Here is a 41,991-nt window from a genome sequence, read left to right as displayed (position 1 = left end):
CCTTCCGGCAGATTCCCGAGCCCTCGGGTCTGGTCTTTGCACCCCTCGGCGCCTATCCTACAAGTGTCGGGAGGAGATCCTTTTCGGCCACGTCTCGACGCGATCCGAAACCCCCATGTCTTCGGCGGGTAACGGCCCGATGCTCCTGGCCGTTTCGTCCCGCTCCGGGCCTCGACCGCAACCGCATCGTCCCGACAAAGGAGTCGACCGATGACCTGGCTCTCCGAAGATCCCTGGCCTCTGGCCGGTCTGTTCGCCTTGCTGGCCGTCGCCTTCCTGATCCGCCTCCGGTTCTCTCAGCAAGGCAAGCATCTGGCCTGGGCTGCAGGAGCACTCGGCCTTGCGGGGATGCTCCTGGTGATCGAACAGCTCTGGGTGACCGACCGCGAGCGGATCGAGATGGCCGTCTACGACATGGCCGACGCCGTCAAGGCGAGCGACTTCGAGCGCTTCGAGTCGCACCTCGCCCCTGAGTTCGAAAAACAGGTCGGCATGCTCACCAAGGCTCTCCTACGTGGCACGCTCGCCAACGTCGAGTTCGAGTTCGTCCGGATCGCCCAGCTTCAGATCCAGGCCGGGCGCGCCACCCGCATGGGCAAGGCCGACTTCCTCGCCCAGGCCCAGTGGGAGGAACGCTCCTCTAGCCTCGGCACCGACTACAACGCCACCCCGCTGCCCGGCATCGGCTTCTCGGTCGGCTTCCGCGAGGTGGAGCCCACCATCTGGCAGGTCACCCGAATCGACGTCACCACCGTCCCCGCCGGCGGCACCCCCGAGAACGTCGCCGGCTACATGGCCCGATTCTCCCGGACTCGCTGAGCCGAGCCCTTCACCGAGAATCCATCAGAGGCCAACCGAAACGCAGGGTGATTCTCAAGCAATCACCCTACGTTGTCCTCGGCTTGCCGCCTCACGCCGGCACTGCCCCCTCGGTACGAAACGCCGTCGTGTCGCGGCCGAACGAGAGATACCGGTACCCTTGCTCGCGGAGCAATCGAGCGCAGGCCACCTTGTCTTCGTACGAAAGGTGATTATTCTCAAAATTGATGATCCCCGGCCGGATCGGGGTCGAGAACATCATCTTGATCACCTCGAAGTCGAACCCCTCGGTGTCAATCTGCAACAGGTCGATCCGACCAACCTTGCAACGCTCCAGCAAGGATTGCAGCGTGAACGACGGCACCTCGATCGGCTGAATCCGGCTCTCCAGGTTCGGAATGCTCCGATACTGCTTGGCCAGCACCGCCCTCGAAAACGACGTGCAACGGCTTGCCGGACTCCCCGGCGCCTCTGCCACCCGCCAGAGGGTCATCGTCCCGTCGCTATGCCCAATCGCACAGTTGACGCACTGCACATGATCCACGTTCTCATACGTCTTCTTCAAGCGATCAAACGCATCCGTCAACGGTTCGACCAGCAGGGCCGACCACCCGCGCTCGATGATTAAGTCGTGCACCGGGTCATTCGAGATACCATCGTTGGCCCCGATTTGCACCAGCGAGAAGTCGGCCCCGGTATGCGGAATCCGATCGGCAAGCAAGGTCAAGAGGTTCAGCGGATGGTCGTTCGGAAACGGAAGCCGCGTGATCTGAAGCCCTCGGCGACGGAACTGCTTGAGGACTCCCTCGACCACTTTCGATTTCACGGACATGGCTGACCCTCAAGAATGCCCCCATCGACGGAGGCGGAACGCGCGGATTGGTGGAATTGACAAAGGAAGGGTTTTCATCGGCTCCAGCGTCCTTACTCACTTCCCAAGACATCGGTGACGCCTCGGGTTCGTCCGTCACACAGGCGGCTCAGCCCGTTTGGGATCAACGGCGATCCGAATCATCACTCGATCCCCGTCACGGGGTTCCCCCCCGGACCTGCTCGCGAAGCGCCTCCATCCGGTCAGGATATTCCAGCACCACCAGTTCGTGCGTATCGGCCTTGTACGCATACTCCTGATAGGCCGGAAGCTGGGGCAATCGGATGCCGTTGGCGTCGAGAATCTCGCGCTTGAACTCCTCGAAATCGCTCGGATAGCGGTCGTTCAGGGCGTTGTACAGGTTCAAGGCATGCTGGATCTGCAAGACGGCCGCCTGCCCGATAATCGAAACATAGGCGTTGCCTTGCAGCGTGATCGGATCTTTTGCCGTGATCTTACCGGTCGAGACCTGAATATTCTGCCCGCTCTGCATCTCGGCGTTAAAGTCGCGCACGTCACCGGTCGTCTGCCCGATCGTCCTCCGCAACTGCACCGGCGCATCGGCCGGAGCCCCCGCCACCACCGGAGGCGGCGGCGGCGCATTCGCGTCCACCATCGGCGGCGGCGGCGGACTGCCCCCCGCCCCTGATCCCGACGCCGTCGGCGATCCCTCCGACCCTCCCCCGTTGCATCCGGCCACCACCACCAGGGCCGCGCCCAAGATGAGCCGGGAGACAGCGATCGAAAGCTTATGCATCACAGGGAGTTCCTCAACGTCGTGGAGTCAATGGGTGGCCGCCATCCCGTCCAGAGGATGGTGCTTCCTGTCCGCCTCGGATCGAGTATGGCGATCGAAAGGTATCACAGGCAAGGGGGACCGTTCCCTCGCAACGGAGTCGAGATAGAGCAAACACGCAATTTTGTTTTGGCAATCAACAGGATTTCCAAACTTCAATATCACGATTACATGCGTTGCGCAGCCGTCCACGGGAGGAGCCTTTTCGATGCTGTTGACAGAACATGACCGACCCTCTTATGTTGGGGATAAATCCCTCGCGAACTCATGGCGGTTCGCGGGGACGGTCATGAAGGCCTCACGAAGCGACTGATGCGCTTCGCGGGGCTTTTTTTTGCTCCCGTTTCTTGCTGATGCCTCCCGGCAGGGCGGCAGGGTCTTTTGATAAAATGAGGGTCTTCTGATGGAAGATCGAAGTGCTGAGAGCAAATGTGCGATGCAGAGGAGCGGAGTAGCTGTCGTCTTTGCGGCATTGATCTGGATAACGACGGGTTTCGGCGGCAATGCTCTGGAAGCGGCCACGATCACGGTCCTCGAGGACAACGGCAACGTCATCTACGACTTCTCCAGCCCCAACAAGCTCGACATCGATGTCGATTGGCTCAGCACGCAGCCGGTCCTCCTGGATGTCCTGCTGGGGCCGAATGATACGGACTCGACGATCTTCTTCAGCGGCTTCCACCTCAACCTGACCGGGCTCCCCTGGTCCGGCTTCTCCGTCGAACTCGAAGGCGGCGCGACCTGGGAGCTGGGCGACACAAACGACTGGCAGATCATCCCGGGCGCCACCGGGGGTCTTTCGTCGAGATCCTTCTCATCCACAAGGGCGCAGATGTCCTTCAATCCGGCGATCGAACCCTTCGACGCCCTGGTCCTCGGCGACGCGGGCGGCCCGATCGATCCCGATCTGGACTGGAGGATCGCCCTCAATGGCCTCGGCTCCGGCGATTCCTTCCAGATCCGCCTGTCCGCCATCCCCATCCCCGAGCCGTCCAGCCTGGCGCTGACGGCAACGAGTGCCCTGGCGGGCCTGGGCCTGCTGTGGAATCGTCGTCGCCGCCAGGCAATGACCTCCTGAGCCCTGCCCCCGGAACCAACCCTCCGGGTCCCGAGCGGCCCGGGGTCGCTCCGGGCGGACGCGACAGTAGAAAGGTTTGAACAAGGACGCTGAAGGCAGCGCAAACGACACGGACTCGCGGCGCGTGACGCGAGGCCGACAGGGAACGTCCGCGCATCAATCGCGAGGGAACACCGATGAGACTCTTCAATGAAGCGACCGGTTCCATTTGTCGACGCATTGGCAACACCTCAAACACACCACGCCCCGGCGATCTCCGATCCCTGAATCGCGGGACCAGAACACGCCGCCACCGGCCCGGCATCCGGCTGGAGATGCTCGAGGACCGGACGCTGCTCTCGACCTTCGAGGTCATGAACCTCCACCCCGACGGCGAGGGCTCGCTCCGCTGGGCGATCGTGCAGGCCAACGCCGACCCCGACCGCGCCGACGACATCGTCTTCGCCGACGACCTGGCCGGCACGATCGAACTGACCACGGCCCTCCCCGACTTGACGGGCGAACTGACCATCACCGGCCCCGGCGCCGAGACCTTGACCGTCGCCCGCAACCCCCCCGAGAACACGCCAGACTTCTCCGTCTTCGTCGTCTCGGCCGGCGCCAACATTACCCTCTCCGGCCTGACGATCACCGGCGGTCGGGCCGAAAACGGTGGTGGAATCTCCAATGAGGGATCACTGGCCCTCACCGAAATCGTCGTCTTCGGCAACTCCGCCGAACGCGGTGGCGGCATTTTTAGCAGCGGCACCGCAACCATCGCCAACTCCTCCTTCATCGACAACACCACCTTACGCGGCGGCGGCATGTATAACAGCGGCACCGCAACCATCTCAAACTCCTCCTTCAGCGGGAATGAAGCAGGTGCATGGGGCGGTGGCCTGTATAACTATGGCACCGCCACCATCTCCGACTCCTCGTTCAGCGGCAACAGGGCGCCTTATTACGATGATGAGGAGGGCGGCGGCGGCGGCGGCGGCATTTATAACCACCGCACCGCGACCGTCTCTGTCTCCACCTCCTCCTTCAGCGGCAATGAGGCGGCTTTTTCGGGCGGCGGTATTTTTAGCAGCGGCACCGCAACCATCTCAAACTCCTCCTTCAGCGACAACACAGGCAGTGGTCTCTCCAACCGGGGCACCGCCACCATCTCCGACTCCTCCTTCAGCGACAACACAGGCAGTGGTCTCTCCAACCGGGGCACGGCGACCATCTCCAGCTCCTCCTTCAATGGCAACACAGGCTACGGACTCTCCAACGGGGGCAGGGCAGAGATCACCGACTCCACCTTCAGCGACAACACGGCGCTCTGGGAGGGAGGCGGCCTGTATAACAGTGGCATCGTAACCATCTCCAACTCCTCCTTTAGCAACAACTCCTCCACAATTAGCGGCGGCCTGTATAACAGCGGCACCGCAACCATCTCAAACTCCTCCTTCAGCAGCAACTCCTCCGGAACCAGCGGCGGCCTGTATAACAGCGGCACCGCGACGATCACCGACTCCTCCTTCAGCAGCAACACAGGGGGGGGGGCAGGGTGGCGGCCTGTATAATGAAGGCACCGCAACCATCTCAAACTCCTCCTTCAGCGGCAACTCGGCGTTGGGGTTCAATGAGGATGAAGAGTTCGGCATCGTCGGCGGCGGCGGCATCTTTAACAGCGGCACCGCGACGATCACCGACTCCTCCTTCAGCGGCAACTCGGCGGCCTCGTTCGGCGGCGGCATCTTCAACGGGGGCAGGGCAGAGATCACCACCTCCTCCTTCAGCGGCAACTCGGCCGACCGCGGGGGCGGCGGCATCTACAACGCCTCCTCCAGCACGGCCACGATCACCACCTCCTCCTTCAGCGGCAACTCCTCCCGCAACGGTGGCGGCATCTTCAACGCCAGAGGCGGCGTCCTGACCGCCTTGCGGAGCCGGATCCGCTTCAACGTCGCAACGGCCGACGGCGGCGGCATCTACAACGAGGGGACGACGACCCTGAGCCGGAGCCAGGTCCTCCGCAACCGAGCGGGCGAGCGCGGAGGAGGCGTCTTCAACCGGGGCAAACTGTTGCTCTCCTTGAGCCTGATCCTCGGGAACACCGCCCCATCCGGGGCGAACGTTTTCGAGGATTGAGGCGCAGAGGGTGAACCTGGCCCCGTCCCTCCTGGCGAGGAACGCCAACGAGGGGAGGCGGGGCCGGGAACTCTCCGCGTTCCCACGCGTTTCCTCCTGACGCGGAACGATCCGCAACCTTCATTCATCACCTCCTTCCGGAGACGCGAAGCAGACCCCTCGTGAGTCATGGCGCGGCTCCCTGCTGCAAACCCGACCCGAGCCAGGTCGAGTCGAGCAATCGGCCCGGCCCGGCGGCAAGGGGCAGGGCAGGGTGACGCTCCCGAACAGGACCACTGCTCGTTGATCGCCCGCCAGACGCCTGCTACGCTGACCGGGCAGGATGTCGGCCTTTTCGCCGGCGCCCAGGTCAGGTCGCCCCGAAAAAAAACCCGCTCGATCGAGCGCCTGAGGCCATCCTTGCCCCCTCCCTCGGCTCGACGAGAACGAGCGGCAATTCGGATCGGATCGGAGACCCCATGAGCACACCCCACCTCTCCCCGAAGCTCCTGTTCCCCTTCGCACTGGCCCTGACCCTTGCTTCCTCAAGCGCCAGCCCGACTCACGGTCAGGATCAGGACCAGGGTCGCGAGCGCTGGACCCCCGAACGGGCCAACGCCTGGTACGACAGCCTCCCCTGGCTCGTCGGCTGCAATTACAACCCAAGCACCGCCATCAACCAGCTTGAAATGTGGCAGGCCGACACCTTCGACCCCGAGACCATCGACCGCGAACTCGGATGGGCCGAGGATCTCGGATTCACCAGCATTCGCGTCTATCTGCATCACCTGCTCTGGGAACAGGACGCCGACGGCTTCGTCGACCGCATGGACCGTTTCCTCGCCATCGCCGACCGTCATGATATCGGCGTCATGTTCGTCCTGTTCGACAGCGTCTGGGATCCCCACCCGAAGCTCGGCCCCCAGCGCGACCCCGAGCCCGGCGTGCACAACTCCGGATGGGTCCAGTCCCCCGGCGCCGACGACCTGATGAACCCCGACCGTGAAGAACTTCTCAAGGCTTACACCGTCGGCGTCATCTCCCGCTTCAAGGACGACCCCCGCGTCCACGCCTGGGACCTCTGGAACGAGCCGGATAACACCAACGACAACAGCTACGGCCGCAACAAGCTCGACCGCGAGCCCGAAGGCAAGCGCGAGCGCACCCTCGAACTCCTCGAACGCTGCTTCTCCTGGGCCCGCTCCGCCAATCCAAGCCAACCGCTCACCTCCGGCGTCTGGATCGGCCAGTGGTCCGACCCCGACCGCCTCTCCCCCACCGAGCGCGTCCAGCTTGAGCAGTCCGACATCATCACCTTCCACTCTTACGATCCCCTCGACCGCGCCTCCCGCTGCGTCGAGAACCTCCGCCGCTACGGCCGACCCCTCCTCTGCACCGAGTTCATGGCCCGCCCCAACGGCAGCACCTTCGACCCCATCCTCGGTTACTTCAAGGCTCAACACGTCGGCGCGTACTGCTGGGGCTTCGTCGCCGGCCGCTCCAACACCATTTACCCCTGGGACTCCTGGCAGAACCCCTACGACTCCGAGCCCCCCGTCTGGTTCCACGACATCTTTCGCCTCGACGGCACCCCCTACCGCCCCGAGGAAGTCTCCTTTATCAAGCGCCTCACCGAGCAGGCCGATTGACCCGCGTTCGGTCCCCGTCGGGGTGCCTGCGGTCGCCTCGACCCCGGCCGCCCCGACGATGGATGATCCGGAGGCCAGCCGAGTGGTCTTCCGGAAAGACACCCTCTGCGGTCGCGCACGCTCGGAATTCCGCGTCTGGCATGCCACGTGCCCTTGGATTAGAATCAAAGAGATGCGTGGAGACGATTGGTTCATCGTGCGAGGGCCGGGGGTTGGCCGTCGATCGTCCACCAACCTCAATCGGGCCGCTCGGCAGGAGCGCGGCCAGGAACGAATCGTGATCCTGCTCTTGCGGCATCGGGTCCTCGGATCTCGCGGGAGTTTGGGTCCTCGTCAGCGTGTCTCACCCTTTGGGATCCATCGCGGCGGAGGGGAACAGCGTCATGAGCCAGAATACTCAGGGCAGAGACCTCCCAACCGAAAATGCCGACGCCTTGGCCAGGAACGTCGAAACCTTCACCGTGCTCCAGCAGAGCGCCGAAGCTCAGGACGCACAGGCCAGCGCCGCCGAAGACGTGCTCAACACCTCGCAGCCCAAACCCGAGAGCTACCAGGAAGCCCTGAAAACCCTCGAAGCCATCCTCGAAGGGGCCTCGCCCGACGACGCCGAGGCACTCAAGACGGCCCTCTCACGCTGGCAGAACTTCGAGACCCGCCTGCCCATCAGCCCAGACGACGAGCTGGTCGACGACTGGCGCGGCGCCGTCTACCCGTACAAGAACCGCCTGTCTCGCAAGAGCTACGAACGCCAGAAATATCACCTGCAGGTCGAGTTGCTCAAGCTGCAGGCCTGGGTCCGAGAAACCGGCCAGCGGATCGTGATCCTCTTCGAAGGCCGCGACGCCGCCGGCAAAGGGGGCACGATCAAGCGCTTCATGGAACACCTCAACCCCCGAGGTGCCCGCGTCATCGCCCTGGAGAAGCCGACCAACGAGGAACGCGGCCAGTGGTACTTCCAGCGCTACCTCCAGCACATGCCCACCCACGGCGAGATCGTCCTCTTTGACCGCTCCTGGTACAACCGCGCCGGGGTCGAACGGGTCATGGGCTTCTGCACCGACGAGGAGTACGCTGCCTTCATGCACCAGGCCCCCGAAATCGAGCGCCACCTGGTCAACAGCGGCATCCAACTGATCAAGTTCTGGTTCTCGGTCAGCCGCAAAGAGCAGCGCCGACGGTTCAAGGAGCGGCAGATCCACCCCCTCAAACAGTGGAAGCTCAGCCCCATCGACATGGCCTCGCTCGACAAGTGGGATGAATACACCACCGCCAAGGAAGCCATGTTCTTCCACACCGACCACTCCGAGTGCCCCTGGATCGTCGTCAAGACCGACTGCAAGAAACGCGCCCGGCTCAACGCCATGCGCTACGTGCTCCACTCCCAGGATTACACCGGCAAGGACCTCAGCAAGATCGGCCAGACCGACCCCCTCATCGTCGGCCGGGCCAGCTTCTCCGGCAACATGGGATAGCGAGCGACCATTCCTCCCGATCGTCGCCTCGCGATCGGTTGGCGAGGACCACTCGCCAAGCGTCGGCCCGACGGGTTCCAACGATTCGAACAAGGAACATTCATGAACCACCTTCTCGGTTTGCGCGTCGTCGCGTTCCTGGTCATCTCGCACACGTCAGTCTCGGTCGCGATGGCCCAGCAATGCGAGATTCGACGCCTGGAAGGTGGCCTGCTGCACGTTCACCTCAACGAGGGATTGAACCTCATCATTCAACCCGATCGCGACTCCCCTGTTCCTGATCACCTGCAGACAGAACGAACCTTTGCGCTGGGGACCGCCTTCGATCGCACCCTTCTGCAGGTCGATGGCACCTCCCCGACCGATCCGTTACGCCTGAATCCCGGTGAAGGCGACCCCCTCCCGCCTCACCTCGTCTCCGTCGAGTCCGTCTTAATCGGCACCAAACGGGCAGGCATTCAACTGAAGACGAACCGCCTGAACATCATCGTCGCATCCGTCGAGCTCATGTCAGATCAGAGCTGGATCACCACCCACAGAGATCAAGACATTCATCTTCTTGTGCTGACGTACACGGATGCCGCTCGGTTGATGACCGCTCGCATGAACCTCTGGATCAGCCTGGTGAAGACGCAGCAAATTTTGCTGAACCCCACGACCGAACTCTCCGTCGATTCCGCCACGGAATTCTCCAACTCGATCGGCAAGCCACGGGTCTTGCCGACCGAGGTGCTGCCCGTGCTCACCCTCCCTCAACCCGGCCTCGCGTTCGGCGACCGCCAGGTCATCCTCCTGCAAGACGCCGACTGAGTCCATCCGCGAGCCGGCCTACCAGCGCCGGCTCGCTCCCAATCGCCCCGCCTTGCGCTCGAAACCCCCACGCCCCCGACACCTAAGGACGTTCGGCAACGAACGCCCCCCCGTCGCGCTTCGACGGATCGATCTCATCGGAGCGATTCCAACAGCTTCGGAATCGCCTCGAAACCTCGGACCCAACACCAACGATTGTTGACGTAGAGATACGCGCTGCTCCCCGAGGTTGACCGCCCTCGCGTCACGACCAGTTCGAAGACCTCGACGTCTTGCGGAATCATGGCCAGCACCTCGCGGTACGGCCCCTCCGCTCGCCTCGCGTCGGCTCTCACGTCAATCGGTTTGATCGCGGTGATCCCCCCGCCTCTCGTCATTTGCGCGGCCATTTGGTCGACGTTCTCCAACATGGCCGTGTGCCCTTCGTCCAGAATCGGCCACAGGAGATCGACCTGCTCCGGAAAGAGCAAGGCGATCTCCTCCTTGCGAGGCAACATCGATCGCAGCGCATCCACGCGATCATCCTTCCGATCCGACGAAAACCCCTTGTCCCACCCGCGAAACGCCTCCTCCAACGTTGGCCTCGCGTCCCTCCTGACCTCCTGCCCCCCCTCGGCCCCGCTGCTCGCAACCACCACCGCCCCCAACCCGCCCCACACGAACACCTTCACCAAGGTGTGCCGCAGTCTCATCACGCCACTCCTCCCCTCGTGCTCTCCCGGGCGTCCCGAGTGCTCCAATGTCCAGCACACCCGGAACGCCTTCCTCTCACACTCAACCAAGCGTATCAGGATGGATGCCCCTCCGAAAGAGCAAGGCCTCGCTCAGAGCCTGCGACGGTCCTCGCGTCCGTTCTTCAAGGCGTTCCGAGCACGAGTTCAGGACCAACAGCTCGAAACCCTCGTCCTTCACGCACTCCTCTCGAACGCGGGCGAATGGAATCATCCCGAGGTACAATCACGGGTCGTCTCGGTTGCTCGCCAACCGGGGCGGCGCAGCCGCAAGAGGCGCCGGGATGCATCTCCGTAACCTCTCGTCGCTTCGCGACCCCGGTTGGCGAGCAACCGAGACGACCCGCGCAATCGAACTCCGCTCTCATCACCAACCCCCTCTCGCCGATCGAGACAGTCTCGTCCTCTCGACCCCGCCCATCCCCTCCTCAGCAAACCGCCCCCTCAGCGCCCGGGGTCCACCCGACCCCGGTCCACCCCTTCGGGCGAACGCAAATTCTCCGGCTTCTGCACGCTCTCCCGGTCCGGCACGCACAGGCAGTTTACGGCCCTAAGCCGCCCTCAACACCCCCCTCGCACAACGCCCGAAAGACCCTTCCAATCCTCCTCACTCGCGATCAGCCCGCGCAACCCATAAATCATCGCCAATATCACCACAACCCGGTAACGCCGGTTGTTGCCAGAATTCACCACCGAAACGGTCGTAAACTCACTCAACTCAAAAACCCTTGACGCCCTGAGCCCACCCCCCTAAGCTCAGGTGACATCATCGCGTTCACGTCCATGCTCTTTCATAGAAGTCAACACATTACCATGAAAAGAGCAAGAACATTCGTTCTCGTCGTATCCTTGGTCGTATTGCTCGCCAATGCGACGCATGCAACGCAGATCAGGGAGGTCCTCGTACCTCCGGACAACCCGGGGAACGCCTACACCGGGACCTTCTACATCACACCATCCATGACGACCTGGGCATTCGGGGTCGGCAACGACCTGATCCAGGACACGGCGATCTCCGGCATCTCCTCCATCGACGGCTTAAGCGCGCGAGACCATTGGATCTCCGCCCTGATCGCCAAGGAGAGTTGGGAATTGGGATTCGATTTCGATTCCATCCGGCCGATCGGCGCGACGCCTCCCTCGTCCTTCTCAATCGACACCACCGAGGTCGACTGGCTCTGGGGAGACAGTACCTCCGTCGCGTTCTACTGGCTGTCAGAAGCCGGCCCCGACCCCGACAACCCGCAGGCCGTGCTGCAACCAGGCACCGAGTACGACGCCTTCAAGTTCTTCACATCCGGCCCGAACTCTCCGTTCGCGGCGTTCAGCGCCCCCAACGGTGGAACGATCATCACGGGTGAGACCCGCACCACCATTATCCCCGAACCCTCGACCCTGATCCTCGTCGCGCTCGGCGGCCTCGGAATCGTCTTCGCCAGGCGTCGGCAACGGTCGCGCTAACCCGCCCCCCTCCACGCCATGCTCGTCGGGTGGTTGCGATCGCCTGGCGAGCGCCCTGCCTCTCGCAACGTCCAGGTCCACCTCGGCCCCGACCTCCGCCTCGCCCACCAGGCCCTCGACTACACTCCGTGATGTCCGTGGCGCGGACCGATCGCGCCAAGCGGCCAGGCGATCGGTCCGCGTCGCAGGCCCGACGAGTCTCAATCAATCGAGCAGCGTCGCCGGCAGGCTGACCATCCCCGGCACCTTGACCCCATAGACCGGATCCTCCCGGAGGCCTTCGAGCCAGCGTCGGTCGGGCCCCTGGATCCGGTACGACATGTTCTGCCAGACCCGACTGTAGACCAGAGAGCGCTTCCGATCGGCCGCGATGCCTCGGGCCGCATAAACCTCCGCCTCTCCCTGCTCGCCAAGCCCCCGATACGCCAGGGCCATGCCGTAGAGGTAGCAGGGTTCGGTCAGGTCGTACGCATGGGCATACCGGAACGACCGGAGTGCCTCGCGATGATCACCCTTCTCCAGCAAGCGGATGGCCCCCACGGCCAGGAGTTCTCCCTGCTGGTTCGCCCGGTAGCGAGGATAGTCGCGCCTCAGGCTCTTCATCTCCTCCTCGACACTGTTCAGACGCTCGCTCTGACGTTCGAAGTCCTCCTCCACAGCCACCCGGAAATCGAGCAATTCCCGGGACAACCCCTCCTGGCCCCGGAACAGTTCGAGGATGTCCTTACTCTGATTTGCCAGGATCGAGGCATGAATCTCCTGGACCCGCCGCTGTTCCTGCACCTGTCGGCTGATCTCCGCCAGCTCCTCATTCACGCTGGAGAGATAGTTCATGATCATGGTATGCACTTCAGCATGCGTCATCGTGTCGCGGAGTTGCTCCCTCAGGGCCGCGATCTCCGCGCGCCGTTCCGCATCGCTTGCTTCCACACGCTTCAAAACATCCTGAAAGACCTGTGTATCAACCGTACCATCCGAGTTCGAGGGGAAGAAGAAGTTTTTGATTCCGGTCCCCGCCGCTTCCCCCAAAACACTCCCCAAACCTTGAGCAACCCCGAGTGTACCCTCGTATGCGAGATTCCCGGCATACGCCATGACCCGATCGCCGAGCGTCGGTTCCATCCCTTGTTGCGCCCGCGCCGGCTGGCTTCCCAGGCCAATCAACACGGCAACGGTGACGATGACACGCTTCATGGGTGTGATTCCGAATTCAGGAGGATAATCGTCACGATGGGGAGCAGGCCGATCCCTCGGTCGCCTGGCAAGGTGAGGTCGAGAGGAAACCCACCCTGCACACTCACCAACCAGACGCGGAACCGAGGACTCGCGATCCCGTCGCTCCGACAACTCATCGAAGTCGTGATCCCGTGCGCTCCCAATCCCCAATACACTCGACGCGCACGCGAACCGCAGCGATGGCCGACGCCCGCCAGTTATTCGCTCCAACGTGATAATAACACCACTGCTGACCCGGACACCGTCTGCGCAGTCCCAAGAATGCAGACACGCGAGGCGTCATGAGGGCCAATCTGTCCCGAGCGCTCTCCCGCGACGGGGCTCAGCATGCAATACCTGCCATGAGGTCCATCGAGGACGCCGTGGCAGCCGACGGTCAAGGTCACATATGCGGCAAGCGCCGCGCCCCATGGACAACCGCCACCACGTCGATCCGCTCCTCATCAACGAGCTGATAGACGATCCGATACGGATGCTCAAAGACCTCCCGCAAGGTCGCGTCCTCGAACTCGGGGACCATCGGCCCGGCACCGGGCAGGGCCGCGATCTGCTCACACCTCTGGAAGATCCGACCCACCATGGCCCGTGCATACCGAGGCGAATGCCTGGCAATGAATGCCTCGATCGCCTCGAGATCCGCCAGCGCAGACTCCGTCCAGCGGACGATCATGATCCTTCGATCCCGAACCGCCTTCTCGCCTCCTCGATCGAGACGGTCCGCCCCTCCTTCGAATCCTTCAACCCCGCTTCGATCGCCTGCCGGACGTAAATCTCATATTGCAAGTCTTCCCACGTGGCATCGTCCGGCAGCCGATCCACGAGCCTGCGTGCCTGGTCCTTCACGCTCGGATCCGTCATCACTCACCCCCGTTCTACCCAGCGATTCCCCACCACTCCGTTCCTATTGTCGAACCCCAGACCACGCCAAGCAACCCCGGCCGCCGCTCATCCAGGCCCGGAAGCGGTCGTCTCTCCCCATTCGATTCCCTCAAATGCGGGAGACACTCAGGAGGCCCCGCCCCTGGCCGCGGTGTCCTGGACTTCCTACCGATGACCGACCCTCGCCAAAAAAATCCGACCCCTCAATAGTGACTGAAGCCCCCTCCCATCTCGATCATATTGAGAGGAGGGCACCCCACTCGTTCCCGGAAGGCTCCGGCCCATAACTCGCGGAACGCCATCATTCTTCCATGTGCCCACCCTTGCCTGCTCGTCTCACACTCCGTGCGCCCACGTCTTCAATGACGAAACAGCCACCACGCCGACCCCACCTCCCGGCCAGGACGTCGCCGGCCCCGTGTGAGGCCCGACCGCAGAACCATCGTGACCGAGGAAATCCCGAAACGAACCGGAAGAATTCCCGTATCTCCCTACAAGAAAAGAGCTTCCACCCTGACATCCAAGCGCACCAACCCCGATCGGCCCTAGGCACCGGCCTTGGCAGGCGGGTCGATCAGCCCGACATGACGAAACAAACCCATTTCCCCGACCAGCGGCACGCCCGGGCCACCCCGCCGACCCTGACGAAACGAAGCCAATCCCCGGGCAGAGTTCCCGAAACGAACCGAAGGTTACGCCTGTTCTGTTTGCCTGGTCACACCTTACGACAAACGCCCGAAGCGCACCGCCTCAACTCAGGGGGCGCACCGGGCGTCAATCAGAACCGTTGGGAGGACCACAGCGGGCGGATCGGCTCAGGAGGTTTCTGGCCCGGGCCAGGTCCAGCCGCGGACCTGGTCCAGTTGGGTCTGGCGGGTCATGTCGAACTGCAAGGGGGTGACGGTGATGTTCCCATCGGCCAGGGCGATGACGTCGCTCTCCTCCCCTTCGAGGCGGAAGGGGGGGGCGTAGGTCATCCAGTAGTAGGTGCGTCCCCTCGGGTCGCGGCGGCGCTCGAAGCCTTCGCCGTGGCGGCCGACCCCCATCGGCACCACCTTGATCCCCTTCGGCTCCCCTCGGTTGTGCGACGGGATGTTCACGTTGAACAGCGACCCGGCCGGGGGGTTGTTGCTCAGGATCGTCTCGATCACCCGCCTCGCGTGCCGGGCGGCGTAGGGGAAGTCGAAGTGCTCACTGTATTCGAGCGAGACGGCAATACTGGTGATCTCGAAGAAGGCCCCCTCGATCGCCGCGGCCACCGTGCCCGAGTACAGCACGTTGATCCCCGCGTTCGCCCCGTGGTTGATCCCCGAGACGATCAGGTCCGGCGGCCGGTCCATCAGCTCGTAGATCGCCAGCTTCACGCAGTCGGCCGGGCTCCCCTCGACGGCCTGGCCCAGCTGAGAGCCGTCCACGTCGTCGATCGACGAGACGATCAACGGGTCGAGCAAGGTGATCGCGTGGCCGACGCCGCTCTGCTCCAGCGCCGGGGCGATCACCGTCACCTCGCCCAGCTTGGCCAGTTCCTTGTGCAGGGCCCGCAGGCCCGCGGCGTACACCCCGTCGTCGTTCGTCAGCAAGATGCGCACGGTCAAAGCACCCGGGTCGGGAGACCTTCAATAACACGAGGGGCAGGGGGCCAATCCCTCGCCCGGCGTTCGGAATCCGGTCCCGAACCCGTTGCATCCCTTCGCCCCATTCCAAGGCGTTGGATCGTACCGGCCGCCAGCGCCCGCCGTCAATCGCCCGAACGCGCCCAGGACGCTCGACCGTGGCACTCCGCGGCCCTCATCGGTCATCATCAACCCGTTCGTACCCCCGGATCCCGCGATCGCTCACCCGACGATCGAGCCCCTCCCCATGACCGACGACCGCCCGACCGATGCTGCCTCCTGGCCCGAGCCGCCGACCTGCCCGACGTGCAAGACGGCCAACCTGCTCGGCGCCTCGAACTGCTGGCTCTGCGGGGCCGATCTGCCCGCGACGGCAACCGCCCCCCCGGTCGAACCGAACGCCGAGGCGAAGCCGGAGGCAGCGATCGACCCGCAACCGTCCCGAGGGACGTGGCTCCGCCCCCGGCTCTCGCTGGCGACGACGATGATCGGCGTGGCCGTCGTGGCGGTCTTCCTGGCGGTCGGGCAGGGCAGGGCGGGGATGGCCGTCGGCCTGCTCCTGATCGTCGGGCCGTCGGTCGGCTACCTGATCGCCCGGGTCCTCCGGGTCAGCCGGGGGGTCGACGAGCCGTCCACGCTCGAACGGACCTGCGGCGAGGTCGCGGCCACGATCCTCACGATCACCGTCGCCGCCGCCGTCCTGGCCGCCGTCGTCCTGTTCGCCCTGCAACTGCTCCGCGCCCTGGCCAAGGTCTTTTGACCCCCGTGGCCTCATCACCCCGAGCCGAACCCATGCGCGTGACATTCCCGATCGGTCCTCGGCGCGATCGCGAATCGCTCAGACAGGGTCTGACGCTCGCTCGACCGCAACCGGCCCACCACACGAGCGACCGGCCCGACGAGCTCCCCCCTTCGAGCGAGGGAAGCCCCCGAGCCTCGTCGGGCTCGGGCCCCATTGCTTCGGGACCGCGATCGATTCTCGGGCTCGCCGGCCGATTGGCCGGCCCCCTTCGTGGACGAGCGTCGGCGGCCGTCAGTACTTCGGGACCAGGGCGGCTCGCTTGTCGTAATCCGGGTGGACGTTCCACTCAGACCAGTCGCAGCCGAGGCCTCGGTTGAGGGTCAGTTGCGCCAGGTCGGCCCAGGGGGTGTCGGGGTGGCGCTCGATCACCTCGTTGAGCAGTTGGGTGGCCTCGGCATAGCGTTTCTCGGTTTCCGCGGCCGGGGCCTTCTTCTTGCCGGAGTGGTTGATGACCCAGTCCGTCCGTCGCTGGTTGGGGATGGGCGGGTTCTTGGGCTTCAGTTTCCCCTGGTTGGCGAGATTGACCATCTCGGCCAGACAGGCCCGATATTCGTAAGCCTTGATCTGAAAGGCGACGACCTGGGCGAGCATCAGGTCGTAGTTGGCCTGCCAGCGGCGGTTGGCCTCCTTGTCTCGGGCCGATTCCATCGATCGGAGGCGGTTCTCGATCTCCCTCAGAGCGCGGAGCTGGGCCTCGACCCTGGGCAATTCCTGGGCGATTTTCTGCCCCAGCTCGGGCGGGTTGACCGGGAAGTGCCGCTCGAAGCCGAAGTCCTTATCGGTGAGCTGGATGATCTCGTTCATCGTCTTGCGCAGGTCACTCTGAGCGACCCGTGAGGCGTAGTCGGCCCGAGGGCTGTAGTCGGGCGAGTACTCCTTGAGGGTCTCGAAGGGGTACGCCTTTTCGCCGCTCGGCCGGTTGCGCAGCTCTTCCTCGTTGGGCAGGAGGAAGAAGATACCACCGGTGTCCTTGACCAGCCGGGCCAGCTCGTACGGGGCGAAGCCCGAGGGCTGCTCGTCGTGGCGGTCCTTCCAGAGTCCGTCCCACTGGAGCATTTCGAGGCCGGCGCTCTCGGGGCCCCGGATGATCGTCGGCCAGTAGATGTCGCCCGTGACCGGGTCCTTGTAGCGGAGCCGGACCGTGTTGTAGCCGAACATCGACTGACGGCCGAGCACATAGGCTGTCACCCCTCGGTTGACCATCGCCAGGCGAGCCTGTTCGACCAGGTCGCCGTCGTCTCCCGACTCGTCGGTAATCAGGACCATCAGGACCTTGCGGTCCTTCTCAATGATCCGGCTGTATCGGGCCAGGGTCTCGAAGACGGCCTTCATCGTGTACTCGAAGCCCGACTCGTCGACCCGAAGGCCGTCGATGGCCTGTCGGATGTCCTCCAGGTCGCCGCGGGGGCGGGAGTTCTCGTAGTGGATCTTCTCGCCGAAGCCGATGATCGCGTGCTCCAGGTCGCCGGCCTCGCGGCGATCGGTGGGAACCTGGATGCGCAGCTCATTGATGACCCGGTCGAACCGGTCTCGGATCATCCGCTGGTCGTCCTTCATGCTGCCCGACTCGTCGAAGACCCAGAGGACGGTGACCCGGCTGGTGGCCAGGTGGGCCAGGATCTCTCGGGCGAGCTGGTCGAGGGCTTCGTCGTAGCCGTTGGTCGGTCGGCCCGTCTCGCCGCTGATCCGCCGGCCGCCGCTGAGGTCGCGGTTGAGCGAGCCGGTCGAGGGAATCAGCGAAGTGCTGGGCGTCGGCACGGCAATGTCAATCATGCCGGAGAGGCTTTTCGACTCGCTGACCTCGGCCGTGGCTGTCCGGATGGCCGGGGTGGCCGACGGAGCGCCGGGCGCGAGCATGCTCGTCGGGTCGCCAGCGGCCAGCTCGGGCTCTTCGTCGGAGGGATCGGCAAGGATGGCGGTCAGATCCTCGTCGGCCAGGCTGTTCTCCTCGGTGCCGGCGTCGATCGGGCCGGCAAGTTGCTCGATCTGGCCCCCCACGGCCATCAAGGCCAGCGCCATCAAGACCGCAAGGTGGACCATCAACGAAACGCCCCAGCTCGGCGCGTCCCATTTCCAGACCGGAGCCCCCCGTCTCCTCCGAGGTTTCCGGGCAGGCTTGGCAGGCTTGGCCTCTTTAGCGTCCGCGCTGCTCGGTTCCGGCGCGGGGGGAGAGCTGCCGTTGCTCGGGGGTGACGTACCGACCGATCGAGCAGGCGCCTCGGTGGTCGGAATGGCCTCGACTGCGCCGGGGGAGCCGGATGCCGGAGTCCCGGCGGTGCCAAGCAGGTCGGCGTCGGAGCGGGCGATCTGGGTGCTCATGCGGTCCTCCCGGGGCGGTGACCTTGCGGTCGATTCGACGCGGGCTTCCTTTGCGGTCAGGCGACCGGGGGGAAACGGCGTCGAACCTGCTCCAGGCCGCTTCGGGACCTGGAGCACAAGGCGGAATCTCGATCTCGGGGGGTCAATTGCTCTCGATCAATTCCCTGGCCGCGACGTGAGCCGGGGACATTCGGGCTCGAATCGGAAACAGACGAACGTCAATGAATCTGAATCTTGCAATGACGGACGGGATCGAACTTCGAGACTGCGGAAACCGATTTCAGGCGGATTACGGGGCTGAAGGAGTCGAGCGATCGGCGGAATGGTCGTGAATGGTTCGGGGCTGATTGCTCCGCAGCCCCTCAGGCACTTGCACAAGCTTACCGGGCCAGAGGGCTCCTTACAACTTGGGCACGGGGGCCGGGGGAGTATTGGCGTTTGGCTGGTTCTTCTTGCGGGCCGCTCCCGCGTTGTCCGAGGGGGGAGGAGGCGGGGGCACATAGGTCTCGACCCACTTGAAGCCGAACGGGTCGCGCAGCTCGCGCTGGGCGAGGACGGCCCAGGGGGTACCTCGATGCTCGGTCATGACCCGTTCGAGCAGTTCGCGGGCCTCCTCTCCGGCCCTCTGGGCCGAGGGGCTATAGTGGATCTCGGTATCAGGCTCCAATCGCCAAGCGTTGGACTTCTCGTTGGTAAAGGGCCGAGGGTTGACCTTCATCTGGGCGCAGGCCCAGTCGTATTCGTAGCATCGGATTTTGACGGCCAGCAGGCGGGCCCTCATCAGATCATAGTGCGCTTGCCAGCGCCGGGAGGTTTCACGGTCGCGATACGAGGAGGCCGACTGGATCGGGCCGAGAGCTTCCTCGACCGTGTACATCACCCGGGCGGCGATGGTCTGGTTGCGTTCCATCGCCTCCTTGAACTGCGGGGTGCCGGCGGTCGGGAAGACCAGGGAGGGCTGGCCCGGCAGGTTTTGCTGGGTGATCTGGGCCGCGGCCAGGACGGCCGACCGCAAGGGGCTGCGAGAGGCGGCCGCGCGGTACTGGCCGGCGCTGACCCAGTCGGGCCGGTATTCCCGCATGCCGCTGGGGTCGAAGGTCGGCCGGCTGCTGCCCATCCGGGTGACGAAGTAGATGCCGCCGGTCGTGGCGGCCAGGCGGCTCAGGGCGTGCGGGCCGAAGCCGGCGTCGAGTTCCGTGTGCTGCGGGCCTTGATACCAGAAGGGCAGGCGAATCTGTTCCAGGGCGACACTCTCCGGTCCCTGGCGGACGGGCAGGCGGCGGTAGAACTGGCCGGTCTTCGGGTCGGTGTAGTCCGTGTACCCTTCAGACCGGCCGAAGAGGGCCGAGTTGCCGAGCACAAAGACCGGCATGTCCGCCTTGGTCGCCGCGGCGATGGCCGGTTCGAGCTTCTCCTCGTCGTCGCCGACCTCGTCGGTGACGAGGATCGCCATCGTCCGGAAGGGTTGCTTCTCCTTCTTGAACGATCCCCAGCGGCGGGCGACGTCGAGCACGGTCTGAAACGTCGTTTCCTCGCCTGTTTCGTCGAGCGGAACGGCCTGGATGGCCGAGATGATTGCGGCGGTGTCGTCGGTCGGCTCGTCGATCATCGCCTTGCGGCCCGATCCGAAAGCGACGACCATCGTCAGCAGGCCCCCTTCGTGGGCCAACGAGCCTTCGGGCCGGGCCAGGACGTTTTCGTAGACCTTGCCGATGTGTTCGGCTAGGCGCTCGCGTTCGGCGTGCAGGCTGCCCGAGGCGTCGAACATCCAGACGACCAGAACACGTCCCTTGTCCAGCTGGCGGAGGATTTCCAGGGCGAGGCGATCGACAGCCCCCTCAACCCCATCGACATGCTCGGCCCCGTCTCCGCGCAGTTGCACGCGGGTGCTCAGGGTGGTGGCCGAGGGCAAGAGCATCGACGGCGCGACCGAGAGGGGGTCGAGCTGCAGCTCAGGGTCGGGCTCGGCAATGTCCTCAACGATCCGAGGGGAGAAGCGCGGGGCGGTCTTCGAGAGGATCGGGTCGAGGGTCGCCTCCAGGTCGGTTTCGAGCAGCTCGGTGGCGTCTAGCCGTTCGAGATCGGGCAAGGCGGTATCGACGATCGACGCCTCGATCGAGCGGGCGACCTCGCGGCCCATCAAGATCCCGGCGACCGTCAGCATGCCGAGGATCGCCAGATGAACCAGCAGACTGACGCCGTACGCCGTGGCCACGATGGACGAACGGGCCTCGCGCAGCGCAGCCCATTGCTCGGTCGCCCACTGTCGCATCCTGCTCGCCAGACTGCTCATCAAGGCTCCTCCCTCCGTCCTCGCGTCGGATACGTTGGAGACCCTTTGTCACGTCGCTTGAGATTGAATTCGATCGGGAAGAAGTGCTGGTTCGGTCGATTTTACGACACCATGCATGATCGAAGCAACGCACCACCCCGTCCTGTGTCTCAGTTTGTCAACCAGTCTTCCGACCGACGACATGGCCCATTTAAGCATACGGCACCAACGGCTCGGCGTGACATCCTTTCGCAAGGCGAGCGAGCGGGCCCTTGTCGATCGCACGTGGGGTCCCGGCCTCCGGAACATGAAGGGGCGCCCGTTCCCTTTCCTTGCCGGCCCTCTGGCCGTCCTTGGTATCATCTGAGTGATCCGGAGGTGCCCCATGCCGATTCACGACTGGACCTGCGTCGAGGCCGGGATCTTCCACGATTTCCGTCATTCCTGGGTTGAGGAACTCCATCGTGCCCTGAACGCCAGGATGCTGCCGCCGGATTACTACGCGATGGCCGAGCAGGTGACTGGCGGGTTCGGCCCCGATGTCTTGACGCTCCAGGGTGCCGCGCCGGACGGCGAGTCCGACGGCTCGAACGGTTCCTGGTCTGCCCTCGGTCCGACTCCGGGAGTGGGGGGCCTTGCCCTGGCCGAGCCGAAGCTCGCCCCGTCGGCCGAGACCGACATGGAGTTCTACCGGCGCAAGGCGGCGAGCGTCACGGTTCGGCATGTGAGCGATGATCGAGTGGTGGCGATTGTCGAGGTCGTCTCGCCTGGGAACAAACACAGTCAGATGGCGATCGAGCAGTTCGTCCGCAAGGCGGCCTTTCTTCTCGATCAGAAGATCCACCTGATGATCCTCGACCTGCTGCCGCCCGGCCCCCGGGACCCGAACGGCATCCACGCCCTGATCTGGGAAGCGATCGACGGCCGCCCGATCCCGAAGCAGGAGCGCCCGCTGACGCTCGCCAGCTACGAGACCGACGACACGATCCGTGCCTTCGTCGTGCCGGCCGCCGTGGGCGATCGCCTGACCGACATGCCCCTGTTTCTCTTGCCTCGAGGGTGCGTCGAGGTTCCCCTGGAAGAAACCTACCAGGGGGCCTTCGACGTCTTCCCGAGACGGTGGAAACCCCGGCTCGAAGGGTAAGCGTCAAGGGACAAACGGACCACCAGCGCGAAGCCGCATCACTGGACGGCCGGCAGAACGGCAAGCAGGGTGGCAAACGTCAGCGCCGTCTGGGTCACGCCGACCAGCCAGAACCGCCATTCCGGCCAATGCTCCCGACGCACCGCGAGGACGACCAGCACCGGGAACCCGAACAGGGCAAACAGGTACGTCGGGGCCACAATGCCTTCGACCCATTCGGCAATCGCCTTGGGCAAGAGGCCCCGGCAGAGGGCCCCGGCGAGGGACACCCAGATCAGTTGCGCCGCAATCAGCACGCGTAATCGCATGACCAGAATTTAATGCGAACGGTTTCCCAATTGCGTGTCGAGGTCGTCGGCCCCCCTCACCTGGCCTTTGGCCACCCAAGCAGTAGGCAGTAGGCAGTAGGCAGTAGGCAGGGAAATATTGCTCGCGCGAGCGGGTACGAGGGTTTAATGAAGTCCGCCCTCTCCCCGCTGCTCGCGGGGAGAGGGCCGGGGTGAGGGGTCCGCGGCACAGTCTATCAGGGTGGTGAAAGCGGACGTCGCGCCTTCCGACCCGTGCGCTAGCCGACCTGGATGACCCGGTGGTTGATCGACCGACGACGGCCGAGCGGCGATCGGTAGTCGAAATAGCCGAGCCCGAGGTTGCCGGCCAGGGCGATGTGCTGCGGCTGGCGGATGTCGAAGCCTTCGCGGTTGAACGGATCGGCCGCGAGCTTGCCGACGGCGCCGACGCCGGGGACGCCCATCTCGGTGCGCTTGGCGTCGATGATGTCCCACTCGACGTGGTCGATCGCCACCGGGTCGGTGCCGACGAGCAGAGCGTTGTAATCCCAGGCCCAATCGGGATTGGAGCCGAACGGGCCGCCTTGCCAGATGCCTCGGATGCCGTCCATGATCTGCAGGACGCACTTCGATCGGATGATCGGGTGCTGGACGATCGACGGGATGAACGTGTTGGTGGCGTTGGCCGCAGGGGTCGAGTGCGACCGCTCGACGTTGTTGACCAGGCCGTGGCTCATGTTCTTCAGGCAGCCGGTCACGCCCGAGGCGCCGTGGTCCTTCAGGCAAGGGAGGCTGATGATCTTGTTCAGGCGCTTGGTGACGAGCAGGCCGAGGTGCGAGCGATAGGCGCGGTCGTCCTTCGGGTCATGGCCGGAGCTGACGAGGTTCATCTCGACGAACTCGTCACGATCGTACCCGGAGAAGCCTTTGCCCCCCTCGAAGTCGAGCTTCAACTGGGTGCCGTCCCCTTCCTTCGGGGTCAGGCCGCCGAAGGCGACGCCGTCGGGCAGGATGTTCTGATAGCCGGCGGCAAGGAATTCGGACTCGTAGCGGTCGAAGACGACGATGTCGGTCAGCTTCAATCCCGCCGATCGCAGGCCGTCGATGACTTCGAGGACCAGTTCGGGAGAGGTCGGGTGCTGCGGGTGGCCGTTGGGCACGACCTTGATGCCGACCACGTCTCCCGGCTCGACGAAGGTCCGCCAGGCTTCGACCGGGTGATCGGTGCCGGTCAGCTCGGTCAGGGCTCGGCCGAGGGTGGCTCGGATCGCCTCGCGGTTCTTGGCACCGCCGCGAATCATCGCCGGGTTGCGGGCCTCGATGACCTGCCCCGGATACGGTCCTGGCACGCCGAGCGTTCCGTCCGGCTCCGCGTTCCCTCCGCGGTTTCGCCCTCGGGGCGCCTGCTGGGCCGAGGCGAAGGTCGGCAACGCCCCCAATGCCGCGGCGGCCGCGGCGGCCCCCGCCAGGAACTGCCGACGTTGCATCCCACCGCACGGATAACGACCGCGCATCATCGAAACTCCTTTTGGGATCCGACATTCAACGGCGTCGGAGAGCGAATCGGACGGCTCGGAAAAGTCGAACACGAAACCAATGACGGACAGGACGCAGCCCCATCCAGAGAAACGCGGGGCCGCGAGACGTGCATTGCGGCCGCCTCCATGCATCGAAGCATCTGGAACCAACCGCCGTGTAATTTTGATTGTACACGGTTCCCTCCGCCGCGTCTCTGCCTCACCGGCCTTTTGCTCGGACGGTGATGACCCAGAAACACGTGATTGGGCGGTGCTTGGGAGCACTTTCGCCCTGGCGCTCCATCAGCCCGATCCGGTCAGGACGCGGGGCGATGGCCGACCACCACCCGCTCGATGCAGGTCATGGTGAAGTCAGGGCGAGCCGGCAGATAGGCGTCGGAGTCGGGATCGACCAGGCGATGGAAGACCTCGCGCATCTCGGGATCGAGCCGGTTGGTCACTCGGCGTCGCAGGGCGGCCAGTTCCAGGTCGATGAAGGCCCGCTCGGGCTCGGCAAGCGGCGCCCAGCGGTCGATGGCTCGGGTCGAGACCGAGATCCGTTCCAGGCCGGCCTCTCGGGCCAGTTGCGGCAAGCGGCGGCCGGCGTAGTAGCTTCTCGGCCGGCCGATCTGAGCGGCCAACGCCTCCAGCTCGGCCTGTCTCAAGGCCAGCTCCAGGTCTTCGGGCCAGGGAAGAATCAGATGATGCAGGGCATCTTCTTCCAGGACGGCGACCGCTCCTCCGGGACAGACCAGGCGGGCCATTCCGCGGAGCACCTCGACCGCGTCGGGCAGGCTCCGCAGGCTCCGGGCACACCAGGCCAGGTCAAACGACCCGTCTTCCAGGGGGACCCGGAAGACGTCGGCCTCGACAAAGCGCACGAGGCCCGCGGGGTCCTCTTCATTGACGACCTGACGGGCGAGTGTCAGGTACGCGCCGCTGAGATCGACCGCCACCACCCGGCCATCCGGCCCGACTCGATCGGCCAGCCAGACCGCGTATCGGCCGTCGCCGCAGGCCAGGTCGAGCACCCGATTTCCGTTCTTGATCGGCAACGCCCCGATCATCGCCTGCAACTCGTCGCCAAAGGCCTGATGAAACGCCGCAAGCGACTCCTGGTAGTCAGGGATCGTCTCTCCGGTGTCGTCCATCGTGTCTCAACACTCCCCGCACTTACGATGAGGATGAAGCGCCGGATCGAGGGTGGTCGACCGGCTCGGCATTTGCCATCGGGGATGCCAACGGCAAGTTCGGTGCCGATGATTTCCTTCCGAGGGACGAGCGATCCCCGTCATCCTTCGGGGCTTGACCGCCTTCGAGGCGACGGGCGATTCTTGGGGGACCGGACCTGACCGGAAGGACCAGCCCGCCCGTCTCGATGCGAGAGGATGGCCGCGATGCCCGACCGCCGATCGCACCGTGGGGCCGACCCGCGCGACGCCTCGCTGTTCGCTCCCGAGGCGATCCCAGCGCTTCGTGAGGCGGTGGCGGATCTGGCCTGGCTGCTGGGCCGGGGCTATGCCGAGGGGTCGAGCCTGAAGCTCGTCGGCGATCGCCACCGGCTGCCCGATCGCTCGCGGAAGGCCGTTGTGCGGTCGACCTGCTCCGACTCCCAGCGGACGGGCCGGCTGGCCCGGCGGCTCGATCTCGACACGATCGCCGGACGGACCTTGCGGATCGACGGCTTCAACGTCTTGACGACGATTGAGGCGGCGCTGGGAGGGGCGCCGTTGCTGCTCGGCCGAGATGGTTCGCTCCGAGACCTGGCGGGGGTGCACGGCACGTATCGGCGGGTCGAGGAAACGCGGCCGGCGATTGACCTGATCGGCGAGGCGCTGGCCGAGTGGCGGGTCGGCCCGTGCCTCTGGCTGCTCGACCGGCCGGTGTCGAACAGCGGTCGCCTGGCGGCGATTCTGCGCGAGGAGGCGTCGGCTCGCGGCTGGGCCTGGGAGGTGGAGCTTCCGTTCAACCCCGACGCCGAGTTGATCACCGGTCCTGCGGAGGCGGTCGTCGCGTCGGCCGATTCGGAGGTGCTCGACCGCTGTGCCTGGTGGTTCCCGATGGCCCGCCAGGTGGTTGAGAAACGCGTGCCGGGGGCGTGGATCGTGGACCTGTCGGAGCACCCTGCCGACGGGCCGGGCGTTGCGGAGGAGCCGTCGGGCCAGTAGCCTGAACCTCAACGCGGATTGCCCGGACTTCGGGAACCGCACGATCCCACCGACGGACCTCGACGATTCCCGCCCCCGAGACAGCGGGGCCAATCCAACCGATTCTCTCGCTCGAAGACCCCCGAAGGGAGCCCGACGCCCATGATTCGCCGCACCGAAGCCCGATCCGCCTCCTCCCCGTGGTGGCTGGCCTTGCTGCCGATGACCTTCGCCCTGATCGTCGCTCCGATCGCCTCGACGACCGCGTTCGCCCAGGACGAGGAGAAGCCGGCCGAGGAGGCCAAGCCGCAGGAAGAAGCCGATCCCAACGACCCCGAAGTGCTCAAGGCCAGGATCGCCGAGCTGGAGAAGAAGGTCGCCGAGCTGGAGCTGACGCTCGCCATCAAGGACCTGGAAGCCCTGGGCGCGGGGGTCGCTGTCGAAGGCCCCGACGACGGGCCGAAGACCACCCGAGTGACCCTGCCGAAGCTCTGGCGAGGCGATGCCGCCGCCCTGGACGCCCTCAAGGGGCTGCCTTCCGTCACGGTGGTTTACGTGGACAACCCGGAATTCAACGACGAGGCCGCGGCCAAGCTGAAGGAGATCAAGGGGATCACTGCCCTGACCATCATGTCTCCGGCCCTGACCGGCGCGGCCCTTGAACACCTGAAGGAACTCCCCTCGCTCGGGATGCTCTTCCTCACCGGCACTGAGGTGGGGGACGAGGGCCTGACGCATCTCAAGGAGCTTCCCGAGTTGAAGGAGCTCTCCCTGAGCAAGACGAAGGTCACCGACGCCGGGCTCGCCACCCTCGCCGAGTTGCCGCAACTGCGCACGCTTTACCTGATCGGCACCGAGGTCTCTGACGAGGCCGTCGCCAAGCTTCAGGAAGCCAAGCCTGATGCTCGTATCGTTCGCTGAGCGATTGTTTGTGCGAGACCTGAAAAGGGACCAGCAACGGGGATCGACCTTGGCGTCAGCGCGATGCCGATCGATCCCCGTTCACCGCTGCGTTGACTTCGGCCGATGGGTCAGCGCATAACCGTACCATTTCAGGTAATGCGGCAACCAGGCGCGGAGGTTGAAGCGAGATTCGCCGGCCGAGCGGTCGCGCCAGGTGGAGGGGACCTCGCCGATTTTGCATCCGGCGGCATGGGCCTTGGCGGTGAGTTCGAGCGAGTAGGCAAAGCCCCCCTGGCTCTCGATTGGGATGTCGAGGAGGACCTGGCGGCGATAGGCACGAAAGGCGTTCGTGGCGTCGTGGACCGGCAAGGCGCCGAGCCAGTAGAGGCTGACGCCTGCGGCGCGCGACATCGTTTTCTTGAGCAAAGGGCCGCCGATCTGCCGCCCTCCCTTCATGTAGCGCGAGGCGGCGACGATGTCATAGCCGTCCTGCCGAATCATCCGGACCATCGCCGGCACGACGGTGAGGTCATCGGAGAGGTCGGCCATGGTGATGATCACCACCTCGGCGGTCGTCGCGGCGATTCCGGCCCGGATCGCATTGAGAACCCCTTTGCCCAGGGTATTCTTGACCGTCTCGACCCAGGGATACGCCGGGGCCAGGCGGCGAAGCTCGGGCAGGGTGTTGTCCTCGTCGAAGTCGTAGACGACAAGCACGCGCTTGGGGATTTTCACCTGTTCTTCGAGTTCGGCCAGCGCCCGAGCGATGTTCGCTCCCTCGTTGTAGACGGGCATGACGAAGTCGATCTCGGCCAGGCTGGAGTCGCTCGCAGCCTCGGTGGTCATGGCGATCCTCCGGCCGAGCCTCCCGGTTTGCAGGCGACCACGAGCATTTGCCCGCCGAAAAGCCAGTGCGCCGGCGGAAGGGCCAGATAGAGCCGCACCAGGATCGGCCATTGGGGCCATCGGCTTTTGGTCGTGTAGGGCAGGAACTTCGATCGAGACTCGATCACCTCGAACTCGGCGATGCCGAGCGCCTCGGTCATTCCTTTCTCGCTCAGGGGCAAGGTGTGGTCGAAGAAGTCCCAGAAGGCCCCACCCACCACCCGGGCGTTCGGCTGCATGATCATCAACCGGCCGCCTGGTTTGAGGACCTTGCGCAGCGCGGTGAGCACCTGAAGCAAGGCATCGGGGCCTCGTAAATGTTCAAACACGTTGCTGGCAAAGGCCAGGTCGATCGATTCGGGTTCGATCACCTCATCGAGGCGTTCCAGGGGGTGCGTGAAGACCTCGACCCCCGCGTCTGCCGCCCTCACCGTGTCGGGGTTGAGGTCAACGGCAATCCGGCGACGCGCGCTCACATGATTGATAAAGTCGCAGTAACCGGCCCCGACATCGAGCACTGCCCCCTCGGGCGGCACGTAACGGTCGAAGAAGGACCGACAAAGGACCTGCCAGAGCCGGGCCTTCTCCTGCCGATCCCGGCTGCTGAAGCGGCTGGCGTAGAGCCGGTCGAGCTCCGATTCCAGGGCTCCTGTCGGAGTTGGTGGGGCCGTTAGATGCCCCCCGCCTTGATCTGCTGGTCGATCCACGGAATGATCTCGTCGAGGGATTCCGACAACGTCGTCGTCGCTTCGAAGCCAAGCACGCGTCTGGCCTTGCTCACGTCCGGCACCCGACGCTGCACGTCATGGGGGAAGGGGGGGTCGCTCACGTAGCGGAACGGCACGTCCGAGCCCCGGACCTTCGTCCAGATCAGCTCGGCCAGTTCCAGCACACTTGTCGACACATCGGTCGAAAGATTGAAGTCTTCATTGGTGGCGTCGGGATGCTCGACCGCCAGGCGAATCCCCCGCGCCAGGTCGCCGCCATAGGTGTAATGCCGGACTTGCCGCCCATCGCCCAGCAGGTGCAGCGGATCCTGACCTTTCAAGACCTTCTGGACGAGGTCGGGCACGACATGGCTCATGGCAAGTTTGACATTTCCCGACATGATTTCATGATCGCCCAGGGCTCGTTTCTCGCCGATCCCGACGCAGTTGAACGGCCGGACGATCGTGTAGGGCAGCTTGTACTGTTCCCAGGCTCCCTTGGCGAAGTACTCGGTCGCCAGCTTCTGAAAGCCGTAGGTCGAGGCCGGCGGCGGGCATCGGCGCTCGGCGCCTTCGGGGGTCGGAAACTCGTTGCAGCTTTCGAAGACCATCGACGAGCTGACGACCGTGATCTTCCGCAGCGCTCCCTGTCCGCCCATAAAGCTGGCGATGGCCGCGTCGAAGGCTGCCGCCGTGATCCGCTCGTTCTCGGCGATCAGGTCGTACGCTTTCTCATGAAAGAGTGAAATGCCGCCGATGATGGCCGCCCCGGCCACAAACTGGTCGCACCCCTGGAGCAATTCGGTCAGCAAGGAAACGTCCTTGGCATCCCCCCGCACCAGTCGGTAGCGCGGGTGGTGGTCGTACGAGTGCTCGACCGGCCCGTACTTCGACTCATTGTCCAGGCCGATCACCTCGTGCCCGGCCTCCAGCAACTCCTCGACCAGGTATCCGGCGATGAACCCGGAGGCTCCGGTGACCAGGATTTTCATCGATGCGCCATCCTTCGTTCCATCAATCAAGCCGGTGCGGCGGCGAAAGACGTCCGACGGCGGACGGTCTCTGGCGTGCGAACAGGGCGATGGAATCACCGGCTTCTGGGAGTATCGTCCCAGGAATCGCCGAATCGTTCAAGGCATTCGGCGTGCTCGGGTCACTCCGGAAAGGCTCCCCGGCCGTACAGGTTCCAGACATCAACCACCGGCAGCTCCTTCGGAATCACCAGTTCCCGATACTTTCGGTGGGGCGCTCCGATGAACAGCAGGTCGGCCTGCGCCACCACCTCCTCGACCGGCAGGAAATTCGGATCAGTGATGTACTCATCCGTGCATAACACGGTTCCCGCCTCCGCTTCGAGCAGCTTGCGAAGCTTGTACGAGAGAGATTCTCTCGGGTCGTCGCTCTCGGCCTTGAAGGCCATGCCGAGCAGACCGACGGTCATCGTCGACAGGTCGAAACGCTGCTTGGCATGCTTGACCAAAAAGTTCGGCAACCCTTCATTCACCAGCATCGCGGCATGGCCGAGCGCGAAGTTGTTGTTGTAGGCGGCCGAGAGCTGCATCGTGTCCTTGAACAGGCACGGGCCGGCCGCGAACCCGCTCCGGGGGAGGCCGGCCATGCGAGGGTAATCGTGGGTCAGGGCGTCGTGCAGCTTGTAGAAATCGAGCCCATGATCGGCCGCAATCATGAAGAACTGATTGGCGGTCGCAAACTGAATATAGCGCCAGACGTTCGCGAAAATCTTCGTCAGCTCCGCCTCCAGCGGGGAGAGCACGATCAGAGATTTCGCAATCGTCCCGAACAGTTCCGAGGCCGCCTCGACCGCCCGCTCATCGCAGCCGGAGACGATCTGAGGCAGGACGACAAGTTCCTCCATCGCCTTCCCCTCGGCCACCCGCTCGGGGCAGAAGGCGACATGCACGCGAACGCCCGACCGATCGAGCAGGGCCCGGATCTTCTCTGTCGTGCCAGGGTAGACGGTGCTGCGGAGGATGACCGATTGCCCGTCTCTCAGGTGTGGAATGAGCCGCTGAAAGAAGCGCCTCATGGTGTGAAAGGTGGGATTGAGATGCTCATCGACCGGGGTGCCGATGACCACCACCACATGCCTGGCCTGAGAGACCAGTTCCGGCTCGGTGCCCACCTCCAGCGTTTGGCCGATAACCGCGCGGAGCGCCTCCTCGGCCCCAGTTTCGAGAAAGGGCATCCGTCCCGATCGCACCGTTTCGACGGCCAGCGCGTTGATGTCAAACACGCTAACCTTCAACCCGTGCGAGGCGAAGGTGATCGCCAGCGGCAATCCCACATGGCCGCCGCCCCCCACCACACAGACATCGTGCCGGAACTCGGGATCGGCCATCGGTTCGGGTCGCTCCGGTTGCGTCCTTCGACGGCCAGTCGGCGGATCTGGCCGGCGATCAAACGGTCAGGGGAGGGGAATTCGGTCCGGTCCGGGTTTGCCCCGATCGGCGTCTCAATTGTTGCCGAGCCGGACCGGGTCGTCAAAGGCCGGATCACGCGAGAGGGCGGGCCTCGCCGTCAGGATCGGCCCTGGGACGACCGGATTCCGCAACCTCACTGCACCTCGCCAATCGCCCGGCGAGCGACCGCCAGGACCGACGTGCCGAACGGAACGGGCAAGGGAGCGAGCACCCGGTCTTCCAGTTCGCAGAGCCGTTGCATCACCGCGTTGACCCGAGGCGAGGGAATGCCGTGCTGCGCCACCTTCCGCCGACGCCCGAGGTTGACCAGGCGTACGGCCAGCTTCGGCGCGAACAGCCCTCGGAAGACGTATCGCAACCGGATCGATTCCAGACCGATGCCCTTCAGCACCCGCCGCAGCCGACCGATCGTGTACCGTCGGTAATGATGATTGATCTCATCGTGCTCGTCCCAGAGCGTTTCGAACGCGGGGACGGTGACGACCAGCAGGCCGCCAGGCCGAAGCATCCGGACCATCGCCTCGGCCGCGGCACGGTCGTTGTCAATGTGCTCCAAGACGTCGAGCGCCGTGATCAGATCGAACCGCCACGACGGGCCGTCGTAACGCGAATCGCCCAGCGGAGCGGTGAAAATCCGATCGCGGTACGGCCCGCTCGGGTCGAGCAACCGCTCGTCCACCTCGATCCCCCGCACCCGGCCGAACGCCGAGAGCGCCGGGAACGACAAGCCGTCGCCGCAGCCGACATCGAGAATCTCCCGATGTTCCCCCGGAGTCAGCCCTGCCTTGCGAATCGTCCGCAGAACGATGGCTTCCCTGGCCCGCCACCACCAGTGCCCGTTGTAGAGCCGGGCATAGACCGCGCCATACGATTCACGCATGATGATCCATCCGAGACGAAGTGATGGACCCTGGATCGTCCTGTTCGCCCTCCTCCTTCGAGTGGGCGACCACTTCGCGGACGATCGCCTGCGGGCGGCCTCTCGACTCATCACAGGTTCGCACGACGTATTCGCCGACGATCCCGAGGCAAAGCAACTGCACCCCGGCGAAGAACCAGATCGAGACGATTAGGCTGGCGAACCCGCTCGGGAACCGCTCGGGGGCTAGGAAGGACCAGATGATGTAGAAGATTGCAATCCCGATCGCCAGGGCCGACAACACGAACCCAGCGAGTTGCATCACCCGGATCGGCAGGCTTGAAAAGGAAAACAAGCCGTCATACGCCAGCGCGATCAACTTTCGAAGCGTGTACTTCGGCGCTCCCGCGTGCCGTGCCGCCCGCTCGTAGGGAACGCCCACCTGCTGGAAGCCGACCCAGGCCCGCAATCCTCTCAGGAACCGGCGCCGCTCGGGCAAGGCGAGCATGGCGTCGACGACTGGCCTCCTCATGCAGCAGAAATCGCCCGAATCGAGCGGGATCTCGATCGCCGAGACGGCCCTGAGCACTCGATAAAAGGTTGCATACGCCATGCGAGCCGGCAGCGATTCCTTGCGCCTCGTCCGCACCCCATAGGCCACGTCGGCCCCCTGATCGAGCATCTCGATCAGGGCCGCGATCGCTTCCGGAGGGTCCTGCAAATCTCCGTCGATGATCGCCACGACCGACCCTCTTGCCATGCCGAGCCCGGTCCCGATCGCCGCCTGATGCCCGAAATTCCTCGACAGGAAGACCCCCTTGTACCTCGGGTCACGCGCGACCATCGCTCGGATGATCTCCTCCGAGCCATCCCTGCTCCCGTCCGACACCAGGAGAAATTCCAAGCGATCAAACCCCAACCCCTCGACCGCGCTCGCCAGCCTCTTTTCCAGCTCCGGCAGCGCCTCCTCCTCGTCGTACACCGGCACGACAACCGACAGCATGGCCCGGTCCAGCCTGCGGCGACTCATCGAACCGAGCCCTTTGCCCTGAGCGTGTCGAACAGCCTCTTTGCATGCGGCGAGGCGCGTTCGACCTTCGTCGGGTCGAGCCCGGCGAGGATCTCGAAGGAGTGCCTTCCTTTGGTCTTTTCGCTGTACCGTTTGTCTTTCTTGCAATGCCGCGTTGCGCTCTTGAGTCCGTCCATGACGCGGGCCACGTCGATTCCTTCGACATTATTGCCCGCCGGGACCGACCCGGCATGGAACTGCTGGCCGAAATACCTCGCGAGCCATTCGGGATCGGCCAGGAACCAGCTCTCCATGCACTGGACCATCAGAAAAGCATGGTCATTCCGCGCCTCGTGGGGCCGCGTCAGTTGTTTCGAGCGATCGGAACCGCCCGCGACGACGACCGTGGCCAGGTGATCCCAGGGCTTCTCCCGGTGCTCGAGAAGGACCGGGGCTTCGCTATCGACGAGGAGGATTGGCCAGACATCCGAGCCGGGGCGTGTCGATTCCGTCTCGAAACTCTTCAAGGCTGCCGTGCGGCTCCCGCACGGGACGACTGCGGGCATCCCCCCCCGAAACCCAGCCCGATCGAGGAACCGCTTGAAGGCCTGTCGGACCTCTCGGTCGATCCGACCGGTCCCGCCCCCCTCGAAGAAGATGACCACCCTCACCAGCGGTTCCCCCCGATCTGGCCGCGGCTCCAAAGCTGGCCCAGCGTGTAGTCTTCGAGCCAGACTTCGAGGTCGTCCGGGTCCAACCGCCGCATCACCGTGCCCGACTCCCCCTTCTCGCAGATGACGACGTCCTCAGGCGAGTAGGTCAACGCATCCACCAGGATTTCCGAGTGGGTCGTGATGATCAACTGCGTCCGCTCCGACGCTTCCTTGATTAGCTTCGCCAGGTTCACCAGCACGTCCGGGTGCAGCCCCAGCTCCGGCTCCTCGATGCAGATCAAGGGCGGGGGCTCCGGGTGGCAGAGGATCGCCAGAAGGCAGAGGTAGCGGAGCGTACCGTCGGAGAGGCGAAACGCGGGAATCGAGCGATCCCCTTCTTCGAGATAGAGCCGGAACATCCCCCCGAAAACCGAGACGTCGAAGTCGGTGATCCCGTCGTACAGGTCGTGGAGCGATTCCAGGATGCGACGCTTCACGGCGGGCGTGTGCCTCAGCCGGTTGAGGACCAGACCGAGGTTCTCGAAATCCTCAGACGGGAACTCCCCCTTCTGGTCCGCCCTCTGGAATTGCCGGACGGGGGACCGGGCCCCGAACGACCACTCTCGGAAAATTTTGATCTCCCGATACGACCGTTCGAGATTTATCAACTCCAGCAAATTCGCCCTTGAATGCCCAAGGGCAACGGCGAGCGGGTCGTAGACGCCGATCTGGGAGAGCACCGATTGGCCCGCGTCGAAGTGCCGCATGAAGAACCCTGCCGCACCCCCGGCCGCTTCCGGGATCGTCAGCCGGCCTTCATTCGAATAAAGCTCCGCCCGCCACCCGCCCGGACTGAACGCACTAATCTCCTCGTTCACAATGTTCAGCCGATCCATTCGTTCTTCGAATGCAAAGGCGTGCCTCGCCAGCTTCGGCGCTTCGGGCTGCCGGACCTCGACTTCGATCTGGGCGAAGCCCCCCGGCATTCCCTTCCAGATCCATTCGCCCACCCCGTCGCTGAAGGGCTTCGACAAATCTCCTGCCGTTGCACGCAACAGCCCGATCGCCTCGATGAAGTTCGACTTCCCCGAGCCGTTCGGTCCGATCAGAACATTCAAATTGCGCAGCGCGAAGGGAGGCGTCTCGGGCCCGAAGGAGAGGAGGTTGCGGAGGGTGATCTCGCGGAGGAACATGGTAATGCGTCCGAAGCGAGCGGGAGGGCAGGGGCCTGAGAAGGAAAAGGCCCCCGAGCCTCAGGAGAGCAGGAACTCCAGGTCATCGCGCGAGAGGCTCTTGATGATCGAGCGGTTATCGGCGTTGAGGATCGCGTCGGCAAGCTCGCGTTTTTGTTGCTGAAGGTCGACGATCTTCTGTTCGACGGTGTCGCGGCAGATCAGGCGGTAGGCGAAGACGTTTCGCGTCTGGCCGATCCGGTGCGAGCGGTCGATGGCCTGGGCCTCCACCGCAGGGTTCCACCAGGGGTCGAGCAGGTAGACATATTCGGCGGCCGTCAGGTTCAGGCCCAGACCGCCGGCTTTCAGGCTAATGAGGAAAATCTGGCAGTCGGGATCGTTCTGGAACCGCTCGACCCGCTGGGCCCGGTTGCGGGTCCGACCGTCGAGGTATTCATAAGTGAGCCCTTCCTGATCCAAAGCGTCCTTCACCAGCCCGAGGAAGGTGGTGAACTGCGAGAAGACGAGTGCCTTGTGCCCTTCGTCCACCACCTCGGCCAGTTGCGGCAAGAGCATGTCGAGCTTCGCCGACGGTTCCTCGCCATACTGCTCGGCACTGATCAGGGCCGGGTGGCAGGCGGCTTGCCGAAGCCGCAAGAGGGCTTCGAGCACCTCGATCTTGGATTTGTTCAGGTCGCTCGTTCCCTTGCGCAAGAGAGCGTGACGATAATGGGCCTTCAGCTCCTCGTAAATCCGGCGCTGGGCGGGCTCCATCGTGCAGTAGAGGGTTTGCTCGGTCTTCTCGGGCAAATCCTTCACGACCTGGGCCTTCGTCCGTCGCAGGATGAACGGCTTGAGCGCCTTGGCCAGTCCGGCCCTTGCCCCTTCGTCTTGCCCGGCCGAGGCACTGGTAAGCCCCTTGAAGGCGGTGGCGCTGCCGAGCATGCCGGGGTTGAGGAACTCGATGATCGACCAGAGTTCCCCCAGGTGATTTTCGATCGGCGTGCCGCTCATGGCGAGCTTCTGCTTCCCCTTGAGCAAGCGGCACGCCTTGGCGGCCTGGCTGGTCGCGTTCTTGATCGCCTGAGCCTCGTCGAGGATGACGAAGTCGAACTCGATCTTCGACAGCTCGGCCGCGTCGGTGCGGACGGTGCCGTAGGTGGTGACGATCAGGTCGTAGTCGTCAAAGGTCTCCCGCATCTGCGGGCGGCCTCGGCCGGTGTAGTCGAGCACGCGAAGCTCGGGGGTGAACTTCGCCGCTTCTTCCAGCCAGTTGAAGACGAGCGACCGGGGAACGACCGCCAGGGCCGGCCCCTCGGCCTTCTCGGTCACTTTCCGATGCTGCAACAGGGCGAGCACCTGAATTGTCTTGCCCAGGCCCATGTCGTCGGCCAAGATCCCGCCGAAGCCGAAGCGCTCCAGGTAGTCGAGCCACCCGAGCCCCTCACGCTGATACGGCCGAAGCTCTCCTTCGAACCCTTCGGGAGCGTCGAGCGCGCGGACTCCCTCGAACTCCTGCAACTGCTTGCGGGCGCGGCGGAACCCTTCATCAACCTTCACGTTCGACTGGCTGGCCAGCAGCGCATCGAGCAGGCTTGCCTGCGCGAAGCCGAAGCGGAGGATGCCATCCTTCTCGGTGCCGAGATCGACGAGCATCCCGTACTTCTTCATCCAGTCTTCGGGCAAGACGCCGACCGAACCGTCGGCCAGGGTGATCCGGTCTTCCCCGCGACGGGCGGCGGCCAGAACCTCGGGCAAGGGGACCGACTGCCCGCCGAAATCGACGGCGCCATCCAGCTCGAACCAGTCGATCCCGCTCGTGACCGAGAGCTTGAACTCGCCGACCGGCTGAATGACCTCGCCTTCGGCCTCGACCTGCCAGCCTTCGGCCACCAGCTCGCGGACGACCAGGCCGAGCCGCTTGGCCGGCAGCTCCAGGGTGCCGGGGTCAACCAGGTGGTCCTTCGACTCCCGGAAGCCGACCTCGAACAACCGGATCGCCGCTGCCTGCTCGGCCGGCACGTCGCGATGGATCACCACCCCTTTGCTCGTGCTGACGAACAGGTTGCCCGTCGTCTGTGCAGGAACGGCCGTCGTGTTGTAGACGTATTCCAGTTGCCCGAGTACCCGATCGGCCTCGACGCCGTAGTTGCGCCTCGGGCTCCGGGCGACCAGGCGAGGCCGGGGGGCCGACCGGATCGTCTCCAGGGGCAGGTCTTCGATCAGGTCGCCGGGGCCGAGCTTCGCTTCTTCGAGGATCGAGGCAAGCATCGCGTCCTGCTTCTCGACGTCGAGGAAGATCAGCTCTTTTTCCTCGCGGAGCCGGGAGACCCACTGCGGGACCCCCGCGTCGTCGAACCGGGCTGCCCGGCCGGTGCCGAGAATCAACAGGCCCGGCAAGATCGCCAACGGCTCGGCCAGGTCGATCCGGCCATGCTTGCGGTGCAGGGCCCCTCGCCAGGTCCAGCGCTTGCCGGCGGCATCTTGCTTCACGTCGAGCCAGAACTGCCAGGGGGGACCGTCGTCCCAGCGAAGCCCCGGCGGATCGTCTTCGCCGTCGGTCCGTCGCAATCGGCAGCGGCCCGTCCGGCAGAGTTTCTCGATGATCTCGACCTGCCGGCCCGGTGCCAGCGCGAACCGCCGGATCGCTCCCGGCAGCTTGGCCGGCCCGCGAGAGACGCCTCCTCCTCCCGCTCCCGCTCCTCCTGCCGAGGAACCGGCCCCTGATCCGGCCGAGGCTCCCGATTCCCTCGCCTGCTGAAGCAGTTCGAGGATCTGAAGGTCCTCGACATCCACCTTCGAGGCGGCCGTGGCCGGTGTGTGCCACCAGGGGCGGAGCGGCCCCCGGCTGCCGTCGGGCTTGCGCTCGCGGCGGGCGAGGTCGATTACGAGGCGTCCCTGAGCCTGGGTCGCCGGCACATCGACGATGTAGTAGAGCCGTCGCTTGGTCTTCTTCGGCTTGTTCTGAGGCGCGGGAATCTGCCCCTTGCCACCCGGGCCTTGTTGCCCTTTCGGCAGGGGCTTGCCCCCCTTGGCGAACGGAACGCCCGCCCGGGGAATGTACCCCTTGGCTCCAGGTCCACCACCCGGACCAGGTCCCTGACCCGGCCCCGTCGGCAGCGGTCCCTGACCCGCCTTGCGATGCGGCCCTTTGGGATGCTGATGCTGCGGACGCCCCTGGCCCCCTCCTCCAGGGCCGGGCCGGTGCCCCGATGGGCCGTGCGGCGCGTAACCCTGCCTCGGTCCCGAGCCCGAGCCAGCACCCGGACCATGACCATGACCATGACCCGGACCGTGACCATGTCCGTTGACGCGGCCATTCGGCGGCGGTTCGAACGCCGGAGGAGCCGTCCCGGTGGGCGGCTGGCGTCGAGGAGGGCCGACCGGCAGCAGCCGAAGCGGCCGGCCTTCGGCGCTTTCGAGCAAGCCGCGAGCGTCGGTCGCCAGCACCGTGGCCCAGATGTGCTTGCAGGGCGCACCAGCCCCTTCCGGACCGAAGTACGGACAGGTGCACGAGGCGAGCAGGCGATCGCCGCGCAGCCAGAGCCGCACGCGGTAGCTCGTCGTGCCGCGGACCTTCGCGGCAATCTCGCCCGGTCCATCCACTCGGACCAGCACTCGCCCCTTGGCGAAGTAGGCCCGGCCCCGGGCTCGGACCCCCTCGGCGAAGTCGCGAGCGACTTTCTGGGCGATCCCCGTCGGCGCCTTTCGTCTCGGTTCCACGCTGCTCTCCTGGCGTCGGAAATCGGGGGATGATCCGGAGCCGTTCCTTCGAGGCGCAAGGTGTTGCGACAGAAGGTCACGGTCCGGGCCGATCGGCCCTCGGGACGCCTGCGCCTCGGACGGCCGGGGAAGGTTCCCGGGTCGATCGGCGATCGGCCCAATCGGGAGGCCCTCGGCGCCGGGGCGCCTGTCCTTGGTCTGGTCGTTCATTCGTCCTCAAAAACATCGATCCGGCCCGCTCGAAAACGTTCGCGCTGGGCCTGGTCGTTCCCAAGGAGGTTCCCCCTTGGGGTTTCGGTTCATTCCCGGTTCGGTCAGCGTTCGACGCTCGATCGCTTCAGTTCGGTTCAATTCAGGACACGTCGTCGTTTGTCTCGGGTCGATGTCGGTTGATCGCGTCGGTGTCAGTCGTCGGTTCGTGGTGAGTTCGAGAAAAACTGCAAAGCAAGCAGGGGAAGGAGAAACCGTCACGCCCTCAAACCATGCTCAAAGATCAATCGGGCCGACGAAGGCCCCGGAGCGTAACCCTGGAAGTCATCGCAAGACCCAACCCGAGGCCGAGGCTGGCGCTCAAAGGGAATTCGAACCCCTTTCGATCGCCGCCAGGACGGCCAATGGGTCGCGACCGGGGAAGAGTGATCCGCGCTCACAGGCACGGAAAATCCCCCGGCCGTCGATCCCGATCGGACCGTGACTGCACCGCTTCGCGGGCGGTCGGCAGACACGCCGAACGGGACGGAAGGGCGGAAGGCTCCGTCGGGCCTCTCGGTCGCAAACACTCGTGCCCGGTCTCCCGACCTGGCCTGATCGGCGGGGAAAATGGTCGATCCGGCAAGGAGATCGTCAGCCTGGGAACGCCAGGGCGATCGAGGGGCGACCGACTCAGATCCAGGCCCCTTGCGATTCGCCACCAATGAAATCGGTTTGATCGAAACCACAACGACAGCAGAATTCCGATCGTGACGGAAATCCGTTCCTAACGCATCCGCGTTTGAACGTGCTCGAACCGCCCCGGCCCGTCCCGGTTGAGGGACGGGATCCAGGCCCGACAGCCGAGCAGCGACCGCCGCTCCGGGGCCTCGGAGGTGGGAATGATTCACCAGCGTCGTTGAAAGAAGTTCGTAGTGCAACTCGCGTTCCGAAACCTCAATGCAACCGAAGCACAACGACCGGCACCACGCCTGGCCCGGCCTCTCTTGGGGAAGTCGAACCGCCTGAAACCGAGAGGTTCAGGCCATCCGACTCTCCGTCCGACCTCGGCCCACGATTCCGCCCCGCGCAATCGAGGCGGTGCAGCCCGTCACCCGTCTCGCGAGCTCGCCGGCGCAAGACCGACGCGACGGCAACACAATGCGGTCGCTCGCACGGACGCCGCACTCTGGCAAGTGCGACCCGGCCCGAAATGCCCGTCATCGTCGCAAGGATCGCGACCACGACGATCCACTAGACAAAGAGCCCCGCACGCAGCACGACGAAACCGCCGGGCCGCCCGGAACGCTCTCTCTGCGGATTGTGCTCATCTCGGGCCTTCTGACAAGCCCAGTTCCCAACGTCGATCGGTCGCGTTGCGGCCACCGAGGTCGAGATTCGCAGGCAACCTCGTTTCGACCCCCAAGACGTCCTCCGATCCCATGCGGGGGAGTGTCTTTGGTGTGGGAATCGCAAAACAAGGTCGCTCGGTCGGAATGCAATCCTCAGGTCTTTTTTTTCTGCCTCAACGAGACCAGCCGTTGCCGATCGGCGGCAACTTCTTCTGGACCTCGCTCTTGAATCACACGCGATTGAGCGCGGTAAATTCACCGTGCTCATCTCTTACTCTGGCACGCCTCTTGGAAAAGATCAAGTCCCCGCTGCCGATCCTCTTCCTGTCAGTGTTGTCCGCGCACCACTGTCCCTCGATTTTCTTGGTACGCGTGTGCTCTCCTGACGGTTCGATCCCAACGAAGGGTCGAACGCCCCTTGCACGAATTGCCAGGCGAAATCACGCTCATGAATCGCTCCGATTGAGATGTCTTCACCAAGGCGCGTCTTCGAAGCTCGGGCCGAGGTCGACAGCCCGCACCTGCTCGCTCAATCCTGCCGAACCCGATCGCGACGGCCGGACGCTCCTGAGAGGTTCGCGTCCTCAAGGCGTTGAACGCCGAGCCATCGACGGGCGATCGCGGCGGCCTTCGGATACCGTCTCGCCGTGAAATAGACCCAGCAGTGCCAGCGAGACCGGGCAATTCGACCGGCAATCCCCGCCCCCAGCTCCTGAGGGGCCCACGACAGATCGGCCTCGTACCCCCGGGTAATCAGCCAGGACCCGGCGAGCAGCGCCAGCATACCTTGCTCCTCGGTCGAGAGCGCCTCGCGCCAGTCTCCCACCCGACTGAGCCGCAAATGATTGCCGTGAAAGAGTGTTTTCGCGTCGTGACGGACCGTCTGAGAGGGGTCGTCCGGGTCGATCCCCAGCGCCTCGGCCTCGCGACGCACCGCCTCGATCCGGCGTCGGTTCGCCTCGGGAGAGAAGGCCTCGGCGATCTCCTCCGCCTCGTCGATCGTCAGGGCGATCCCCAGGAACCGGGCGATCTCCAGCACTCCGGCGGCCGGGTCGGCCACCAGGTCTTCGTACCGCTGCACCAGCGCGCCGGGCCGGGTCATCCAGAACCGATCGTTACTGAGAATGCGATGCACGAGCCCTTCACGCATTAACGCATCGAACGATCGACCCATCTTGTGCCGCATCGAGTCAACTACGTCGCGCAGGTCGCGGTACGAGTAAACGGCCAGCGCGTCTCCCTCGGCCACCGCCTGAGCGAAGTTCGGGTGCTGGTCGTGGCACTTGAGGACCCGGAACCGCCCCCGGCCCGGCGCGGGGTCGTAGTCCGAGCCCTCGACGTAGCCGAGCCGCTCCCCCTTGCGCCGCCACTCGATCAGGTGCCCGATGACCTCGTATTGCCAGGTCGAACAGGCCCGATACATTCCGCAGCAGATGACGTCCATGAATCCTCGCTCCTTCGTCCCTGAACGAGCCGAGCCGGACGCCAGACCCTAGCCGATCCCCCCCCAGCCGTCCAGTCCAGCCAAAGGGGGGATTGAACCTGCCGTCACGAAACTGCCAGCCTGAGATCGACCAGCGGGTCCGACCCGGTCAGGCGAAGGTCAAACTGTTCCTGAAGAATCTGAAAAACCTTCGGCGTGATGAACCCTGGAGGATTCGGGCCGATCGTGATCCCCCTTACGTTCAAGGACAGCAAGGTCAGCAAGACGGCCACCGCCTTCTGCTCGAACCAGCTCACTACCAGCGTCAGCGGCAGGTCGTTCACCCCGCATCCGAACGCATTGGCCAGCGCCAGCGCAACCTGGATGGCCCCGTAGGCATCATTGCACTGACCCATGTCCATCACTCTCGGCAGGCCCAGATGGGTGCCGTGGTCGCGGTCGAGAATCCGGTACTTGCCGCAACCGAGCGTCAGGATGAACGAATCCGGAGGGGTGTTCGCCGCGTAGTCGGAGAAGTAATTCCGCCCCGGCTCGGCCCCGTCGCAGCCGCCGATGACAAAGAAGCGGCTGATCTGACCGGCCTTCACCGCCTCGACAATCGTCGGCGCGGCGTCGAGCAAGACCGTCCGGTGATAGCCGACCTGGAACGTCCCT

General features: G+C 64.7%; 36 protein-coding genes (1 of these 36 cut by a window edge). 13 read left to right on the top strand and 23 right to left on the bottom strand.

Annotation, left to right across the window (positions count from 1 at the left end; genetic code table 11):
- Both HG800_RS26975 and HG800_RS16630 read left to right on the top strand, forming a co-directional pair.
- Positions 1–214: hypothetical protein (locus tag HG800_RS26975; protein ID WP_206352307.1), on the top strand; the 214-nt coding region annotated here is incomplete at its 5' end.
- On the top strand, positions 211–819 hold the full coding sequence (locus HG800_RS16630) for a hypothetical protein (protein WP_169977749.1): 609 nt from the start codon (positions 211–213) through the stop codon (positions 817–819). The genes HG800_RS26975 and HG800_RS16630, both read left to right, overlap by 4 nt.
- A 91-nt stretch (positions 820–910) precedes the next feature.
- Here HG800_RS16630 and HG800_RS16625 read toward each other — a convergent pair whose 3' ends face one another.
- A complete protein-coding gene (locus HG800_RS16625; RefSeq protein ID WP_169977748.1) occupies positions 911–1,651 on the bottom strand; it encodes an FkbM family methyltransferase in 741 nt (246 codons plus the stop codon).
- Positions 1,652–1,847: 196 nt separating this feature from the next.
- The gene (locus HG800_RS16620; RefSeq protein ID WP_169977747.1) at positions 1,848–2,447 is read right to left on the bottom strand and encodes a hypothetical protein; all 600 of its coding nucleotides are present in this window, start codon (positions 2,445–2,447) and stop codon (positions 1,848–1,850) included.
- 442 nt (positions 2,448–2,889) lie between these two features.
- Here HG800_RS16620 and HG800_RS16615 point away from each other — a divergent pair, with 442 nt between their 5' ends.
- The 6 genes from HG800_RS16615 (at position 2,890) to HG800_RS16590 (ending at position 9,592) form a co-directional block, all read left to right on the top strand.
- Positions 2,890–3,564: a PEP-CTERM sorting domain-containing protein gene (locus tag HG800_RS16615; RefSeq protein WP_169977746.1), complete on the top strand. Its 675-nt coding sequence runs from the start codon at positions 2,890–2,892 to the stop codon at positions 3,562–3,564.
- Between the two features lie 176 nt (positions 3,565–3,740).
- A complete protein-coding gene (locus HG800_RS16610; RefSeq protein WP_169977745.1) occupies positions 3,741–5,114 on the top strand; it encodes a right-handed parallel beta-helix repeat-containing protein in 1,374 nt (457 codons plus the stop codon).
- 49 nt (positions 5,115–5,163) lie between these two features.
- The gene (locus HG800_RS28025) at positions 5,164–5,682 is read left to right on the top strand and encodes a hypothetical protein (protein WP_169977744.1); all 519 of its coding nucleotides are present in this window, start codon (positions 5,164–5,166) and stop codon (positions 5,680–5,682) included.
- Positions 5,683–6,140: 458 nt separating this feature from the next.
- Complete coding sequence (locus tag HG800_RS16600; RefSeq protein ID WP_169977743.1) at positions 6,141–7,310, top strand: cellulase family glycosylhydrolase; 1,170 nt, start codon at positions 6,141–6,143, stop codon at positions 7,308–7,310.
- Positions 7,311–7,693: 383 nt separating this feature from the next.
- The gene (gene ppk2 / locus HG800_RS16595; RefSeq protein WP_169977742.1) at positions 7,694–8,782 is read left to right on the top strand and encodes a polyphosphate kinase 2; all 1,089 of its coding nucleotides are present in this window, start codon (positions 7,694–7,696) and stop codon (positions 8,780–8,782) included.
- 102 nt (positions 8,783–8,884) lie between these two features.
- Entirely contained in the window at positions 8,885–9,592 is a 708-nt protein-coding gene (locus HG800_RS16590) for a hypothetical protein (protein ID WP_169977741.1), read from the top strand.
- A gap of 134 nt (positions 9,593–9,726) precedes the next feature.
- Here the strand turns inward: HG800_RS16590 and HG800_RS16585 are convergent, their stop codons facing one another.
- Positions 9,727–10,284: a hypothetical protein gene (locus HG800_RS16585; RefSeq protein WP_169977740.1), complete on the bottom strand. Its 558-nt coding sequence runs from the start codon at positions 10,282–10,284 to the stop codon at positions 9,727–9,729.
- Between the two features lie 852 nt (positions 10,285–11,136).
- Here HG800_RS16585 and HG800_RS16580 point away from each other — a divergent pair.
- Positions 11,137–11,784: a PEP-CTERM sorting domain-containing protein gene (locus tag HG800_RS16580; protein WP_169977739.1), complete on the top strand. Its 648-nt coding sequence runs from the start codon at positions 11,137–11,139 to the stop codon at positions 11,782–11,784.
- A gap of 204 nt (positions 11,785–11,988) precedes the next feature.
- Here the strand turns inward: HG800_RS16580 and HG800_RS16575 are convergent, their stop codons facing one another.
- From HG800_RS16575 to surE, 4 genes are all read right to left on the bottom strand, one after another.
- Positions 11,989–12,978 carry a hypothetical protein gene (locus HG800_RS16575; protein WP_169977738.1) on the bottom strand — a complete coding sequence of 330 codons (990 nt, stop codon included), beginning with the start codon at positions 12,976–12,978 and terminating at the stop codon, positions 11,989–11,991.
- Positions 12,979–13,402: 424 nt separating this feature from the next.
- Positions 13,403–13,690 (bottom strand): type II toxin-antitoxin system RelE/ParE family toxin, encoded by a 288-nt coding sequence (locus tag HG800_RS16570; protein ID WP_169977737.1) that lies wholly within the window; start codon positions 13,688–13,690, stop codon positions 13,403–13,405.
- Positions 13,687–13,878 (bottom strand): hypothetical protein, encoded by a 192-nt coding sequence (locus HG800_RS16565; RefSeq protein WP_169977736.1) that lies wholly within the window; start codon positions 13,876–13,878, stop codon positions 13,687–13,689. Before HG800_RS16565 ends, HG800_RS16570 begins: the two co-directional genes overlap by 4 nt.
- Before the next feature lie 836 nt (positions 13,879–14,714).
- Complete coding sequence (gene surE / locus HG800_RS16560; RefSeq protein WP_169977735.1) at positions 14,715–15,488, bottom strand: 5'/3'-nucleotidase SurE; 774 nt, start codon at positions 15,486–15,488, stop codon at positions 14,715–14,717.
- 271 nt (positions 15,489–15,759) lie between these two features.
- Between surE and HG800_RS16555 the strand changes: the two genes are divergently transcribed.
- Complete coding sequence (locus HG800_RS16555) at positions 15,760–16,272, top strand: hypothetical protein (RefSeq protein ID WP_169977734.1); 513 nt, start codon at positions 15,760–15,762, stop codon at positions 16,270–16,272.
- Between the two features lie 273 nt (positions 16,273–16,545).
- On the opposite strand, the gene HG800_RS16550 is transcribed toward HG800_RS16555, so the two are convergent.
- Together HG800_RS16550 and HG800_RS16545 are read right to left on the bottom strand one after the other, a co-directional pair.
- A complete protein-coding gene (locus HG800_RS16550) occupies positions 16,546–18,633 on the bottom strand; it encodes a vWA domain-containing protein (RefSeq protein ID WP_169977733.1) in 2,088 nt (695 codons plus the stop codon).
- 400 nt (positions 18,634–19,033) lie between these two features.
- Complete coding sequence (locus HG800_RS16545) at positions 19,034–20,926, bottom strand: vWA domain-containing protein (RefSeq protein WP_169977732.1); 1,893 nt, start codon at positions 20,924–20,926, stop codon at positions 19,034–19,036.
- A 364-nt stretch (positions 20,927–21,290) separates the two neighbouring features.
- On the opposite strand from HG800_RS16545, the gene HG800_RS16540 reads away from it, so the two are divergent.
- On the top strand, positions 21,291–22,049 hold the full coding sequence (locus HG800_RS16540; RefSeq protein ID WP_169977731.1) for a DUF4058 family protein: 759 nt from the start codon (positions 21,291–21,293) through the stop codon (positions 22,047–22,049).
- 38 nt (positions 22,050–22,087) lie between these two features.
- Here the strand turns inward: HG800_RS16540 and HG800_RS16535 are convergent, their stop codons facing one another.
- The 3 genes from HG800_RS16535 to HG800_RS16525 form a co-directional block, all read right to left on the bottom strand.
- Entirely contained in the window at positions 22,088–22,357 is a 270-nt protein-coding gene (locus HG800_RS16535; protein ID WP_169977730.1) for a hypothetical protein, read from the bottom strand.
- Between the two features lie 257 nt (positions 22,358–22,614).
- Positions 22,615–23,853: a DUF362 domain-containing protein gene (locus tag HG800_RS16530; RefSeq protein WP_235963725.1), complete on the bottom strand. Its 1,239-nt coding sequence runs from the start codon at positions 23,851–23,853 to the stop codon at positions 22,615–22,617.
- Positions 23,854–24,170: 317 nt separating this feature from the next.
- Positions 24,171–25,004 carry a class I SAM-dependent methyltransferase gene (locus HG800_RS16525; RefSeq protein WP_169977729.1) on the bottom strand — a complete coding sequence of 278 codons (834 nt, stop codon included), beginning with the start codon at positions 25,002–25,004 and terminating at the stop codon, positions 24,171–24,173.
- A gap of 246 nt (positions 25,005–25,250) precedes the next feature.
- On the opposite strand from HG800_RS16525, the gene HG800_RS16520 reads away from it, so the two are divergent.
- On the top strand, positions 25,251–26,021 hold the full coding sequence (locus HG800_RS16520; protein ID WP_169977728.1) for a DUF434 domain-containing protein: 771 nt from the start codon (positions 25,251–25,253) through the stop codon (positions 26,019–26,021).
- Between the two features lie 141 nt (positions 26,022–26,162).
- Complete coding sequence (locus HG800_RS16515; RefSeq protein WP_169977727.1) at positions 26,163–26,921, top strand: hypothetical protein; 759 nt, start codon at positions 26,163–26,165, stop codon at positions 26,919–26,921.
- Positions 26,922–27,002: 81 nt separating this feature from the next.
- Here HG800_RS16515 and HG800_RS16510 read toward each other — a convergent pair whose 3' ends face one another.
- From HG800_RS16510 to hcp, 11 genes are all read right to left on the bottom strand, one after another.
- Positions 27,003–27,749 (bottom strand): glycosyltransferase, encoded by a 747-nt coding sequence (locus HG800_RS16510; RefSeq protein ID WP_169977726.1) that lies wholly within the window; start codon positions 27,747–27,749, stop codon positions 27,003–27,005.
- Positions 27,746–28,495, bottom strand: coding sequence for a class I SAM-dependent methyltransferase (locus HG800_RS16505; RefSeq protein WP_169977725.1), 750 nt, complete (start codon positions 28,493–28,495; stop codon positions 27,746–27,748). The genes HG800_RS16510 and HG800_RS16505 overlap by 4 nt, the downstream gene beginning before the upstream one ends.
- Positions 28,459–29,487, bottom strand: coding sequence for an NAD-dependent epimerase/dehydratase family protein (locus HG800_RS16500; RefSeq protein WP_169977724.1), 1,029 nt, complete (start codon positions 29,485–29,487; stop codon positions 28,459–28,461). Before HG800_RS16500 ends, HG800_RS16505 begins: the two co-directional genes overlap by 37 nt.
- 161 nt (positions 29,488–29,648) lie before the next feature.
- The gene (locus HG800_RS16495; RefSeq protein ID WP_169977723.1) at positions 29,649–30,854 is read right to left on the bottom strand and encodes a nucleotide sugar dehydrogenase; all 1,206 of its coding nucleotides are present in this window, start codon (positions 30,852–30,854) and stop codon (positions 29,649–29,651) included.
- Between the two features lie 215 nt (positions 30,855–31,069).
- Positions 31,070–31,816, bottom strand: coding sequence for a class I SAM-dependent DNA methyltransferase (locus tag HG800_RS16490; RefSeq protein WP_169977722.1), 747 nt, complete (start codon positions 31,814–31,816; stop codon positions 31,070–31,072).
- Positions 31,809–32,825 carry a glycosyltransferase family 2 protein gene (locus HG800_RS16485; protein ID WP_169977721.1) on the bottom strand — a complete coding sequence of 339 codons (1,017 nt, stop codon included), beginning with the start codon at positions 32,823–32,825 and terminating at the stop codon, positions 31,809–31,811. The genes HG800_RS16490 and HG800_RS16485 overlap by 8 nt, the downstream gene beginning before the upstream one ends.
- Positions 32,822–33,475 carry a DUF4276 family protein gene (locus HG800_RS16480; protein ID WP_169977720.1) on the bottom strand — a complete coding sequence of 218 codons (654 nt, stop codon included), beginning with the start codon at positions 33,473–33,475 and terminating at the stop codon, positions 32,822–32,824. The genes HG800_RS16485 and HG800_RS16480 overlap by 4 nt, the downstream gene beginning before the upstream one ends.
- The gene (locus HG800_RS16475) at positions 33,472–34,650 is read right to left on the bottom strand and encodes an AAA family ATPase (protein WP_169977719.1); all 1,179 of its coding nucleotides are present in this window, start codon (positions 34,648–34,650) and stop codon (positions 33,472–33,474) included. The genes HG800_RS16480 and HG800_RS16475 overlap by 4 nt, the downstream gene beginning before the upstream one ends.
- 60 nt (positions 34,651–34,710) lie before the next feature.
- Positions 34,711–38,352: a DEAD/DEAH box helicase gene (locus HG800_RS28020; protein WP_169977718.1), complete on the bottom strand. Its 3,642-nt coding sequence runs from the start codon at positions 38,350–38,352 to the stop codon at positions 34,711–34,713.
- Positions 38,353–40,422: 2,070 nt separating this feature from the next.
- The gene (locus HG800_RS16465) at positions 40,423–41,337 is read right to left on the bottom strand and encodes a sulfotransferase domain-containing protein (RefSeq protein WP_169977717.1); all 915 of its coding nucleotides are present in this window, start codon (positions 41,335–41,337) and stop codon (positions 40,423–40,425) included.
- A 104-nt stretch (positions 41,338–41,441) separates the two neighbouring features.
- On the bottom strand, positions 41,442–41,991 hold the final stretch of the coding sequence (hcp, locus tag HG800_RS16460) for a hydroxylamine reductase (RefSeq protein ID WP_169977716.1). The gene runs 740 nt beyond the window's last position; the window shows 550 of its 1,290 coding nt (coding positions 741–1,290); the start codon falls outside the window, past its right edge — the gene reads right to left on this strand; the stop codon is at positions 41,442–41,444.

This window comes from Tautonia rosea (genome assembly GCF_012958305.1).
GTDB classification, from domain to species: Bacteria; Planctomycetota; Planctomycetia; order Isosphaerales; family Isosphaeraceae; genus Tautonia; species Tautonia rosea.
This window is presented reverse-complemented; position numbering and strand designations above follow the sequence as displayed.

What these genes read in the sequence shown, in the direction of transcription:
- HG800_RS16465 (WP_169977717.1), bottom strand. Translation starts at nt 41,337, where the DNA reads ATGGACGTCATCTGCTGCGGAATGTATCGGGCCTGTTCGACCTGGCAA.
- HG800_RS16475 (WP_169977719.1), bottom strand. Translation starts at nt 34,650, where the DNA reads ATGTTCCTCCGCGAGATCACCCTCCGCAACCTCCTCTCCTTCGGGCCC.
- HG800_RS16615 (WP_169977746.1), top strand. Translation starts at nt 2,890, where the DNA reads ATGGAAGATCGAAGTGCTGAGAGCAAATGTGCGATGCAGAGGAGCGGA.
- HG800_RS16525 (WP_169977729.1), bottom strand. Translation starts at nt 25,004, where the DNA reads ATGGACGACACCGGAGAGACGATCCCTGACTACCAGGAGTCGCTTGCG.
- HG800_RS16495 (WP_169977723.1), bottom strand. Translation starts at nt 30,854, where the DNA reads ATGGCCGATCCCGAGTTCCGGCACGATGTCTGTGTGGTGGGGGGCGGC.
- HG800_RS16490 (WP_169977722.1), bottom strand. Translation starts at nt 31,816, where the DNA reads ATGCGTGAATCGTATGGCGCGGTCTATGCCCGGCTCTACAACGGGCAC.
- HG800_RS16590 (WP_169977741.1), top strand. Translation starts at nt 8,885, where the DNA reads ATGAACCACCTTCTCGGTTTGCGCGTCGTCGCGTTCCTGGTCATCTCG.
- HG800_RS16540 (WP_169977731.1), top strand. Translation starts at nt 21,291, where the DNA reads ATGCCGATTCACGACTGGACCTGCGTCGAGGCCGGGATCTTCCACGAT.
- HG800_RS16500 (WP_169977724.1), bottom strand. Translation starts at nt 29,487, where the DNA reads ATGAAAATCCTGGTCACCGGAGCCTCCGGGTTCATCGCCGGATACCTG.
- HG800_RS16620 (WP_169977747.1), bottom strand. Translation starts at nt 2,447, where the DNA reads ATGCATAAGCTTTCGATCGCTGTCTCCCGGCTCATCTTGGGCGCGGCC.
- HG800_RS16610 (WP_169977745.1), top strand. Translation starts at nt 3,741, where the DNA reads ATGAGACTCTTCAATGAAGCGACCGGTTCCATTTGTCGACGCATTGGC.
- HG800_RS16485 (WP_169977721.1), bottom strand. Translation starts at nt 32,825, where the DNA reads ATGAGTCGCCGCAGGCTGGACCGGGCCATGCTGTCGGTTGTCGTGCCG.
- HG800_RS16575 (WP_169977738.1), bottom strand. Translation starts at nt 12,978, where the DNA reads ATGAAGCGTGTCATCGTCACCGTTGCCGTGTTGATTGGCCTGGGAAGC.
- HG800_RS16550 (WP_169977733.1), bottom strand. Translation starts at nt 18,633, where the DNA reads ATGAGCACCCAGATCGCCCGCTCCGACGCCGACCTGCTTGGCACCGCC.
- HG800_RS16625 (WP_169977748.1), bottom strand. Translation starts at nt 1,651, where the DNA reads ATGTCCGTGAAATCGAAAGTGGTCGAGGGAGTCCTCAAGCAGTTCCGT.
- HG800_RS16565 (WP_169977736.1), bottom strand. Translation starts at nt 13,878, where the DNA reads ATGACGGATCCGAGCGTGAAGGACCAGGCACGCAGGCTCGTGGATCGG.
- HG800_RS16580 (WP_169977739.1), top strand. Translation starts at nt 11,137, where the DNA reads ATGAAAAGAGCAAGAACATTCGTTCTCGTCGTATCCTTGGTCGTATTG.
- HG800_RS16630 (WP_169977749.1), top strand. Translation starts at nt 211, where the DNA reads ATGACCTGGCTCTCCGAAGATCCCTGGCCTCTGGCCGGTCTGTTCGCC.
- HG800_RS16545 (WP_169977732.1), bottom strand. Translation starts at nt 20,926, where the DNA reads ATGAGCAGTCTGGCGAGCAGGATGCGACAGTGGGCGACCGAGCAATGG.
- HG800_RS16510 (WP_169977726.1), bottom strand. Translation starts at nt 27,749, where the DNA reads ATGACCACCGAGGCTGCGAGCGACTCCAGCCTGGCCGAGATCGACTTC.
- HG800_RS16535 (WP_169977730.1), bottom strand. Translation starts at nt 22,357, where the DNA reads ATGCGATTACGCGTGCTGATTGCGGCGCAACTGATCTGGGTGTCCCTC.
- ppk2 (WP_169977742.1), top strand. Translation starts at nt 7,694, where the DNA reads ATGAGCCAGAATACTCAGGGCAGAGACCTCCCAACCGAAAATGCCGAC.
- HG800_RS16570 (WP_169977737.1), bottom strand. Translation starts at nt 13,690, where the DNA reads ATGATCGTCCGCTGGACGGAGTCTGCGCTGGCGGATCTCGAGGCGATC.
- HG800_RS16585 (WP_169977740.1), bottom strand. Translation starts at nt 10,284, where the DNA reads ATGAGACTGCGGCACACCTTGGTGAAGGTGTTCGTGTGGGGCGGGTTG.
- HG800_RS16600 (WP_169977743.1), top strand. Translation starts at nt 6,141, where the DNA reads ATGAGCACACCCCACCTCTCCCCGAAGCTCCTGTTCCCCTTCGCACTG.
- HG800_RS16530 (WP_235963725.1), bottom strand. Translation starts at nt 23,853, where the DNA reads ATGATGCGCGGTCGTTATCCGTGCGGTGGGATGCAACGTCGGCAGTTC.
- HG800_RS16555 (WP_169977734.1), top strand. Translation starts at nt 15,760, where the DNA reads ATGACCGACGACCGCCCGACCGATGCTGCCTCCTGGCCCGAGCCGCCG.
- HG800_RS16515 (WP_169977727.1), top strand. Translation starts at nt 26,163, where the DNA reads ATGATTCGCCGCACCGAAGCCCGATCCGCCTCCTCCCCGTGGTGGCTG.
- HG800_RS16520 (WP_169977728.1), top strand. Translation starts at nt 25,251, where the DNA reads ATGCCCGACCGCCGATCGCACCGTGGGGCCGACCCGCGCGACGCCTCG.